This is a genomic window from Paenibacillus sp. PastF-3, assembly GCF_029893135.1.
GTDB lineage: Bacteria > Bacillota > Bacilli > Paenibacillales > Paenibacillaceae > Paenibacillus_AQ > Paenibacillus_AQ nitricinens.
Genome location: NZ_JARXWM010000026.1, coordinates 1 through 57,671, shown reverse-complemented (window position 1 = coordinate 57,671; position 57,671 = coordinate 1). Strand labels below are relative to the sequence as shown.

Sequence of the window (57,671 nt, the reverse complement as noted above, 5' to 3'; positions counted from 1 at the left end):
CCCCTGCTTGGATGTCTAGACTAATATCCTCTAGAACAACCTTGTTATCGTAATGCTTGCTTATGTTTTGTAATTTAAGCAAAGGTTCCACCTCCTCAAGTACAACCTCAGTATAAAAAGGTTTTGTTTTTGAGGATAAACAGTTACGTAAAATGTATGTAAACTTTAAATAAGTTGTGACTACATTATAATCATATTATGACTAACTTACAAAGGAGTTGTTGCCACCCTATACTAATCCCTTTATACTTCAACTATCGAAAGCGATATAAACTTTGAATGGGTGATTACATGTTTCCACTGGAAAGACAAAAGAAAATCATAGAAATCTTAATGTTCAAAAAGGTTCAGAAGCTGCCGGAGCTAGCAGAAGAGCTTAATATTTCTATCGATACCCTTCGCAGAGATATCAACCTGCTGGACAAGCAAGGGAAGATCAAGAAGATTTATGGTGGAATTAAACTGGTGGAATCGGAGTTTGCTGAATCTCCAATGGATGCACGAATGGTCGGTCACTTAGAGGAAAAGAAAATGATCGCCCAAAAGTGCAGCGAATATATCAACGATGGGGATTGCATCTATCTGGACAGCGGCTCTACCACCTATCAGATCGCCAAATATATCAAGAATAAAAAGAATCTCACGGTCATTACGAACTCCATTCCTGTGGTAAACGAGCTGATGAACAGTGGGGTTGAGCTTATTATCATTGGCGGAAAGGTCCGACTAAATGAGCAGTCTGTTATTGCATATGATTATCTGTTTAATTTCAGTGAATTAAATATCCTTAAGGCTTTTATTTGCGCAAGCGGCATTACCCTTGAAAAAGGCATCTCCGACTATAATCTGGAGGAAGCCCAAACGCGCAAAAAAATTATCGATCTCTCCAAAGAAGTTTATGTTGCCGCTGACCATACTAAATTCGGGAAAGATGTGACCATCGGTATCGCCTCACTCGATAAAATTGGGTACATTATTACCGACCGTAATATAGATCGAAGCTTCCTGCAGAAGTTTAAACCTAAACGCACGAGCTTGATTATTGCGGAATAATAGCTTTATCATTCTGACGATCACAAACGTACGTAAATAACGCTTCTCCCGATATTCGAGAAGCGTTATTTTGCATGTTTGCTCAAGCATCATTTTCTCCATGCCGCGAAACACACTCTCCGATTCAGAAAACCGATACCCTCATAGACAATTAGGGAAAATGTCCCTCTAATTCAGTGATTTTTGCGCTGCAGACTACTAATTAGGGAAATCCTCCCTATAATTCAGCTAATTCATTGGCGAATATAGAAATTACCCGGATTTTTAGGGAGGAATTCCCTTATTCCATTGATTTTATGCAATTATCGGCTATTTTCAGGGAGGTTTTCCCTAATTACTCTTCCAGACATTATTTTCTGAACATCTTTGAACTTAACATCATAGACATCATTTCGTGAATCTCTTAAACTAAAAAATCAGAAGTACTATTACATTATGGAGTGTGAATATGCCCTTGAATCAGATGTCCGAGTTACACAAGAGAAACAAATTAATTCTTTACTTGTTTTGGGGCTGTTTGTTGTTCGGTTCAATTTCGCTTTACAGATTTCCACAAACAATCATGGCGATTATATCAGCAGCGGTACCCCTTGGATTATTGTGTACGATACTAATCTGGAAACGTGTGGCTACACCCTATATTATGTACATAACAGCTATTGGCTTTAATATCATTACATACTTCTACATCGATGCAGGGGCAAACATCATTAGTACGTTAATTCTATATTGGGGTCTAGGCATCGTATCCCTTTATCACAACTATCGCCCCTTACTCCTTAATGGAGTGATAGCTTGCATCTTACTCAACTATTTTCTGATGACCAAACCGGCTTTTGAATCCGTTGATGCCTTAAGTGTTAACGTTTTTCTCATCATGATGATACTGGTTCTGATCTATCAGAGTCAGATTGGTGCGAAAATGTTCAAAAATATGTCTAAGAGCAGCATCGAAGCTGAACATGCCAGAGCGGAAATGGAGACCATTCTTACAGGCGTTACTGAATCCGTAGGAGTTCTGAGTCAATCTAGTAACCTAATGCATAACAACGTACTGACAACAGATCGAATTTCCAAAGAAGTCGTAACCGCCTTCCAAGAGATAGCTAGTGGAGTTGAATCACAAGCACAGAGTGTTAGCGATATCTCAAATGCTATGCAGCAGTTAAACGAATCAGCTATGCAGGCAAATGCTGCCTCCGTCTCCATGAGTAATAGAAGCCGTGAAAAGGTTCAAATTACACAAGAGGGGCAAGATGAAATCATTCGCTTAACTGGAACTATGTCTGAAGTTACAGAAATCGTGACGAGTACTGCTGGCTTGATGACACAAATGAATGAAGAAAATCAGAAGATTGAATCGATTGTTTCCAGCATCGTAGGCATTGCTGAGCAGACGAATCTTTTGTCTCTAAATGCTTCCATTGAAGCCGCTCATGCGGGGGAACACGGCAAAGGTTTCGCAGTCGTATCCAATGAAATCCGAAAATTGGCACAGTGCTCCCACAATGCATCCGCGGACATTGCCCAGATTCTCAGAAGCATTCAAAATAATATTACGCGGGTTGGTGATATGGTTTCTAACGGGTTGCTAGTTGTAGAATCAGGTAGAAATTCCACTGGTGATATCGCTCGATTATTCGAGGGCATTCGAAATAATACACACCAGGTGCTTGAACAAGCAGAAGACCTGAAGGACAGGAGCGTTCATATCAGGCACGCATCCAACGTTGTACTGGGCGAAGTTAATTCAGTGGCTGCAATTACCGAAGAGAATACCGCAGCTATTGAACAAGTCCTCGCTAGCGCTGAGGTCCAGCAACAACATGTTTCTGAAACGGTGATTAGCATCAGCAATCTAAATGAGTTAGCTATTAAGTTAGACAAACTAACCAAATCCTCGTAAGCTAGGAAAAAGAATTTACTCCTGTGTAGCCAAGAACTTTGCTTAGGTGATAAGTGATATAAGGAAAATCTCCCTATAAATTAGGTCTAATCTATCATTATGACTAGGTTATACGGAAATCCTCCCTATAAAACGGAGAATTTCCTTAAATACAACTATTTTAGTCGAGATATAAGGAGAAATTCCCTAAACTCTATCATAGTAACCTTCAATGAAAGAATTATAGGGAGAAATTCCCCATAGTTCTAGTGGATTGACCCTGAAGAGGTTTACGTACGGCCGAACGCGTAGAACGCAGCTCCTATAAATAACTAAATCACCCTAACCACATCTAGCGACTCTTCTGTGACCAGGGCTTGAAGCAGCATAATACCAAAACGCAATGAGGTACATTCAGAATCCGCTGGTGTTATCCATATTTTTCACATTGCATAATTTAAAAAACAGTGGCAGTTCAGGACCTACTTTCCGTCCATGAATGCCACTGTTTTACTGTTGGAGATTGTATACTGCTTATTTCCATGATCAATGGAGCAGTTCTTACTCCATAGTTATTTCACACTTCCCGCCTCAACACGCGGCGGACGCATGGTCAGGCTGACCCTGCCCTTCTTCAGGTCAACACCCATCACCCAGACGGTGACATTGTCTCCTACGGAGACAACGTCCATCGGGTGCTTCACAAAGCTGCCGCTGAGCTGGGATATATGCACCAGCCCATCGTTCTTGATCCCGATATCGACGAATGCGCCGAAATCGATCACGTTGCGGACGGTTCCCTGCATTTCCATGCCGGGAACCAGATCCTCGATCTTCAGCACGTCGGTGCGGAAGATCGGCAACGGCAGCTCCTCGCGTGGATCGCGGCCCGGACGCTGCAAGCTCTCCAGGATGTCGCGAAGCGTAGGCACGCCGACATCCAGCTTCACAGCCAGCACCTCGGCATTTTGTGCCTCCAGCTGTGAAGCCACTTCTTTGCTGCCCAGCTTATTTACATCAAGGCTTAGCTCGCGGAACAAGCGATCCACCACCGGGTATGACTCGGGGTGAATGGGCGTGCGATCCAAGGTGTTGTCTCCACCTGGAATCCGCAGGAAGCCGATACATTGCTCATAGGACTTCGCACCCAGACGAGGGACCTTTTGCAGCTGCTTCCGAGTCGTGAACTTACCGTTCTCTTCACGATATTTAACGATATTTTTAGCAATCGTACCGTTAACGCCAGCCACATAAGAGAGCAAGGCAGGAGATGCCGTATTTACATCCACGCCCACATGGTTAACCGCCGATTCTACGACAGCCTTAAGACTCTCTTCCAAATGCTTCTGGGAGACGTCATGCTGATACTGACCCACACCGATAGCTTTCGGATCGATCTTCACCAGCTCCGCCAGCGGGTCCTGCACACGGCGGGCGATAGAAGCTGCACTGCGCTCTGCTACATCCAGATCCGGGAACTCCTCCTGCGCCAGCTTAGAAGCAGAATAGACACTCGCACCAGCCTCATTAACGATCAGGTAAGCCAGCTCTGGATCGCCAATTTCGGCGATCACTTCTGCCGTAAATTGTTCGGTCTCACGAGAGCCTGTCCCATTCCCGATCACGATGAGCTGAATGCCATATTTAGCGATTAGTTCTTTAAACTTAGCAGCAGCTTCAATTTTCTTGTTGTTCGGCGGCGTAGGATAGGTCACGGCTACTTCAAGCAGCTTACCAGTATCGTCTACGACGGCCAGCTTACAGCCGGTACGGTAGGCAGGGTCAACACCCAGCACACAGCGTCCCTTAACAGGCGGTTGAAGCAGCAAGCTGCGTAGATTACCAGAGAAGATCGAGATCGCTTGATTCTCGCCCCGCTCGGTCATCTCCCCACGAACCTCACGCTCCACAGAGGGAGAAATCAGACGTTTGTAGGCATCCTCTGACACTGCTTCTAGCAGTTCCTTCACTGGGGATGGGCCTTTAATGATTCTCCGCGCAATGTAAGCATGTATTTTGTCAGTGACCACTTCAATGCCTACCTTGAGTATATTCTCCCGTTCACCGCGGTTAATCGCGAGTATACGGTGAGGTGGCATTTTGTGTACAGGTTCACGGTAGCTATAGTAGTTCTCATATACAGATTCCTGCTCGGCATCCTTAGCTTCAGACACAAGGATACCTTGACTTGCCGTATACTGGCGAACCCAAGAGCGGATCGCAGGATCATCGGCAATGTTCTCGGCGATGATATCCAATGCGCCTTGCAGCGCTTGATCTGCGGACTCCACTCCTTTTTCAACATCTATATATTGGGTAGCCTCGGTTTGTGGGTCCCCTTGTCTCTGCTGCTCCATGATCCAGTTCGCAAGCGGCTCTAAGCCTCTTTCCTTCGCAACACTAGCACGAGTCTTACGCTTTTGCTTGAAGGGACGATACAAATCCTCCACTTCCTGCAGCTTTACCGCATTGGTGATTTGATCATGAAGTTCCTTGGTCAGCTTGCCCTGCTCTTCAATATTGCGGATAACGTCTTTCTTACGTTCGCCCAAATTGCGAAGATAAGCCAGGCGTTCTTCAATATCACGCAGCGCATTCTCGTCCAGCTCACCCGTCATTTCCTTGCGGTATCTGGCGATGAACGGAATCGTATTCCCCTCATCCAGCAGTCCAACCGTTGTACGCACCTGCTTCAGGCTAATGTTCAATTCCTTGGCAATCGCTACAGTAATCAATTCCTGCTCCCGCTGTGCGGCCGCCTCATCCGTAATGACTCCCGTATTGCTGTTATCTACCGTCATTAGTATCCCTCTTCCCGTACACAATCTGCTTATACAATTCTTGTTCTCATAACTAAAATAGTATCACAGATCGGCTCTGTTCCAAAGTCCAGCCTAGAGAGGAGGCAGATTGGGTAGTTTACGCGCGTTGTCCCATTCCCCTTTTTCCAGAACTAAGTGACAGCACAAAACATAACGCTAGAACAACCGCCGCTGCCACATATGGAAAGTTAATACTTAGATCAAAAAGATATCCTGCAACGATTGGCCCTGCGATATTTCCAAGACTCGTATAAGCAGAGTTCATCCCTGCTACGAAGCCTTGCTGCGTTTCCCCCGCCATTTTGGATAGCTGGGTGCCTACCGCTGGTCGAAGAATATCCATAGCCAAGAATACGACAAAGGTAATCGCACAGATCGCCCAGAAGCCACTTACAAACAGGGTCAACAGAATAAACATTGCAGCAGTTATAAGGCAAGTGGAGATAACCTTATTCTCTCCGAATTTATTCAGAATCCAGCCAAATGCGGATACCTGCACCACAGCACCGGCGATCGAGCCAAAGGTAATCACAAAAGCAATATCTTTAGGGGTAAAGCCAAATTTATGATCCACGAACAATCCGAACACTGTTTCATAATTAGCCAACCCAAAAGCCATAACAAATACAATAATTAACCCGAAAAAGTAAGGTTCACGATAGGAACGCATCAATTGCGTGAAGAAGCTCTCCTGATTATTTTTCGATTGCTTCGCTTCCATCCGTTTCTCTACAGACAGAGACTCAGGCAAGATTAAAACTGTGATTAGAGCTGCGATCCCAGCCGCACCAGCCGCACAGAAAAAGGGTACCCGCATGCCAAGCTCAGCAAGATAACCTCCAATCCCTGGACCGATAATAAATCCGGTAGTAATGGCTGCATTAATAAGCCCCATACCTTTCGCTCTCTCTTCAAAAGAGGTCGTGTCCGCTACATAAGCCATAACCGCTGGCATAATTAACGCAGCGCCTACACCACCGAGCAATCTTGAAACGAACAAGAGCCAGGACACATTCGCCAGACCAAAGAGCAGCTCTGAAAAAGCAAACACGATCAGACCTGCAACGATCACTTTTTTCCTGCCAATTCTATCGGATAACCTGCCCGCGAATGGCGATACTAATAATTGGGCAAGGGAGAATGAAGCCACTAACAGCCCAACGGTACTTCCGGTGATCCCAAGTTCATTCATGTAAGTAGGCATGATAGGGACTACAAGTCCGATCCCTGTAAAAGCAAGAAAAATATTAAGCATAACAAGCAGCATAGCGCCCCTGTTTCTAAGTAGTAATGACATTGTGTTAACCTCCGTAGCTTCTAAAGCCAAGTCTTCAAATAGTTTCCCTGTAGAGACCGACCATCCGGTCTAAATTATAGCCAAAAAAATATTCCTTCCATTTCCGGTGCCTTCAAGAAGCTTCAGCCTTCATGATTCCTGAATGTAAAGCTTCTTTCATGCCCCCATATATGTTACCCCGTATATATCCCTTGTAATAACAATCGTACTGATTCCCGGTAATATTTTTTGATATCATCCGGAGTCTTTTCATGAGTGGAGTATTCGGAAACTCTTCCGATCCCTTCAAGCATGCCATTTACAATAATCACATAATCCTCTAAGTCACCTTTTATAAAATACCCAGTGTCCATGCCTTCCTTCAGTAGGTCGCGACACGCATGCGAGGCAGCCTCATATAAAAGAACAAGCCGCTTAGTGATATCCTCCGGATGAGCTCTACTTCTTGAGAATTCCTCAAGCGCCCGAATCAACGGATTCTGAAAATCATTTGCGTAGTGCTCGGCTAAAGCATATAAACGCTCCTGAACACCAAAGATTTCCTTCTTCTTATCTTCCCACGCCTGTAACCACTGCGCCGTATCCTCTTCTACTACAAATAGAAAAAGTTCATCCTTGCTCGGAAAATGATGATATAAGCTGCCTTTACTAACATTCGAAGCTACGCAAACCTCATTCATCGTTACAGCTGCATACCCCTTCTGAACAAACAGCTGTGTGGCTTTAAGTACAATTCGTTTCTTTGTTTCTTCTCCGTCTGAACGTCCTCTGATTCTAAGCACCTCCTAAACCGACCGTACGGTCTAATGTTATCAGAACATTTTGTAAAAGTGAACCCCTAATCCTTTTTTACCATGAGTTCGTAAAAATGCACATCAAAAGACGCCCGGATTCGTACCCGAGCGCCTATCTCATGGATTATCTATAACCCTAGGATGATTAAAAATCAATCAGTCCAAGGCTGATTTGCAGCGAATCATCCACCTTCTTCATAGTTTCATCATCAAGGTGGGTGATCTTGTCAGTTAAGCGTTGTTTGTCAATCGTCCTAACCTGCTCTAGCAGTATAACAGAATCTCTGTCAAAGCCATGAGCTGCTGCGTCAATTTCCACATGCGTAGGTAATTTAGCCTTCTGGATTTGGGCCGTGATTGCGGCCACAATTACCGTCGGGCTAAAGCGATTGCCAATATCATTCTGGATTACCAGTACTGGCCTTACTCCGCCTTGCTCAGAACCTACAACCGGCGAAAGATCAGCAAAAAAAACATCGCCACGTTTAACGATCAATGTCTACACCCCGCTTACTAAGCGGCCAAGAGTGCTGTCTGCATCTTCCTCCGCGAGGAACGCCTCGCATGCCATGGTCAAGTTGATCTTAGCCATTTCCATGTAGCCGCGCTGCATGGACTCCCGGATAGAACGTTTCCTCCGTTCGCTCAAATACAGCTTCATGGCCTGCCTAATCAATTCACTCCGGTTGGAATTCTCCAATTGAACAATTCCGTCCACTTCCTGCAAGAGATGATCGGGCAAGCTGATCATGATTCTTTTGGTGTTCTGCAAATTGGCCACCTTCTCTTCCACCCCCACAAACCTTCTGCCCTTGTGTTCCAGTGTTGCAATATACAAGGAATTTTATACAAGGAATATATGCCGCCAGTATATCAAGTATGCTGCATCCCATTATAAACTAGAAATGGCGGTTCGTATAGGCTTTTAGTCATATCTCCTAAAACGATATAATTCCTTCTATTTTCTCCCTTGAATAACATCACTGTCAAGAACTTTAAGATTGTAACAGAGCATTTACTAATTTAGGAAGTGTGCCTTCACGGATATAAACGCGCGGCACCCGATGAGCCAGCATGCAAATTACCTCGTAGTGAATCGTTCCAAGATGGAGAGCCAACTCGTCTGCCGTGACCATCACGTCAGCTTGACGGCCGATGAGTACAACTTCTTCGCCTGCTTTAATTTGTTCCGCTTCTTCAGCGAAAGATTTGAGTGATACCATACACTGATCCATGCAGATTGTTCCGACGACAGGAACGCGGCGTCCACGTATTAACACCTCCGCTTTGCCAGTTAGCATGCGGGAATATCCATCTGCGTACCCCACAGGTAACGTTGCGATAATCTCCTCGCTGTCTGTGAAGTACCGAGTGCCGTAGCTGACGCCCCAATGAGGAGGCAGGCTCTTCACATATACAACCTGCGTCTTCAGCGTCATTACCGGATGTAGTTCTACCAGCTGACGGTTTACCTCAGTTGAGGGATAGAATCCGTACAAGCTGATGCCTACCCGCACCATGTTGCTGGATAAATAAGGTGAATCAATGGCCGTAGCGCTATTGCCCGTATGTATGATCGGGATCTGAATGTTCTGCTCCCGCAGCGTTTCCGCCACGCTCATGAACCGTCGATGCTGTTCCAGTGTATAGCTTTTGTCTAGTTCGTCTGCCTTGGCAAAATGGGTAAACATACCCTCCAGCTCCGCCTGCGCAACAGACTGCACTTCAGAGATAAATGCAGGTGCGTCAGCTGGTAAAAGACCCAGTCGCCCCATCCCGCTATCAATCTTGATATGCACCTTCAGCCGATGTTCCGGATCTATAGGAAGCTGTCTAATAGCCTCTAATACTTCCGGTGTGAACAGTGTTACAGTTACATGATTCTCCCAGGCAACGGCTATTCCTTCAGGAGAAGTGTAGCCAAGCACCAGTATAGGAATCAGTATTCCCGCCTGACGCAGCTCCAATGCTTCATCCAAAAAAGCCACACTAACATAATCTGCTCCGAGTCTTTCCAGTTCCCGTGTCACTTCCACTGCTCCATGGCCGTACGCATTTCCTTTGACGCATCCCATAAACTTTGTCTCTGCCGGCAAGTAGCGGCGAAAGGCTTCGTAATTGGCACGCAATTCATCCAGATTAATTTCGGCTACTGTCGGTCGATAGCTTGCTTGCACTTCAAAGTCACCTTCTTACGTTGTAGTAAAACGTCATAGCTGTAATGATCATTGTCTTAGTACTCATGGTAATGCTACGGAAGGTGGCTGTCAATGTGAGCTCCAGTTATCTTTTCGCTTCAGTTCAAAGCGGCTGGAGCGCTGGCAAATATAGAAAGGCGGATACTACGTTGTAGAGGAAAGAATCCCACAAAACGCAGTATCCGCCTACTTTATATTATTTACCCGATTGTGCCTCCATAGAAGCGGCAATTTGCATCATTTCGTTAACAGGAAGATTAGCACTTGTAATTCGATACTCTATACCCTCAGACATCCAAGTCAAAGTCTGCTGCTCATCACCACTCAGAAGTCCTGCGGTAAAACCAAGATCTATCAGCGTTCCAGGAGCCAATGCTACTGCACGATCCAATGGACGGGCTTCCATAATGGTGTATTGATAAACTCCATCATACCGGATGAGAACAGCATGATCCTTGTTCCCCTCCATTTTATGGGAGTCCTTCAACTCGACACCTGCCGGAACGTACCCCGGTTCGATAATACCAAAGTCACCCAGCTCAGCAGCGACAGGTTGCCCCTCTTGCTCCTGACCCTCAGGAACTACAACCGGATTTCCATTTTCGTCAACCTGAGCTACTGTACTTTCTGAAGCAGCACCTGTAGTCATATTCTTTTGCATATCAAAGGAATCCTTAGTGAAATCTGTATCGAATTTAAAGGTGTCAAACTTCACGTCTACAACTACCTTGGCTTCAGAATCAGAGACTTGAACCTGTTTAGGCTCATAAGTCTTTTTATCCAGCCAAATCTTCTGCCGCACAAGCGCATTGCTTTGATAATTCGCAGCTACCTCAAACACATAGTTATCTCCATCTTCCACAAATTGACGATTGTTATCTGAGACAATGCCCCGAACTAGTGTCTGATACAGATAAACCTGACCTTGATTGTCCGGCCAATCACTCTGGAAGCGGAAGCTCTTATTCATACTTGGTGTAAGTACGAACACTCCCTCATCATTACGAAGCACGATCTGCGTAATATCCTTCTGTACATTTGCCAAGCTGATCCGGTAATAAGAAGGGTTCTTGTACCATACCTCTACCTTATACTCCTGCGGCTGCTCGCCGGTGAATAGGGTCATAATGCCTGAAGCTTGGTACGTTCCCTGCTTACTCTCCAACTTGTCGGCCACATTGTTCAAATCCTTGACCACGGAAGCGGCATCCTTCTTCCCGCACCCCGTCATCACCAGGGCCACGCTCATAATGATCGCGAGTACCCATATTGTCCGGCGCATGACATCATCCCCTTAACCTGTTTTGAATGCATTGATTAGTACATGTCTATGAAGGACTTGGCCGCAATATGCAGACGGGCATGACAAGCTGGGAGTTAGATTTATTTTTTAGGAACATACAAACAAAAAAAGCCCACGCATAGCGCCGGCTTTATGTTTTATACAGAAATGTGATAACATTATGTAGGTTTTATCTTTTGAATAGAGAGAAAATTATAAGATCAGTTTCTTGTTTCAACCCTCATCATCATTATGTATGGCTTTATTGTACTCATTGATTAATTCATCCAACCTCATCGACTGTCGAATCACATCGGGATGTAACAATCCGCCGTATTCCCTTTCCATTAAATAAAGTTTGGCTCTAGCACCCTCTATTCTCTTTTGGATAATTTCTGGATTATTCATTACACTACCTCCTCAAATTAATATACTAGAGGTATATGTCAAATTCTAAATTTTACAAAAAAGTGCAGTACTATAAATAAATGATTCCAATAAATACTAAAAGGGCAGTATTAATTACATTACTATGCACTGCCAACAACAAAAACATTTCTCTTTTCGTTGATTCGCTGGACCTTACTAATTAGGTTTTGGTATTCTTTTTGCGTTTCTAAAGATACCGTATGTCGAAGCTCTTCAAACATTCCAACACATTTTATAATGCATGATTCGTTATTAACTTTTACTGAATAATCCAAACCCTCCATTATATACTTTATACTAATCTCATATTTATTTCTTCTTATATAATAAAACGCTATCTCAGCCATCAAGTTGGTATATCTATCTATGAAGATTTGTTGATGGTTATAGGATCTAATCTCTAGCTGATGATCTCTACAATCTAATATTTTCCCCTCAAACCGCAGAAGGATATCATCCACGTTAAATTGATAGTAATTAGCTGCTTGAAGGATTTTGATTAGACCCGAGAGGATCTCTTCCTCCCTTTGTTCCATGTATGCCACATAGTCCGGCAGCACTGTTATATCCCCTTTTAAAATTTGTAGCAAATAAATATGAGCACGGGCCCACTCCATACATTGGCTCATATGCTGCAAAGCTTCTTCCGTGTCTTCCCGAATCCAGTTGATATCCATATACATGTTAACATATTGTAAAGCTCTATCATAATCTCCTAGCTCTCTATAAACTACTGAACGTAACAAGTAAGAGTATTGAATATATGAGAAAAGGGGGATTTCAGGTTCCTTTTGAAGCCTGCTTTTTCTAGCACGGTCATATTTGGCATGATATTGAATGGTTGCTTTATCCCCCATTTCCTTAGCCATTGCCATTACCTTGTCCCAATGTCGTAAAGCACAATATGTATACGCCAAATCTTTCAACGCAGCAAGCTGGTCCACCTCATCAAGCCGGTTAACAAATCCTTCAAATTGCACAGCTGCGCGCAAATTAGCATCCTGATCTTCACCCAAAGCGATCGTGAACAGCCTGTATTGACAAAGGGCCAGCCGTTCTGAATGCTGATACTTCTCACTCTCAGCCACACTCTGATATAACATCGCTGCTGCTTTGTGTTTCCCTAGCGTAAAAAAATCCTCTGCAGTATCAAATAACGAGGGCGTATAAGATAAGCTGTCCATCATGATCCCAACTACCCGTGCAATACATTCCAGCTTATCCAGCTCTGCACAGCGATATAGAAATGGTCGAAGACGTCTCCAATTCGGATTAGAGTGAACAAAGCATTCATCCACATACAAATCATAGTAGCAGCCTTCTTCTAATCCCATACCTTCTGTAATCCGATCTAATTGTTGCATGGCTATCGGGCGATTCCCATTGATGATATTACTGATTGTGCCTGAATTTACCTTAGACACCTCTGCGAACTGATTAATCGTTGTCCCATGTTTCTTGAGATAGTCCGCCAGTTCTGCACGAATGGTCATCTGCTTCATGTTCAAAGCCACCTTCCGCCAACATAATTCATAGATAAACAAATAGCATTTTAATAAATATATGTCTAATTATTCCAGTGGTCAAATACTTTTTTTTCTATTCCTTTTCATTATGCAATTATTCGGTGATCAATGTATAGACTTTAGATTAGCAAAAGAAAAAAACACCAGAATACAAGGTGTAATAGACCTTTTCTGATGGTTTTCCTTATGATATTGCTATCAATAGTTATTCAATACATGCATTTAAATTCAACTAAGAGCTAGGTTTAATCATCATATCCAGCTTTTTAATATAAGGGTCTAGCGTTTTGATTAACTTCTCTTGGTTTTGTATCTCTTCTTTCGAAAGCCGATCCATATGAACACTGCCATCTGCATCAAATACCTTCGCATCATAGCTTTGTAAGTCTATGATTAATCGTTCGATTTCCTCAAACTCTTTTTTAGTAAGCCTCTGTTCAGCTTTTTCAAGCAAGCCATTCCAGAAAGCATCACGATCTACGGATTGCACTGATTTGTTTGATGTTTTCGCTTCATTTATTTGTTCAAAATAAGGTTCAAGCTTTGCGTGTAGCTCTTTATATGCCTGCTGGTCCTTCGCACCTAACCGTTCTAGGTGAAAGACGCCTTCAGCATCGGTCATTTGCAGATGATAAGATCCCAATTCCTCTAGTAAGGACATCAGCTTTGTGAATTCCTCTTCGTCAAAGCTTTGCTTCGCGTTTTCCAGTTTGGCCTCAAGCCTGTCATATTGTTGTTGGGTTACTCCTATCGTAGCAGCAGTTGCAGAGGACCCATACATGTTGTCTGCCAAATAATGATATCCGGCATAAGCTCCAGTAGGAATTAATAGTGCAGCCGCCATAATACTTGCTACAAACCATTTCTTCATACGTCTTCCCCCTTGTTTGGCTGCGGCCCTATTTAGAATTTGCTCCATCAGTTCCGGTGGGGCACTTATATTTCTCGCCTCTTCCTGCAGAACTGTCCGTAACTCTTCATTAAAATTCATGCAGGTCCTCCACCTTTCCCTTAAAAAGAGTATGATTGTCTGGCTTCTGACGAAGCTTCTGTAGTGCAGCGTGAATACGGGATTTCACGGTTCCGAGCGGAATACCCAGTATCGCAGCACTTTCTTCCTGTGAATATTCATTTAAATAATGCAGAATAATCACTTGCTTCAGCTTAAAAGGAAGACGCTCTACACTTGCTAGCAGGCGGCGGTTAGATAACCTGTCCACAACATCACTCGTGAAATCATGCTCCAGCATTAGATCTGTTTGTTCTACTTTTTTAACCATTCGGAGATGCTTCCATCTCTTTCTTCGATAGGCATGAATTTGCCGCATGACCACTCCCATCAGCCAAGGCTTAAAGGGACGGTTCACGTCAAATTGTTCAAGAGAACGGTGCATCTGAATGTAAATATCCTGAACGATATCATCCACATCGGAGGCTTCGCGAACGAGGAAATGAACGGTCTGATACACATCCCGGATCGTTGCTTCATATAGCTCACCATACGCTTCACGACTGCCGGCTATCGTAAGCGCAATGAGCTGAGAATATTCATTTGGATGTTTCATCCCTCTCAATCCCTCCTTCGGTCTTACACTATATATTGGTAAATCAAAGAGATATCGTTCGAATTATTTTAAGGAGACAACCAGACAGTGACTCTCCAGTTGTTGAAGTATCGCTGTCTGGTGTTTTTACTCTGCCGAAGCTTGTTTGATGATCTTCCCAGTCCAACACTTTAACATTAACCAATACATCATCAACTCCCTTGACAAGCTTATTATAGCTTCTATATATTTTAGGAACTAAAGTAAATTGGAGTGTGGCTATGAGCACAGAGCAAGATAAACACTATGCTATCCATAAGGTTATGGAATCCATGGCAAATGTGCAGCAGAAATCCCAGTTCTTCATTGATATGATCACCAAGCAGGAGACCCTGACTCACAATCAGATCCTACTGTTGTTCCAGCTCAGGCTTATAGGCAGCTTGAACATTACTGACATCTCCGAACGATTCGTTATTACACCCGGAGCCGCTTCCTCGATGTGCGATAAGTTGGAAGATGCCGGTCTTATCGAACGTGTGCGGACGAAGGAGGATCGCAGAGTCGTCAACATTGTTCTTACAGAACAAGGGCATCAGCGGATTCTCCAGATCTTTGAAGCCTTTCCTACCTCGGATTTGGATAAAATTTCAGGAACCTTAGAACAAATAAATGTGCTAATGGATAAAATGATGAACTAAAAGCTTTTGGGTTATATATGCTGCCTGTCAGGAATCTGACGGCAGTTTTTTTATGTCCAAAATACTATATTGACTATATATTATAATAATTATATATTTTAATCATTAAAATATATTTCGAAAGGCGGCCCCTGTAAATGTCCAATGCTAATGATCCTTTTGAACGCCAGGAAATGATCGGTCCACCGCTGAAAGTAAGAGGTTCACTAATCCTTAAAGAAGATGTTCGTGCGGATATCATCGATGTTGTTGGCCATTTAAGTGCACAGAACAATGTTACTACTGCAAAGTTAAAAGTATCTGGTGATTGTTCGATTGGAGGTCATTGTAGAGCCGAACAGGTTATCAATCTGGGAGGTCTCCGTGTTCAACACATCCAAGCTGACAGACTGCAATCGTCTGGATACTTTTCTGCAGCACAAAATGCTGCAGTCGAAACCTTTTATGCCGAAGGTGCTGTGAAGATCCATAGGTTAACTGCTGAATCCTCCATTGAGCTACGTTTAGGAAACAGAAGCACAATCGATGTCATAAAATCTAGCGGTACCATTACTGTTAAGCCATCTTTGAAGCTAATGAATGCGCTAATCCCCTACTTCCGGAAGCTTACCTGCGAAACGATTGAAGGAACTAGCATCATGTTATATCGAACGACAGCAGAACTCGTCTGCGGTGAAGATATTGTCATCGGACCGGGTTGTTCTATTGGAGAGATCCGCTATAGTAAAAGTCTAACGGTAGACCCTAAATCACAAGTTGCTCGGACCGTATTTTTAAATAAATAGCAAACGTAACAACCTTGTCTCCGCTTTGTTTACAGAAAGTGACCTACTACGCGCTGATTTAATCTATACTTAAGAGGACTGGACTTAATCCTCGGAGGTAATTATGAATAAAATCATCGTAATCGGAGCTATCACGCTCTTTTTAGCCGGATGCGGAGCATCGGCATCTATAGATATGGATACAACAATGGCAATTAACCAAACACAAACTACCGAAGCACCACTGAAGCTAATCGTTGATGGAGAAACCGTTCTTCCTTCTCTCCCACCTTTTTTCTCAGGTGATAAGGTCTATGTACCTGCAAAAGTACTCATGGAGTACTACTCATCTGAACAACAATGGGATAATGCTACGAAAACCTTAACTATCTCTGATGGAAGCAGTAAATATGTTTTGAAGCCAGGCAATGAGTATATGCAAGGTGACGGTTATCAAAATGAGCTGGGGGGACCTGCAATTCTACGAAATGGTATTTTTTATATTCCGGCAGACTCTCTAAACTCTCTCTCTGGTGCCACTGCGCAGCTGAATGCCTCGCAAAATGAAGTTTCCATTACATCAGGGGATGTTAGTACTACCGTAAGAACACCCAGCGAACCTCTCGCGATTGCTACAGAAAATGACCAAGTTAAGCTGTATACTGCCCTCAAAAATGGCGGTACCTACGAAGGATTTGTTGTAGAGGTGAACGGTAACAAGCATACGTTTAATTGGGAAGCACCAAGATTGTTAGATTACACTCCTGAGATTCATTATGCCGATATAGATCAGGACGGGCAGGAAGAAGTGGTAGTCATACTGTGGCTAGGAACAGGTACGGGCATGTCTATGCAGGAGCTTCACGTCATTAAGCCTAACCAGTGGAAAGAAATGAATGTACCTTCCGCGGATAAAGCCGCCTCAGCATTTGTTACCTCAAAAATCTCCAATGAAAAAGGCGATGCCTTAATTCAAATTCAGGTAAAAGGTTCAACTCCATCTATAGTTACTATGCGTTATCCGGATCGTGGCGAAGATGGCAATCTTGGCGAAAAAGCCGGGATTGGTGCTGTGACTTACTACATGGTGGAAGAAGGCAAGCTGAAAGCTGAAACCAATGTTTATATCGGATTTTTGGAGAGTATTGGCACACTAACCTTTTCCTACAAATCAGGAAATGATGGAATGGAACCTGAATCCATACGCTTTGCGCCTCATGAAGAGTATGCCTCTTATGTGGTGGGTAAGCAGCTATGATGGATGCCCATATACATTTAGAGCAATATGAACTTGAGGTTTCACAACAAATGTTGAGTGAGCTTCCTAACTTGGGGATCGAAGCCCTGATTGCTGTCTCCATGAATTTAGACTCTTGCGTTCGCACTCAAAAGCTTGCCGTTACCTATCCCGGAGTGGTACGCCCAGCTTATGGTTTTCATCCAGAGCAACCCATACCGCAGAAAGCTGAGTTATCCTCTTTGCTGGAATGGATTGAGCGTCAAGTCCGGGAGGATTTCATCGCTGTAGGTGAAATTGGACTGCCTTATTATTCGAGTGCAGAAGCACAGGAGCGTGGCGAAGCTTTTGATATGGAGCCTTACATTCAGCTTCTTGATCAGTTGCTTGAGCTTGCCGCCCGTATAGATAAACCAGTGGTCCTGCACGCTGTTTATGAGGATGCGCTGATTGCCTGTGATCTATTAGAGAAACATGGTATAAAGCGTGCCCACTTCCACTGGTTTAAGGGACCCGAAAAAGCCATTGCCCGTATGATTAAGAATGGATACTACATCTCTTTCACCCCTGATATCCTTTATGAGACGGAGATCCTAGAGCTCGCCCGCCGCTATCCCCCAGAGCTTGTCATGGCGGAGACCGATGGTCCTTGGCCATTTGAAGGATCTTTTGCGGGCAGAGTCACGCATCCATCTATGATTCGAGAGGTTGCTGCCGCTTGGGGAGCTCTACATGGCTACACTTCCAGCCATGCAGAAGAGATACTGACTGCGAATACTAAGCGATTTTATAGCTTGTAAATAAACAAAAGGATGGTTCCTAGCGAATGCCAGGCCATCCTTTTGAATAATCACAGCTTTATCCCAATTTGGGAGTTCACAACCTTTCCACACCCACTAACGCTGCGCCTGTGAATTCCATTTTATAAATATCCGGCTTTGTGGTTTGAAGTAGAAAATCCAGATCATATTTAGCGTCAAAATAATTCATCATAAGTGTCATGACTGCACCGTGAGTTCCAATCGCAACCTTTTGCCCACTGTGTTGTTTCAGTATATCCTGCAGCACGCTAACTGATCGCTTCTGACACGCATGAATGGACTCTCCACCAACCGGAACAAAATCCGTATCAGCAAACATTGTTGCCAGTAATGGATATAGCTGCTGGTCAGGCATGATCCTATTTCCATCCGAAAAATGAATTTCCCGAAGATCTTCAACACTTTGAATCTCTGCCCCTAACTCCTGCGCCAATCCAGTAATCGTATGTATAGCCCGAAGATATGGACTTGAATAAAAGACTTCAATTCCTTCGAAACGTAATTTCTCCGTTATCTTACGGGCATCCGCCTCTCCCTTCGCTGTTAATCCACGTGATCTCTCAGTTCCTCCGGGCAGCTTGGGTGACTCTCCATGCCTTACCATATAAATAAAAGTTGCCATTCTTCCCCCTCCTCTACCTCTACAATTTCTCGTGTTCTATCCGAACTCCTTCATAAAAAGCCCTTATGAGCAAGAATCGATCCTAGCGAGCTAGAAAGTCTCTTAATTGCACTCTATACAACTATTAAGCGTAAAAAGGGGTCTGCTGAGCAAATAAGTGTAGTTTCTGCAACTAAAAACCATCATTTCTACCCCAAAAGAGAAAAAATCAAATTATAGCTGCACTAAATACATCTAAAGTTCGCTTTGAACGATGGAACAGCATTTAATTGCAGATTCTGCAACTAAATGCTAGGTAAGCCTGCTAGGTAGTCAGTCTACTCAAGCTCTCTAGTCTGGCTAGTTTGCCTGACCTTCACTATCAGCTGCCTTAAGTTTCCATCACTTTAACCTTCCCCGGTTGCTCCGTTGAGCTATCACTTTTCTCCTTCTGCACAGGCCACAGCACGCGGCCAAATAATATCCCAAGCACACCTATCAAAGCGATTACGATCCCAAAGTTAAAAAAGATACGGCTAGGCCCAGCGGCCTGAACCAGCATTCCACCGAGGAGTGGAGCGCCAATCATAACTCCGCTAAGAATGGTACTCTGAATACCGAATACACGTCCTGTCATGTGCGGGGGAGTTTCTTTTTGCAGGCAATAATTGAACGTGATAATAAAAATTCCATTCCCAATACCTAGTAAGAATCCTAATAGCAATACAGAAATATTGGAAGTTCCTGGCTGAAGCAGTCCAAGTCCCCCGACCGATAAACCCATCAACACATAACTTGTTCCAAGCTTCCAGCCATAACCTGTTCCGCGATTCATTTTGTTCATGACCATAATGATGAATACAGCACCGCCTCCGGATGCCGCCACGAGCCAGCCCAGTAAAGATTCATTAGAGGGTGCAAGTACCCTAAAGAGACTGGTGAATTGAAAATCAATCATCTGAATAGCCATTGAACAGACTATGCCAAACAGCATGGTATTTAGCAACAACCTGCTGCGCAGCATAAAACTCCAGCCTTCCATCCACATCGTGCGGAGGGAAACATGCTCCTCTTGATCCCCCTTGCCTTCTGTGCCAACTTGTTCTACTTCACTCTTCTTAACTGTAAGTAGGAGCAAATAGGAACAGCCCCTGAGACAAGCATTGATCAATATACACCACTGCGGTGTCAGCACGGATAACGCAAAACCACCAAGTAAAGGTCCCGCGATTTTGGAGCCTTGATTCACAAGCCCATTTAGTGAGGTGGCTTGAAGCAGTTGGTCTTCTCTAACCATAGTGCGGGTCATCGACTGCTGGGCAGGCACATTTAACGTCGAGATGGCAGCACGCAGCATCAGTAACGGGAGTAGCCACACCATATTGGGAGCAAAAAGTACTAGTACTGTTAATAATGCCGTGAGCAGATCACACATTCGCATTAGCTTTAGCTTATTCACTCGGTCAGCCGCTACCCCCGCCACGGAGCCAAGCAGAATCCCAGGTAAAGCTATGGAGACTGGAATCAAAGCCAGCATTAACGGACTGGCGTGCCAACGGTACCCTACGAGCACTTGAATCGCCAGTGCATCGAACCAATCCCCAAAAGTGGCTGTCGCATATGCGCTGTACACACGCATATACACTTTGTTTTTTAGCAGACTCGTTCCTGCTTGTGATGAAGCATTCATCGGACATTCCTCCAAGTTACGATTAAGAACTAGAACATATGAAGCATGATCTTAATGTAACGGAGAATTGTCAGAGAATTATCAGAGAGCTGTCACGATATTCATAAGCACGTGTTCCAAGGATTGCTCCAAACGATGGAATCCCCGCTCTTCCTTCTCTCGTTCAAATAAATCTGCATATTTGTGCTGCAAAGCTGGTTGGGGTGGAAACTCGTTACAATAGTGAACAATTCGATATAACGCATATATACGCATCGGTACAAACCCCGACATCTCCAGCACTTGAAGCGCATCATCCAATAGTCGCTCTGCTTCACGCCAAGACCTACGCCGTAGAAACCACAAGCCCCTCGCAACTTTATAACTCCCAATCTCGCGTAAGTAAGGCATCTCCTGCAAAAGCGTTTCAATGTCTTTCGCCATCCGTTCTATTACGTGATCTTCTGTTCCCATCCACAAGTGTAGAAGCATTTCTGAGGTCGCCGTTATAGGAATGAAACTCTCATACCCCGGCTCTTTAATCACTTCATACGTTAGCTTTAGCCGTTCCAGTGCTTTTTCCGTTTGCCCTGCCAGCGTGTACAAATCCAGAATATTAAGGATTTCCAATTCGCGATGCTGAGGCGGCAAAAGAAGCTTTTTCTCAAGGACTAACTCGCAGAACGCTAATTTTTTCTTAGGATCACCTAAAAGAACATAACAGATCAACAAAGAATAAAACCGTTCCTCGATCTCAACCTCCGTTGTGTTCAGCAGCCATTCCACATCTCCCTGCACAAAATGAATATATACCGAATAAAACGGGTCCATCGCATAACCCAAAACATCCTGTTGGCGTGCGAGGATTAACATCGAGCGACCTTGACCATATAGGTGATATTTCTTGAATACCTCACGCATCGTCTTCTGCATCTCTAAATCATATGTAGTCGGATTGGTCATGGCCGCTGAAGGCTCTTGTATAATCAGACTATAACCAAATCCCCTAACAGTCTTAATATCAAGACCCTGTAGCTTGCCAAGCTTTTTACGAATGCGATAAATATGATCATCTACCGTTCGCTCTACCGGATATTCCAAGGGCCAGACCTTATCCAGCAACTGTTCTCGGCTGAACGTACGCCCTCTATTTTTGTACAAGAACTGAAAAAGCGTAAACTCTTTTGGGAATAATTCGATCGTTATCCCATCTCCGGTCACTTTGTATTCACTTTCGATTAATTCCAACTGCATGATAGAACCTCTCTTTCCCCCGAATCCGCTCATAGGTTACATTATATCAGTCCGTCCAAGGCGTACTCCAGATCAAAAATAAACATCAAAAAGAGCAACCCGCAGATTTCTCTGCATTGATTGCTCCTTGTACCCATTGCTCGTCTTATCCAGCCATATTATTAATGGAATCCTGTTCACTAAAAACGGAGATATGGCCCACCTTACCCGTCGAGTTTGGAATAATGAATTTCAACTGGAATTGATCATTGGCTTGGTAAGTGTAGATCTTATCCTCACCATTTACTTTGGTATCGTCCGGCTTGCCCAGTGTGGACTCGATCTGTTTCAGTGTCAGCTTTTGCAGCGCAGTATCACTGGAACGAACATCGAAGATTAGGCTCCCTTTATTGAATCCGAATACGACATGTTCATCAGTGTAGGTAGCATAAATCCCTTTTCCCGCTGGCTCTTGTTGATCAGGTTTACCCCAATCGGCTTCTACCTCATCAATTAGTCCGGTATGAGCAGCATATTCAACACCGGGCACCTTCCCTTTTTTAGCAAGCTCAAGTAAATCTTGAAGTTGTTTGTCACTATTCTGCGGATTCGCCTTGGCTGTATCTTTATTAGTCTCCGTAGGGGAAGTAGTCTCCGTTGCTGCGGTTTCTGCAGGAGTGGATGACGGGCTAACTTCCGGTCCCGAAGTTGCTGTTATAGCTGTTTCTGTTGGGGTATTTGTAGGGGATTCAGAATTAGCCGCCTCATTGTTCGAACTGCAACCAGCAAGCCCGATCATTCCAATGAGCAGGATAGTGGCTGCTAGAAACTTAATCTGTGCTGACATGATGTCATCTCCTTAGTAGGTTGCTCAAAGCCATCTTGCAAAAAAATGGAACTGAACATATAGACGATACTGAAACGAAAAAGTTTCCTTAGACAAGGAAGATTAGGCATAGCCTAACTATCATTTACCCAAATCTGCCTAACATCAATTAATTACCTGATTAATTCTCACCATCGGAGGATTTCATTGCAGAACATGCAATAGATCGGGGCAGTTTGCTTCGAAAAAAGCAATGCATTGCACTTTGTGCAATAGAATCCGAAAAAAACCCCTAATTAGGCGTTTCTTAGCTATTTTGAATGTACAAAGTGCAACAGAATTCATCTTCTCCCGCTTCAGGACAAATTCTATTGCACATAGTGCAATTGGAGTCCCCTCAGTAAAAATATTCCACACAAACGCAACCTTAATCCTCTGAGCCGCATCTTATTTAGTAAAGGGAGGGGAGCTTCATCTGAATATTATAGACAGAATCAAAGCAAAGGATGAGTCAGCTCTCAGCCTGTTGATGGACGATTACGGCGATATGCTGCTCCGAACCGCTTGCTTATTGCTCAAAGATCGACACAGTGCCGAAGAGGCGGTGCAAGATACTTTTATTCAAGCCTTTGCCAAAATGAATCAATTGCAGGAACCGGAACGGTTAAAGGCTTGGCTCATTCGCATCGTAATCAACCGCTGCCGCATGAAGCAACGGACTTGGAGCTGGCGTAATATTTTCCCCTCAGGCGATGCAGAGCTCCAAGCCAGTGATGATGCGGGCTTCACTGCCGGGGCAGAAGAGCTTTTTATGGTGGAATGGCATAATGTTAGACTCGCTGAGTCCATCAGAACTCTCGATTATGTATACCGCGAATGTCTGACGTTATATTACTTTCATGAGATGAGCATCCGTGAAATTTCTGAGCAATTGAATACGCCGGAGAATACGATTAAATCCCGGTTAGTTAGAGGACGGACACTCTTAAAAAAGATATTGGAGAAGGAGGGACATTTCTTATGAATACGGGGAGCACAGAGAATACGAAACGCGAAGTGATCAAGCAACAGCTAGATGAAGAACTACAACCCATACACTTCGAAGGACATGAGCGCGTCCTCAAGATGACCCACCCTCCAACCTTTGGAGCCCGACTCATGGCTTTCTGGAATAAAGAAATCGAGATCCCCGTGAAACCTTTAGGCGCGATTGGTGCCATTATTCTAGTCGTATCATTGACACTGCATCAACCAGAGGTTAAACATCAACCCCAACAAAACGTCCAGCAGCATCCAAACCGTGAACTTATTGAGGCTGGGGGCAATACGTACTGGAAAGATATCTATGATCAGGCGGTGAAGAGACATGCGAATTAAGATTAAGATCAAACATCTGGTGTCATTCGTGCTGGTCCCGATTTCCCTACTCATTCTTCTATTTAACTTTCTGCCCTCCTCAAAGGCACAAATGGAGGAAAGCTCAGCTATTCAATTTAACCTGGCCCGTACAGAACTTCTGCAAAAGCTAGAGTCTACAACTGGCAGTAAACGTATGGAGCTTATTCAAACAAATATCATTGATAAGGAGCACGCCTACGATCCCTATAGATATGACGTAAATATTGGTCCCTCTATGAGTCAGTGGAATCATGATGAACCGAGTATTTCCGACTTGCTGCCAGAGGATAAAATCGCTTTGTTAGAAGAATACATCCTTGATGGGCCAGCGAATAATACACGTATATTTGCGGTAAAGCTGCTTGCCTACGAATATGATGCTCTTGGCCGTAAGGAAGACGGCGATCAAGCGCTAATAACGGCCACTAAACAACTAGCCAGCAATTCTCACGTGGCACAAGAGCTGACGCTCCTTCGTGCAGAACGAGCCCTGAATCGTGGTGACATAACAGCCGCTGAAGCTATTCTTGAACAAACCACATTGTCATCTGAGAATCAGCAGGTTTTAGATGCGCAGAAAGCATGGCTTACCGGGCGTCTGCTCTTCACAAAAGGTAAAGCACAAGAAGCACTTGCCGTAGTAGACAATGGCTTGGAGAGCTACCAAAAATTCTGGCAGGATATTCATAAACAAATGAGTCTTACCACTAGCAACTCAGATAAAGACACCGCAGACAAGGATGCAGCGGGATCAGCGTCAATTTCACCACCAACGATTGGAACTTCAGAGACCGAATTGCAGTTGGAGGCACTCCGGATTGCCATTCAGTCCGCTGTCGATATGGGGAACAACTCGACTGCCGTCGTATCCGGAACACTTACTCGTAGCGATGGTACTCCGGTCTCGCGTGCAGGTATTTTTCTCCGTGCTGAAAGCGAGGTTCATCACAGCATTACATCTGCTGATTCCTACCGAATCGTTACAGACGATGAAGGACGTTTCGAATTCTACGGTGTGATTCCGGGCTTCTATCAACTGCTGCTTGGACTTAGCTATGATCAGATCGATGGCTGGGCTTGGCCTATACAGTATGACGATTGGATTGAAGTTAAACCGGGTGACCTGTTGAAGGAGAGTGTTGTTCTGCAACCTCTAATTGAGCTTCAGTCTCCTATTAATCAGGAGACACTAACTGGAAAGACCGTAGATTTCCGCTGGAAAGCTGTTAAGGGTGCAGCTTATTATCGTTTAAGCGGTGGGGTCTCGATGGTGGGGAGCTCCTTCAGTTCGCAGATTCGGGACCATATCACGGACAATCAAGTCTCTATTCCAGTAGATGAACTCTATTACAACAGTGGTTTCTCCTACGGCAGTGGCGGAGAGGGCTTTGAATCGATTGATCCTCTATCTTTTCTTGTGTTCATGAATCCTGAAGCACGCTTTTCTTGGAATATCGAGGCATTTGATGCGGATGGACATCTGCTTACTCGCAGTAGTGGCTACAGATTGAACGAAGACACCGTTGGTAATCTGCCCTTCTTCTATCTCAAGGAACGAGAACTAACCACAGCCGATAGACTATTGCTAAATAAGAAACCTGATCAAGCCATAGAAATGTACCAACAGAATGTTGCAGATGATCCAGAGGATGCTCATGCTCTACACATGCTTGTGAAGCTGATGCTCGCTAAATCCTCCCTGACGAAGGATGACTCATTAGAAGATCAGGCGATTCCGCTACTCCAAAAGCTCATACAGTTGCATCCTTATTCTAATTATGCCTTCACGTTGACGCAGTACTATTTTGACCATAAGGACTGGAAATCATATAACGAGTATTATTCCCGCTACATTGAGCTGAGTCAAACTAAGGGGGATGACTATGACCGCTCGATTAATGCTATAGCTCTCATGCATCAAGGCAAGCTTACAGAAGCTCGGAAGCAATTTTCTATCGCCTTAGAGCATGATGACAGCCATCGTTTTATTGGCAGCTATTTGGCGGCAGAATTATATGCAGGTGAGTCACTCGCTTCTGTCTTAACACTTGCTGAACGTTACCCCGAGCACAGCTTTGGTCTTAATGGGTATCGTTGGCCACAAATGATTAAACAGCTCATAGCTGAACGAACGAAACTGCCTAGTCACTTTGATCAAGAATTACAGGAAAAACTAGGATGGTACGTGAATGGTCAGGTAGATGTTTTGAAGAAATGGATCGAAGAGACAAAGCCCTCCGCTCTGAAGAATTTTATGCAAGCCGTTCTGAAGGTAAGCTAACTCATTTATGTATACAAAAATCCGGTCCCGCTCATTGAACACGAGCTTAGAACCGGATTTTTTAATTACGCTTGAATTTATTTACCTTTAGCTTCCATCATGTAATTCTGGAAGTCCGTAATACTAGGGTTGGACATATAGTGACCACCCTCTACTTCTATTGTTTGTCCAGTGATGAATTTAGATTCATCCGATGCCAGGAACAATACTGTGTTTCCGATATCATCCGCTTCCCCATGGTAAGGGAGGGCATTGAACTTCTGGAAAATATCCAGCACAGCTGGCGGCATATTTCTTGCAGCCGCAGGTGTTAGAATTAGGCCTGGAGCCACTCCGTTACAACGAATCTTATCCTTACCATATTGTGTAGCGATATAACGTGTAAGGTTCACAACAGCTGCCTTCGAGGAACCATAAGCCGTGCGCAATGAATCTCCTGCAAATGCTGACATCGAAGCGGTGTTAATAATAGAACCTCCGCCCGCTTTAATCATATGTGGAATAGCAAATCGGCTGCCTAATAGAACACTTTTGGTGTTCACGTTCATCAGGCGATCCCATTCTTCCAAATCTATGTTGACCACATCAAGGTCTTTTTGCAGATTAGTTAGACCTACGTTGTTGAACAAAACTGTAATGGTGCCATACTGAGCGACTGTGAAATCAACAGCTTCCTTGATCGAATCTGCTTGGGATGCATCCAGGAAAAGACCTTCCGCCTCTCCACCCTCACTTTTAATCTTAGCCGCTGCTTCCTTGGCAGCCTCTACATTAAAATCGGCGATGACAACTTTGGCTCCTTCTCTAGCCATTAGAGTAGCGGCTGATAAGCCAATACCTGAAGCGCCTCCAGTGACTAATGCAACCTTACCTTGAACTCTTCCCATATCCATACCCCTTTATAATGTGATTAAGATTCTTAGATGACTTCATTTATGTTTCAGAGCTATCAAAGCTCGTTAACAACTTTTCATAAATTTTCAAGAATTGCTGCAGTTCTTCTTCATCGAGCTTCAGAAATATTTCAGCTCGGAGCTCCTGTCCTTTTAGCTGTGCTTCCTTCAGTACATCCTTACCTTTGTCCGTGATCGAGAGCAGTACATTTCGGCGATCATCTTCATTATATTTACGCTCGGCCATTTCCTGTTTAATTAAGCGATTGGCAATGTTCGTCATCGCCCCCGGCGTATAACCTAATTTTTTAGCCAAAGTAGTTTGCTTCTGCGGACCCTTTTTATTCAATTCTCCCAAGACGAGAACGGGTGATATCCCAATATTATGGTCAAAAGCATTCATCCATCGAACAATAATTTCATCCGTGAATAATTCAACTGCATGTATGAGTCTAAAAAAATCTGGGTTTTCCAAGTACATCCTCCTATAACGCTCATGATCATTGGGTGCTTCTGTATTTATTTTAACACTAAAATATTTAATAGTAAACTATTTAACGATAAACTATTAAAAATCAAAAAAAAGAATGCTCAGCAAGCATCCTTTAAATTGCAGATTTATCAATAACATAAGTACCGGCCATCATATCGTGAAGCGCACGTTTACGGGGAGTAAATGCGACAAATAGATAATCCACAAGCATGATAAAGCCAAGTATTTTACTGAGATCATTAGCCAATGGTGCCCATAAGGCAAGGTTGGTGGAAATCGCAGTGAGGTCGTAGAGACTGACACCAACAATCATTGAAAAAATTGTACTAATGATTCGGAAAATATTTCGAACTAGAGCTTCCTTCAGCGTTGGATAGCTCCCTTGATCATTAATAATCTTTATCTTTAAAATCAGCTTCCCGGGTGATCCGCCAAATCTAACGATCATAAAAATATCAAACACGATGAAGATAATATACTCAAGGATAATAGGAATCTCCGAGTGCAAGGAAACAGCTAATGAGTTGAATAGCATGTAAACAATAACCGCAGGGATCAGAATGACAAGGAGATCAAGAATGGTAGCCAGTACTCTTTTCCAAAATCCTATGAAATCCTCCTGTTCCAAACGCTCCACTTTATAGTTATTCATATCAGGGCCCCCGCTCTCTATGCTTAACTGTATTCATTCAGCCTTTTGATCCGCTCTTCAATAATGGATTCCAGTTCCTTATTATGTTTTAGAATCACCCGTATATCAGAAAGTTTATCTGTTAATTTAATAATTCTATGAATGTCTTCCCAATTATATCCACGGTTCCATTTAAAAATCATCACAGGCTCCAATGATTCTAATTTACATAGGCTCAGCTGAGCCCGATCGGCAGGAGGATAAGCCCTAGCGATATAACAGTTATAATTCTTGTAGTGAGGAGGGTTAGCTTGACATTTTTTTCTGATTTGTACCAACCTTTAAACTGAAAATGATTCCGATACAGCATAAAAAATATCAATACATTTCCAAACGCCATACTCCAGTTATATACGGGCTGACCAAATATAGATTGATATACGAATCGCTCTGCCCCGCCTAAAATAAACAAGGTCAACACAAGTAATATACATAATCGAAATAATTCCACAATAAAGGAAGCGAATTTCATCATTTTATAACCGTCCTTTCAAGATCTGCCTATCCCAAATTACATCCATATTCCTCCAAATTATACACCTTACATCTAATAACTCCTATCTGAATATTCGATTCCGTATATATTTTTCACGCTAAAAAACAACCCAGCCCTAGATAAATTGTATCCTGAGCTGGGTGATGTTGACTCTCTTTTTAGAAGAGTGTAGTTTCTTCCTTATCCCTTAGTTCCTGAATCTGTAACCGCAGATTAACTATGTCCGCCATTAGCGCCTCATTCTCCGCCTCTGTATCCCTACTTCCACTTTGGATCAATTGATTCAGACGGAGCGTCAGAAGGACAAGCTCGTCCTCCCGCGCCTGTTCTTTTTGGGTAAGCACACGACTTCTATCTTTGGAAATGTATTCATTATAGGAACCCTGGAAAAACTTCGGTGTCTGAGCCGGCTCTAAGATTATCAGACGATTAGCTACATTAGTGTGCAGATATCGGTCATGCGAGACCATCACAAGCCCTCCCGGATATACCCTTAACGCTTCTTCTACACGCTCCCTAGTGTCAATGTCCAGATAATTGGTGGGTTCATCCAGTACTAATAGGTTAGCTTTTCCAAAGTACAGTTTAAGGAAAGCTACACGACATTTCTCCCCCAGACTTAAATCACCAATTCGTTTAAAGACATCCTCCCGCGAAAATAAAAAGCAGCCTAGAATCGTTCGTGCCTCCGTTTGGGTCATACCCGGCAGTTCAAGCAAGCTATCCAGAATCGTGGATGACACCGCTAGATTATCGAGCTCTTGGGCAAAATAACCAATCTTCGTCCGTGGATGCAGCCGTACTTCACCTTGGGTGGGTTTATGAATACCCGCAATCAACTTCAGCAAAGAAGACTTCCCAACCCCATTGGGCCCCAGAATAGCGAGACGATCTCCTCGATTCAAGGACAAACTGAAATCTTTCAATACAGGCGCACTATCCTTATAAGCAAAATCAATCTCGCGGAGTGACAGCAAAGTGTCCGCCATTAATGCTTCCGTCTCCAGCTTCATCTTCAGCTTGCTTGTCTCGCGCGGCAATTCCACACGGTTCTTATTTAAGCGTTCGAGTGCAGCTTCCTTCGCATGAAGACGAGACACGTTCTTCTTAGATTTCGCACGCAGGAAATCATGCTGTCCGGCAGCACGGTGTGCCTGCTGGAACCACTCCGAATACCTTCTGATGCTCTCCAGTATTTTCTCCTTTTCCTGTTCCTGCTTCTTATATTGTCCCTCTAGCGTTCGTGCCTCTATCGCTTTCTGCTCCCGATACTGCGTATATCCACCCCAATACCGGCGACATCCCTCTGGACTAAGTTCCAGTAAAGCTGTCGCCGTTCGATCGATGAACGTACGATCATGCGAAACATAAAGTACGGTTCCAGGGTAGGTGTGTACCCAATGTTCCAACCACTCCATCGTCTCTCCATCTAAGTGATTTGTCGGCTCATCTAGAATCAACAGCTTTGGCTGCTGGGCTAGTAATGCTGCTAATTGGACACGTGTCTTTTGCCCTCCGCTTAGCGATGGGTATGGCAAATCCCAAACTGAGCGTTCTAGCTTAAGCTGTTTCAAGCACTTTTCCGCTTTAGCCTCCCAGTCATATCCATTAAGCTGCAGGTATCGTTCGTACACTTCGGCGTATTCAGTAAGTCCAGCTTCACTCTCCTCGTTCACTTCCTGCAACCTCTGACCAAGGAGTTGAAGCCGGCGCTTTAATTGGGGTAGCTCTGCCGATCCGGCGAGAACGTAATCCAAGGCGCTTACTTCTTCTGATACTTCTAACTGCTGATCCAGCACGCCCCATTCTTCAGGAGGTAAGCCGTGATAAATACTCCCTTCCTCAAAGGTGAGGCGACCGATCAGTCCCTTAAGCAGTGTGGTTTTGCCGATTCCATTACGGCCGAACAAGAGCACACGCTCTCCTTCCGATATCTCAAAGGACACCTTCTCAAATAACAGGGTCCCGCTCCATTCTTTACGTAAATTCTTTGCTTTTATTAGGGTCATATTCCATTCCTCCGATTATATTGCAAATAAAAAACCGCAGCCAGCGGTCTGCGGTCGAATAGCGTATGATGGGGGAATATGCCATAACATGAATAGACTACGGCTGTGATCACCTGCTGCATGCAGAGTAAACCAAACAATAGATCGATCTATTCATATAAAAGCAACGTAAGGCCCCCGACCGACACACGTATCCCTGACCGTTATCACCCTGCGCGGGTGCTCCGTGACTTGTGCATATGCACTTTACAAGTTGGATGGTCTAATTCATTAGGAAACGTGTTAGTTATTCATCAGTCGGTGGTCCTCCGTCATTGTCCGAATTGGTTTGAATGAGTACAGTATAGACTAACTAAGATCAGAAATACAATTCCAAGAACAGTTATAAATTAATCTTTACCGACTGAGACTGTGGATTCCATTGCACCTGAATGCTAAATAATTGGGGCAAGATGCTTAGTGGAATTAACAATCGGTTATTTTCATTACGAGATGCGATTATCTTAATGGATTTCCCATTCACGATAGCCTGCTCGGATAAAGGCTTATGTGTCACCGTACGACCACCTATCGTAATTAGCAGTGCACCAGTACCAGCTTCGCTCTGCAGAGTTCCACCTAACAACGCTACAGATTCTCTCAGCGGAATAAATATACGGGAGTTATCCAATATAAAGGGATCATTCAGCTTTGTCGTGACGCCATCCAGCTCAAAAGCTCCAGCAAACGTCTTACTTCCCACAGAGTACCCGTTCTTTGTCGCAATGCTCTCCATAGCCAGTGTACTAGTTGTAATGATGACTCTTGTGTTCTTAGCTATTTTTGGATATAACCAGTGGATATCATCATTATGCATTCGAATACATCCAGCACTAACATACTTTCCTATGGATGACTCATTACTATTGCCGTGAATCGCGTACGTAGTTCCATAAGTTCCATTTACCTCTAGCCCTAACCAGCGGTCGCCAAGCGGATTGGCCGGATCACCCCCAGGTATTTTCTCTTTGTAGTAGGGTCTGTTCTTTACTTTAACTACCATTTTGAAGCTACCTTCCGGTGTCAGTTCCTTCGATTTCCCTGTTGCGACCGGAAAAGTCTTCACCAGCTTGCCATCACTGAAATACGCGAGTTTGTTTGTTTTTTTATTCACGATAATTAGATCGGATCCAGCAGCAGCTTCCGCCTTTCCCACACCTGTAAAACATGCAGCGAACAGAAGCCCAAACACAAGCATCAGCTTTATGTTCCGCTGTAATGAAGATTGAAACCAGCTACTCGAAACAAAAAATCCCAATTTTCTCCACCTCCATATATAAAGACGAAATCATTTCAATTTAGTTGCATACCAGCCTGTACCTATTCTTTTCAACTCGTCCCCCGCATTTGACGCAGAGATTGCAATACTGTAACCAAGTGCACACGACAAAAAGCCGACCTTTGGATAACCAAAGATCAGCTCTGTATTTTTAAACAATATTTTATGTTTCAGCGGCTACAGTTTCTTACCTGAACCCAATGCAATCACATACCCATCCGGATCTTTAATCTCAAAATCCTTTCAGCTCCCCCAGTCTGTAATCCATTATTATCGTTAAGGCTAGTGCTCTTTTCTTTGATGCAGAAGGTTTCGAACAGCCTGCAAGCGAAGAGGATCTATAGGTTTCAGCGCATCACCCTCTACTCTAACTGCTGAACCGAAATGTACCCGCCTCACACCTGTTTGTTGTACAAAATCGCTTATCCCTTCCACCGTTAATCCACTACCTGCCAGTATGTTGATAGATCGCTCCGCAGTAAGCTGTTCAAGCGCAGCAATACGCTCCGCGCCCTTAGGGGCTGTACTCTCGGCTCCTGATGTTAGAATGTCAGTAATTTGAGGATAACGTATCAATATTTCTAACGCCTCAAATTGATCCCTCACCACGTCAAACGCTCGATGGAATGTCACCTCCAGACCCTGTGCAGCCTGAAGCAGTCGTTGAAGTGCCTCTTCGTCAATCGTTCCGTCAGATCGTAACATGCCCATAACAACAGAGAATCCGCCGATAGATGCGATATGCTGAATATCCCTCTCCATAGTTTCTATATCATCCTTATCGTAATAAAAGGATCTGGCGTGAGGCCTAACCATTACTCTGACCGGGATCGAGACGGCTTCGCGCACTTTTTCTATTAGTCCCAGACTGGGTGTTAATCCCCCTTCACTAATCGCTGTGATCAGTTCAATTCGGTCAGCACCATAACGTTCGGCCAGCACTGCATCACTTAATGTTGTAGCAATAACTTCTAGTAACATTGTTGTCTCTCCTTTATTCATCTTAGAACCTTGCTTTCTGCTATTTTCTTCATCCGCACATTATCCTAACCCACATCCACATAAACACGCAAAAAAGATCTTGATCCTCTACAAACACTAGAGAATCAAGATCTTTCGTTCTTAAAATATCCTTACGCCCACCACATACCCTGAGGCTGGTCACGAATAAGAATGGATTGCAAATTGGTTACTGCACGTTGGAAGCCTTCGTCTACCGTCATAAGAGGGTCTTCATGCTCGATGCTGACCACATAATCATAACCGTAAGTACGTAGCGCACTCATGATATCCGACCATTCAGATATGCTGTGTCCACAGCCAACGGAACGGAAGGTCCATGCGCGAGTCTGCACATCGCCATAAGGCTGCATATCTGTCAGACCATACATATTGATGTTGTCCTGATCCAGGTACGTGTCCTTGGCATGGAAATGATGGATTGCGCCGGCTTTACCAAGAATCTTGATTGCGCCCACAGGATCGATGCCCTGCCACCACAGATGGCTCGGGTCTAGGTTCGCGCCGATCGCATCGCAGGTTGCTTCTCTAAGCTTCAGAATTGTATAAGGAGTATGGCAGAGGAAACCACCATGAAGCTCGATACCGATCTTAACGCCATGCTCTTCGGCCAGCTTACCGATTTCCTTCCAGTAAGGGATCAGTTTATGCTCCCACTGCCAGGTTTTGATGTCGCTGTACACGGTAGGCCAAGGTGTAACTGGCCAGTTCGGTGCTTTTGCATCGTCGCTGTCTCCCGCGGTTCCCGAGAAAGTATTCACTACCTTAACGCCCATTAGCGAAGCTAGCTTGATCGACTTACGCAGAATTTCGTCGCCATCACGAGCTTCTTCTTTATCCGGCGATATCGGGTTATTATGGCAACTGAATGCACTGATCATAATGCCACGTTTCGTGAACTTCTCCAGATATTCCTTACGTGCTGATTCGCTGGCAAGCAGCTCATCTGTTGGACAGTGGGCATTTCCCGGATTGCCTCCTGAACCGATCTCTACCGCATTCAAACCAGCAGCAGCGATTTTATCAAGCATCTCATCAAGAGTTAAACTTCCAAATACAGGATCAAATACACCTAACTTCATTTACAAGACCACCTTTTCTTTAATAGGTTCCAAAGCTTCGGAATGTCCGTACACAGGATAATCACGTTTCGTTGGTGCACACCAGTTCACGCCATTGATGATCACTCTTTGGATTTCTTTATTGTAATAGGTTGGATAAGATTCATGGCCGGGCTGGAAATAAAAGATCTTCCCGTTCCCGCGACGATAGGTCGATCCGCTAGGGAACACATTGCCGCCTTCAAACCAGCCGACAAAAATAAGACTTTCTGGTGCTGGTACATCAAAATGTGCACCGTACATTTCCTCTTGCTCCAAATCGATATATTCGCCAATGCCCTCAGCAATCGGGTGACTTGGGTCCATGACCCAAAGACGCTCTTTCTCCCCTGCTTCACGCCACTTTAGATCGCAGCTGGTGCCCATTAACTTCATGAATATTTTGGACATATGACCCGAATGAAGCACCACTAGCCCCATGCCTTGAAGCACTCTTTGGTGAACACGATTTACAATCTCATCACTAACTTCTTGATGGGCGACATGTCCCCACCAAATCAGTACATCCGTGTTATCCAGCACTTCTTGTGTCAGTCCATGCTCCGGTTCATCCAGCGTAGCTGTCTGAGCGTCCAGTCCAGCCTCCTGAAGGAAGCTTGCCAACTGTCCGTGAATCCCTTGCGGGTAGACTTTGAGAATTCTCTCTTCCTGCCGTTCATGGCGGAATTCATTCCATACCGTTACTCTGGTCACTTTGGACACACTCCTAGTTCATAGTTATCTATGTCGTTAAACCTGATCGTTTATTCAAAAAATACAGGCATGCCAGTCTCAGAGGATTTATAAATAGCCTCCAAGATACGGGTAACAACGAGCGCCTGTTCTGGCTTCACTACAGGCTCGGTGTCATTGACGATGCTTTCGATCCACTGAGTAGCCTCCGTCAATGCAGGATCATCTCCCGCACCATCATAAAAGTCAACGCCACCGGCTTCCAAGCTAATATGCTTCTCATATGTCTTGCCGTATTCTTCTCCGTTGATGCGCAGACCGTCTTCCATATCCGCTCCACCTTCAGTACCGCAAAGCACAGTCTTAGCTTCACCAACATCAAGTGTATTGAGCGCCCAGCTTGCTTCGAGAACGATGCTAGCTCCATTCTCCATAGTAATGAATCCAATGGCGGAATCCTCAACTGTAAATTTCTCAGGATCCCACGGGCCCCAAGCGTTCGCAGCATTTTTACGACCGGACAGCTTATGATAAGCGTTACCCACAACATATTTAGGTTTGTAGTTATCCATCATCCACAGGGTCAAATCGAGAGCATGAGTACCGATATCAATTAATGGTCCTCCACCTTGTGCTTCCTCATCCAGGAACACGCCCCATGTTGGAACGGCACGACGACGGATCGCTTTAGCTTTAGCGTAATAAATCTCTCCAAGACCATTATTCTCGCATACCGTATGCAGATAAGCGGAATCTGGTCTGAAACGGTTCTGGTAACCGATGGTTAGCTTCTTCCCAGTTCGCTTTGAAGCGTCGATCATTGCTTGTGCTTCTTCAGTGGTTTTAGCCATTGGCTTCTCGCACATTACATGCTTACCTGCCTCCATTGCCGCAATGGAAATCTCCGCATGGGAAATATTCGGTGTACATACATGAATTACATCTATACTTGCATCTTTAAGAAGTTCTGTATAATCCGTGTAAACTACAGAGTTCTCATCCCCAAACTCCGCCTTTGCCTTTTCTGCACGCTCAGGAACGATATCGCAAAAAGCAACCATTCGCGCACCTTCAACTTTTTTTAATGCTGGCATATGTTTGCCGTTAGCAATGCCTCCGCAGCCGATAATTCCTACTGTTAATGTCATCTTTGTCTTAACCTCCACTTGTTCCTGTTTTGATATCTCTATCATACAAAGCCCGGGGGCGTCTTTCTTCCTGCATTCTTGCTGTATTATTCCCGAATATTGTCTTATGGTATTTTAGGGGTGATATCCCCGTAGCATCCTTGAAAAAATGATGGAATGTCTTCACGCTGCCAAACCCGGCAGCTTCCGCCACCGCAGACATCGGCAAATCTTCATTGATTAAGATCCATTTGGCTTTGTTAAGGCGATATTCGTTTAAGAAAGCTATAAAGGTCATACCAGTATTCTTCTTGAACAGCTTGGTAAAATAATACGGACTAAAGCCCATATAGCTAGCTACCTCATTCAGCGTAATGGCTTCCTGGTAATGCTGCTCTACATAGATAAAAATCCGCTCTAATCTTTCCAGTGTTTCTCTAGACTGGTTCAGCGTATCTTCCGAGAACTTAGGCTGTTTATTGAGTGTACTCTTCGGCACTTCCCGTAAAATAACGGTCAATAGTTCAAACAATCTTGCTTTGATTAAGTAAGCGTACCCATCTCTTCGCTGCACGTCTTCCTCATAAATACTCTCAATCAGCCCTTTGATCTTCACGGCGGTTGCCTCGGGCCATTTTGAACTTGAATGCTCCATAAGCGTAAAAACCTCACGAAGCGAATAATCATTTCCACTCAAGGCTGCGACTTCCTGAAACAGGTTAAGATCGAATTGAATGACTACCCGTTCGCTTTCAGGTGAGGCCAGAAAATAATGGACATCCCCACCGTTGATAAATTGAACCTCACCTTGCTCCATGTGAATAGGGGTATCATTTATTCCCAGATTTAGACTTCCTTTAGTTACATATATAATTTCAATTTCTTTATGCCAATGCGGATAGCACAGCGTATCTCCTCCACATAGTAAACTTCTAAAAGGAAAATGCTTATCCACATCTGGAATTTCGAGATAAATATTCATAAGCGCAGCTCCTTATCCGGTTAAACACTAAACCAAACGATGAACATGTCAATCCGATTTCACGTAAGCGTTTACTGTCTAAATGTTAGACCTCTACTATTCTTTTGTCAATTCTGGGTCTCTGTATTCTTAATATCCTACTCCAGCTACATTTCTCCCTCTTACACACCATTTTAACAGAGATTTTCTGGTAATTTAATCGGTTTCATTCTATTAAAAAATAATTACCTTTCATGGTTCTTATCCCTCACATATTTTTTAAGTGGAGTTGACAAGCATACCTGCCAGGATTTATATTCAGGGTAAGCGTTTACGTAAATCTTTTCAAGGAATTTGATTTTCAAAGCGTAAACGTTTAATCTAAGGCTAACCGTAATCTAAGGAGCACGTATGAATGAACCCAACCATTAAAGATGTTGCACAAAAAGCGAACGTTTCCATTGCAACAGTCTCTCGCGTGCTAAACAATTTAAGTGGGTACTCCGACAAGACGAAACAAAAGGTAAATGAAGCTATCAAAGAACTCGGCTATCAACCTAACGCGATTGCTCGTGGCCTAATCAATAAGCGTACCCAGACCATTGGTGTAATGTTCCCAAGTGTTTCTGGAGCGTTCTCCTCTGATCTGCTTAAAGGCATTGAGGAATTGGCCAATGACCGCAATTACAGTGTAATGGTCTGTAATACCGACCAGGATGGTAAACGAACATTAAAGTACTTACAACTCTTAAGGGAGAAGCAGGTTGATGGCATTATTTACTCTAGTGAGGTCTTGAAGAAAGAGTATTACGATGTGCTAGAAACCATGAAGATCCCAGTTGTGTTGGTTTCCTCCCAAACGGAATTTGCCAGTGTACCTTACGTTAAAGTAGACGATTACCAGGCTGCTTATGATGCCACTCTCTACTTAATTTCCAAAGGTCACAGCAAAATTGCCATGATCAGCGGAAATCCAAGCGATGCTATTGCTGGTGCACCCAGAGCTGAGGGATATCGTAAAGCGCTTGAAGCAAGTGGAATTCCTTTCGACAGCCGCTATCTCACCTTTGGAGACTTTCTGTATGAAAGCGGGAGCATTGCAATGGAAGCTCTCTTGGAGCAAGCCCCTGATGTCACTGCCGTCTTTGCCGCTAGTGATGAAATGGCGATTGGTGCTCTTTCCACGGTCATCAAATATGGTTTAAGTGTTCCCGACGATATATCCATTATGGGTTATGACGATCTTGGAATGGCGAAAATGATTATTCCTCCGTTAACTACAGTGCGTCAACCACTGTACGATATTGGTAAGATCGCCGTGGAGAAGCTTATTCAGATGATTGAAACAGGCGAGACTGTGGATAGCAAAATTGTCGATCACTTAATCGTGGAAAGACAAACGGTAAGATCACTTACCTGAGTCTTTTTACCCCTTTTACGTAAACGTTTACTCTCTCTATTGGTAATGCATATCTGCCGCCTATAAGTAGCAGAATATCAATTAGTTTTCATTTACGTACATGTTTAATCTCTTACATGTTCATAATACCAACAAATTATTAGGAGGATTTAATCATGAAAAAAACAATCAAACCCGTAGTGGTTAGCGTACTGGCAATGTCCGTACTTAGTGCCTGTGGTAGCAATGCAGCTGACAACAGCGCAAATAGTGGTGGAAATGCCTCCTCCGGTGACAAGGTAAAAGTCGAGTTTTTCCAAAATAAAACCGAAGCCAAAGCCACCTTCGACAAGCTGGTTGCGAAATTCAATGAAGCCAATCCAAATATTGTTGTCACACAGGTTAACCCGCCAGATGCTGAAACGGTATTGAAAACTCGTGCAGCGAAGAAAGATATTCCTGACGTGGTAGGGATTGGAGCAACTGACACCTACAAGACGTTATCTGGCAGCGGTCTTTTTGAAGATTTCACAGGCGATCCACTCGCTGAGAATATCCAGCCAGCATATCTTCAAATGCTGAAAGACTTGACGGGTTCGGACGAACTGAATGGTCTTCCATTCTCTTCAAACGCAAGTGGTGTCATTTACAATAAAGCGATGTTTGCTGAAGCCGGTGTTACTGTTCCAACTACTTGGGATGAGTTCATGGCTGTCGCTCAAAAGTTCAAGGACAGCGGTAAAAATGCTTTTTACCTGACACTGAAGGATTCATGGACAACACTTACGCCGTTCAACTCCCTCTCCACGATCATTAAAGGGAATGATTTCTTCAAGGAGCGTGCGGCAGGCACTGTAACCTTCGCAGACAGCTTTAACGAGGTTGCTGAAAAGCTGCTTAAGCTGACGGAATACGGACAAAAAGATATCTTTGGTAAAGGTTACAATGACGGAAACACAGCATTCGCTAAAGGTGAATCAGCAATGTACCTGCAAGGCGTATGGGCGATCCCAGAAATCGTGAAAGCCAATCCATCCATTGAACTTGGCGTATTCCCATTCCCAGCAACAAATGATGCTGCCGATAACAAAGTCATTTCTGGCGTAGATACGTTGCTGACGATTTCCAAGAACACTAAACATAAAGAAGAAGCAAAGAAATTCGTAGACTTCCTGCTTCAACCTGAGAATGTTAGCCTATACATCAATGAGCAAAAAGCATTCCCAGCTGTACAAGGTGTAACACAAGATGATCCAACGATGGATGGCTTCAAAGAAGCGTTTACCGCTGGCAACTTGGCTGACTTTGCTGACCACTACATCCCAAGTGCGATGAAAGTGGATACCATCAACCAATCCTTCTTGCAAAAGAAAGACATTAAAGCTTACCTAGAACAGCTTGATAAGGAATGGGATAAAGTAGCTAACCGGAAATAAACTGATCAGACAAACATGAACCGCGAAAGAGAACGGGGCTTCCCCTCTTCTCTTTCGCTTTTACAATGAGGAGGATTACATGATGGCCAAACGCCGAGTCGCCTTTTATCTGATGACTATACCGGCATTACTTCTTTTCTTTGCCTTCCATACCTTTCCTGCAATCCAGGGTATATATTATTCGTTCACGAACTGGGACGGCTTTAGTGACAGCTTTGATTACGTAGGATTTAAGAACTTCATTAACATTTTTCAAGATGAAAATGTGTTGAATTCATATGTGTTCACTTTTAAATATGCCATTCTAACCACTATTCTTATCAATATCATCAGCTTGTTGATTGCGCTTGGACTTAACGCCAAAATTAAAGCTAAAAACTTTTTCCGTGGCGTATATTTCTTGCCGAATATCCTCAGCGTATTGATTGTTGGTTTTATTTTTAACTACTTGTTCGCTAATGTATTCCCTATTTGGGGTGCGAAACTCGGCAGCGAATTCCTATCACAGAACATTCTCGGTAACTCCGACTGGGCTTGGATCGGTATCGTCATTGTAGCCGTTTGGCAGGGGATTGCTTATAACACGATTCTCTATCTGGCGGGTCTTCAAACCATTCCTCATGATCTTTACGAAGCTTCCAATCTGGACGGCGCTAGCCGCTGGAGAGAATTCTGGAGCATTACGTTTCCAATGCTTGCTTCCTTCTTCACCATCAATATGGTGCTCGCGATGAAGGGCGGTCTAATGGTATTCGACCAAATCGTTGCCTTGACAGGCGGGGGTCCAGGTCGTTCAACACAATCCATTGCCCACTTAATCTACACCGGCGGCTTCCAAGGCGGAGAATTTGCCTATCAATCGGCGAACGCCGTGATTTATTTTATCGTGATTGTCGTTATCTCCGCCCTTCAGCTTAAATTTCTGCAGAAACGGGAGATGGACTTATGATCAAAAAATCAACCAACTGGCCTGTAACGATTCTTATCGCCCTAGGCTCAATACTGATCCTGTTTCCGCTGTACATGACCATTGCCATCGCACTCAAGAATCCCGAGGAAATGGCTCAATCTATCTTCTCGCTGCCAACTGGCCTGCATTTTGAGAACTTCTCCAATGCCATTAAGGCAACAAATTTCTTCAATGCCTTAGGAAATAGTACCGTAATTACCATTACAACAGTCGTGTTCATATTACTTACCAACTCCATGGTAGCCTATGCTATTGCACGTAATATGAAGCGAAGATTTTTCAAAGTGCTTTACTTCTATTTTATTAGCGCAATGTTTATTCCTTTCCAAATTATCATGCTGCCTGTAGTCAAAGTGACTACGGACCTGCACATGAACAACATTGTGGGAATTATTATTCTTTACGTTGTTTATGGTCTGGCCTTTAACGTGTTTGTATACACCGGTTATATCCGTTCCATTCCGTACGAACTGGAAGAAGCGGCTACAGTAGACGGTGCATCGACATTCGGAACATTCTGGAAGATTATTTTCCCACTCCTTGCTCCTGTCAGTGCAACGATCGGTATCCTGTCTTGTCTATCGACTTGGAATGACTTTATGCTACCGCTGGTTCTGCTCGGCGATCAGGATTCTTACACGCTACCGCTGGTACAATATGTGTTCCAGGGGCAGTTCAGTACAGATTTCAACTTAGCATTTGCTTCATATCTGCTCGCATTAACCCCGATGCTCATCGTCTACTTGTTCGCACAAAAATGGATTATCAGCGGACTAACATCAGGGTCCATTAAATAAAACAGCTAGATCTATACAGAGATAGGAGATTATAACCTTGGAAAAGAAATGGTGGAAAGAAAGCGTAGTGTATCAAATCTACCCCCGCAGCTTTAAAGACAGCAACGGGGATGGCATTGGTGATCTGCAAGGAATTATTTCGAAACTCGATTATTTAAATCATCTTGGTGTTGACGTGGTATGGCTGTGCCCAGTATACCAGTCGCCTAATGACGATAACGGTTATGATATCAGTAATTATCAAAGTATTATGGATGACTTCGGAACACTCTCCGATTGGGAAGAACTGCTAGCTGGACTTCACAGCCGTGGCATGAAGCTGATTATGGATCTCGTGGTTAACCATTCCTCAGATGAACATGCCTGGTTCGTGGAATCCCGTAAATCACAGGATAATCCTTATCGTGATTATTATATCTGGCGTCCTGGTAAAGATGGACAGCCGCCGAACGACTGGGGCTCCTTCTTCAGTGGGTCGGCTTGGGAATACGATGAGAAGTCGGAAGAATATTATCTCCATCTCTTCTCTAGAAAACAACCGGACCTTAATTGGGAGAACCCAAAACTCCGCCAGGAAATCTACGATATGATGACTTGGTGGCTGGATAAAGGAATTGACGGATTCCGCATGGACGTGATCAACCTGATTTCCAAAGTACCGGAATTGCCTAGCGTTGCTGGGGAAAATAACGCGGACCAGCCTACGTACCATTTCGGAGGAGACTATTTCGTTAACGGTCCACGCGTACATGAATATATGCAGGAAATGAATCGTGAGGTGCTATCCAAGTACGATATCATGACCGTAGGCGAAGCTGTTAATGTCACTCCAGAAGAAGCTTCACTGTATGTTTCCGAGGATCGTAACGAGCTGAACATGGTATTCCATTTTGAGCTTATGGACGTCGATTCCGGGCCTGGAGGCAAATGGAATGTACAGCCTTGGAAGCTGGCGGACATCAAGTCCATTATTTCCAAGTGGCAAGTCGCACTGGATGGTAAGGGTTGGAACAGCTTGTATATGAACAACCACGATCAGCCGCGTATGTTATCCCGCTTTGGGGACGATAAGCTGTTCCCGAAAGAGTCTGGCAAAATGTTAGCAACACTGCTTCACACGCTCCAAGGTACACCTTATATCTATCAAGGTGAAGAAATCGGGATGACGAATGTACAGTTCGCTTCCATCGACGACTACAAAGATATTGAAATTCTAAATATGTATAAGGAATACTTAGCTGCTGGACACTCGGAAGAAAAAATCATGAATTCCATTTACATCAAAGGCCGGGACAATGGCCGTACACCGATGCAATGGAATTCCGAGCCACAAGCAGGATTCACCACAGGCACTCCGTGGCTGACTGTGAACCCTAACTACAAGGACATTAATGTGGAGAATGCGCTGGCTGATCCTGATTCTATTTTTTACTACTATAAGAAGCTAATTGAGCTGCGTAAGCAGCATGAGATTATCGTATACGGAAGTTATACCATCTTGGCTGAGGAGCATGAGCAGGTCTATGCTTATCTGCGTACTCTTGGAGAAGAACAGCTACTGGTTGTATTGAATTTCTTTGGAGAGCCTGCAACCTTCGAGCTTCCTTCTACTGTGAAATTCCAAGCGAAGGAACTGCTCATTGCCAACTACGAAGTAAGTGCAGAAGAAGAAATAAACACGATTCAGCTTCGTCCTTATGAAGCTCGTGTATATAAGCTTAAATAATAAAATCCATCCGATCTGTCAGCAAAGATCAATGGTAAAACTACAAAAAGGAGCCTCTCGGCTCCTTTTTACTTATTTATTTTCTTTTGTAAGAACTTCCCACCTTATGTAGAATAGCCTTCTGTGTTAATAATTCCATAATGAATAAGGTCATCATATTTATTTTCTTTATAGATATGCTGCATGAATATGCCTTCCTCCACCATGCCACATTTTTGCATCACCTTCCCAGAGGCGGGATTTGAAGCAAAGTGTCTTGCAAAGACTTTATGATAATGCTTTTCTGAAAAAGCAAACGCAATGACCGCTTGTGTTGCTTCAGTCGCGTACCCTTTCCCCCAATATTCCTCACCGATCCAATATCCAACTTCACCATTTCTGTGTGCTTGCTTATTTGTCAGTCCTATAGCTCCATAAAGCTCGTGTGTATTTTTATCCGTAATGGCAAACTCATAGGATTTATCATCGTTAAAATGATCTTCATGCGTTTCAATCCAGGATATCGCACAATCCAAGGAATATGGATAAGGAAGAGTCAACGTGCTTTTGTAGATATTATAATTATTGCAGAGGTCAGAGACACGTTTTGCATCAGATAATTCAAAAGGTCTCAAAATCAATCTTTCGGTCGTCATTGTTCTTTTCTCTTGATTGAACATTGTTTTCCCTCCGCTCTAGTATCTCTCACACCAACGGCATCGCCAAACTTATCTTCTCAGCTTCTATCACTATCGCTGTTAGTCCTGTCTCCGTGCGTGTCTCATGCCACTCGCCCTTGTCCCAATACACGGCAGAGCCCGCACTAACTGGAATTTCTGCTTCTTCCCCAGCTCTGACCCAGCCTTCTCCGCTAACGACCAGAAACAGCTGTGGAATCGGAGCCTGATGCCAGCCAATAAGTCCATTCACGCCCAAGTGCATACAACCAACATGTGGAGAAACCGCCTCTGTTAGTATTCTCGACATATATAGCTGCTGGCTGCCGAATGCATCAATAGACTTACCGACTTCTTCTGAAAAACTAAATACTCGCATTTTAGACGGATCCTCCTACCGCTACTGGATTCACCTGTACCTGCCCTGCATTCAATTTCTCAATAATCGCCAATAGGAAGGTTTCGGCTAGACTGCTTTTTTTAATGGCTTCCGCGGCCTCTTCCAAAGCAAACCACTCTGCATGATCCACCTCAGCACTCATCTGACTTAAATCCTCCGAATCTGCAACACCTATAAAATTCAGCATCAGCGTATTAGAAGGTGCGAAATACAAACTGCGCATATATTCATAGGCTACAATATCAAGACCTACCTCTTCTTTCACCTCACGAATAAGTGTTGTTTCCGCATCTTCACCTTTATTCACGTATCCTGCAAGCAATATATAATCTGGTCGGTTATACTGCTGAATTAATAGAATCTTATTCATCTCTCGGTTTAATACTGCTGTACTGATCGCCGTGCTAAAAATAGGGAAGCGGAACATTTCGCATGTTTTACAATAAGGTATCTGCCCTTCCCCATCGTTTTCTTTCATTACTAACGCAGTTCCGCACTCTAGGCAATATTTCAAGCTGATCTCTTCCTTCTATAATAAAGTAGTCAATACCTATTCCAGTTGAGGTGGAATACGATGCTGTGTAGCTTGTTCAAATCCGTAGGCTATGGATAGGAGCGTAGGCTCACTATAGGCTTTTCCAGAAAAAACTACACCAAAAGGACCTCTAGTAGGATCACCGTCGGCATCAATAATGCCATGAGCAACAAATCCTGCTGGAACGGCAACTAACGGATAGCCCAAACGTGCGGCAATATACATCCCATCTACATCACCCGGCAGCAATAACGCATCCAAACTATATTGTTCCAACACGTAGTCTATTCCTTGCTCAAGCGCTAATTTCCTGTATTCTTGTTTCTTTTGCTGGTATTCCTCTTCAGTCAATGTTATTTCTTCTGACCTAGTTAATGTGTCTTGCCCATATTGTAATGCGATTTCAGCATGGCTTTCATTGTATGCTATCAATTCTTGCAAAGAGTGAATCGGAACAGAATCATCTACTTGGGATAAGTAGGCATTAAGCCCCTTTTTAAATTCATAACAGATCACATCATTATTCCAGTTTTGTTGTTCAACGTAAAGCGTAACTGGATCTATAATCGTAGCGCCTTCGTTCTTCAAAGTCTGGATCGCTGCTTCCATCAACGAAAGTCGCTCTGCATCTAAATGCTTGTAATAATGCCGTGGGATGCCTATTCTTGCTTTCCGTATAAAGCTTTTATCTAAATATGGAGTATAATCCGTAAAAGCATGCTTCTCACTTAAAAATGTTGCTTCATCCTTGTCATCTACGCCCGTTAATGCCCCCAAAATAATCGCTGCATCCGTCACCGTTCTTGTTATAGGCCCAGGGGTGTCTTGGCTAATCGAAATCGGAATCACTCCAGCACGACTGACTAATCCGGCCGTTGGTTTGATCCCGACGAGCGCATGTTGGCTGGCTGGCCCAACAATCGATCCCGCGGTTTCTGTTCCGATCGATGCTGCTGCCAAATTCGCCGCAATCGCTGCCGCAGGTCCAGAACTAGATCCGCTGACAAATACGTTCCCAGGTCCATATGGATTCAGCACAAGCCCTCCACGTGAGCTATATCCAGCTGGCATTGAACTGGACATAAAATTAGACCACTCCGACATATTCGCCTTTCCAAGTAAAACAGCCCCTGCCGACCGAAGCTTCGCAGCTACGAAGGAATCTTGTGCCGCAAATGATCCTGCTAAAGCTACGGAGCCAGCACTCGTATGCATCTTATCTGCTGTATCTATATTATCCTTCAACAATATAGGAATACCGTGTAGACTTCCCCGGCTTCCTTGTTCCTTACGTTCAACATCCAGTGCTCTGGCAATCTCTATAGCCTCAGGATTGATTTCTAAGATTGCGTTTATGTCTATATCGTACTTATGAATCCGTTCCAAATATATTGCTACCAAATCCTCTGAGCTGACTACTCCTGCTTCCATAGCCGCTTGCAGCTTTGCAATATCCGCTTCTATTATCCATTCCTGAAGTTTGATCTTCATTAGAGCAGCTCCTTCAAGTATAATCGCCTTCGGCGTCCTTATGTTTCAAAATAATGTAACTCTCCCTAGCATAAACCTACCATACCTTCTTAGGTCAATGACATGACCAATTTGACTATAATTATTTAAACCTGTGATTTGACTCCCTTGGCTACAGATGATAGGGTATTTTCGAAGTTAAATTTTTCCGGGAGGGAATGCCCATGACGGAAGTAAAGCTCAGTATCGGATACGACGAATTCGAAGAAGGCCAAAGAATTGGCACGGAAATTGAGAAGCTTAGCAGCAGCCCTGAAAGTTCTTCGTTGACAAGTCTAATCATCGGTGATTGGGGGCAAGCCTACGAGAATAGTTCAGAAGAGGTTGTAGAGGCACTCGTTACGCATAGTGCTAGTTTCCCTGCTTTGCGTAAGCTTTTCATAGGCGAGATGGGGTATGAGGAATGTGAGATTTCTTGGATTACCCAAAGCGATCTTTCGCCACTGTTACCCGCTTTTCCAGAGCTACAATCACTCACGATTCAAGGTGGGAACGAGCTGAGCCTGGCAGAACTCAAACACGACAAGCTAGAAGAACTGATTATTATCAGTGGGGGCTTAAGTAAAGCCGTTCTTGAACATATTGCAACTAGCCAATTACCGAATTTACGCAAGCTGGAGCTATATCTGGGTGTAGACAATTACGGATTTGACGGCAACCTCGCAGATCTTCTCCCTCTTATAGAAGTAGGGAAGTTCCCTAAGCTTACTTATCTAGGATTAAAAAATAGCCAAATCCAAGATGAGATCGCAGGTGCATTAGCAAATGCTCCTATTCTGGATCAACTGGATACGCTCGATCTTTCGCTCGGTACCCTAAGCGACGAAGGGGCTGAATTGCTTCTAGCCAGCGACAGAATCAAAAAATTAAAAGCATTAAACCTAAGCCATCATTATATGTCTGACGAGATGATTAACCGCTGGAAACAGAGTGGATTGCCTGTTGATGTCAGCGACAAGCAGGAAAGCGACGATGAGGAAGACTGGCGTTATCCTTCCATCACAGAGTGAGCCTCTCATGAGGCCGATGATCATTATCGGTATTCCCGGTGATAAACGGACTAGCGGCATCCAGCAAGCGCGTTCCGATCTCGGAATGCCCCCTGCCCTTATTTTATCGTACACTGAGTTTCTGCAAGGTAGATCATTAGGTGATCTTATGGAAGAGCAGAAGAAGCAGATATCCAGTCAGCCCTCCATTTATAACGGAATAGATCTTAGTACAGCTCCCCCGCTGCTGAGACTGGAATCACCTGGAAGCAGCTTTGAGGTAGAACGAGCCTTAATCGCTCTAGGTGCACCAGATTCGGATGATATGGACGATTCGCTTCATCCCTACGCCGATAGACCTGACCCGCGACCACTCCGTGTGAAGGTCGCTCGTCAATTGAAGGAAATGCAGGGGGTTCTGCATCATCCATCCCAATGGTTCCGCGGCTACTGCCGAATGCTGGCTAGACTACAACGTGAGGCGACAATCGCATATCCAGGTTCGCTATGGTTAAATGATCCTGCTGACATTGCCGCCATGACCGATAAACGCCAGACACAACAGATTCTAAGTGAGGCAGGAATTCCAGTCCCTCGCCCAGTAGGCGAGGATCAACAGCCTACGGATTATACCTCTCTCCGGGAGATGATGTTATCCCGGCGAATGCACCGGGTATTCATTAAGCTGGCCTTCGGCTCTGCGGCTTCTGGGGTGGTCGCCTATCAAATCCATCCCGTGACCGGTGCCGAAATCGCCTTAACAACTGTGGGGGTCGAGAATTATATCACTCGACCACCCATTTACTATAATTCCGGTAAACTGCGACGGTACACAGATACTGTCACGATCTCGGGAATTATGAACTGGATCTACCAGCACGGGGGTTATGCTGAGCAATGGATCCCTAAAGCGGGGCTTAAGGGAAAAGCATTTGATATTCGCCAGCTAGTCGTTCTCCGCGAGGCCTGCCACGCGGTTGCTCGGGTCAGTCCTACTCCGATTACGAATCTGCATTTACGCAACCAGCGGATGTCTCTTTCGGAAGCTGGTCTGTCTGAATCCGTGCAGGAGGAGATTCGGAATACCGCCCTGCAAGCCCTGGCTGCTTTTCCTCGTTCCGGGGTAGCCGGAATCGATGTACTCGTATCCGGGGGTTCACAGCAATGTTTTGTCGCGGATGTCAATCCATTTGGCGATTTGCTCTACGATGTGAAATACCGCGGATGCAGCACCTACGAATGGGAAATGAAAGTATTGTCGGCTAGAGACTATATCACGCCTCCCTCCACACCGCTTATAAAGGAAGGTTTATCTTAATGGATATGAACACCATCGTCGGCACGCATGATATTCTTATGATCACACTCGATACGCTTCGTTATGATGCTGCTGTAATGGAAGAAGCGAACTGCCCCAACTTGTGCGGGACCGGATCATGGGAGAGAAGACATACCCCAGGCAGCTTTACTTATGCGGCTCATCACGCCTTCTTCGGCGGCTTCTTGCCTACGCCGGCCACAACGGATAAGAGCGAGCATATCCGCATGTTCCATTCCAGAAATACCGGGATGAAGACACATCCCCATACCTGGCTATTCGATACACCGGATATTGTGTCTGGGCTTGCTGCTGAGGGCTACCGCACAGTATGTATAGGGGGCGTTATTTTTTTCACCAAAAAAAATCCACTCGCTCGTGTGTTACCAAGTTATTTCCAGCAAAGCTACTGGCGGATGACGTTCGGGGTCACCAATCCGCGTTCCACAGAGCATCAGGTGAATCATGCCTTGAAGCTGTTGAAGGATACTCCGGGCCAACAAAGATTGTTCATGTTCCTTAATGTCTCTGCCATCCACGGGCCAAACCACTATTTTATACCTGGTGCTAAAAAAGACTCCGTAGACAGCCAGCGCGCCGCACTACGATATGTGGATGGTGAACTGGGCCGATTATTCGACGCTTTCCGGGAACGCGGTAATCCTACCTTCTGTTTGGCGTTTTCCGATCATGGGACCGCCTTTGGCGAGGATGGCTATCAGGGGCATCGCCTAGCTCACGAAACCGTATGGAATATCCCCTACCGCGAATTTATTCTATAACAAGGAAAAGGAAAGGATGGAGCACTGTATGACGTTATCGTCCTTCTCTTTAGAAGAACTTCACAAATGGAAAGACCAAATTACGGCTTACCCTTACCAATCTTATCTGTATTCCTATCCACACAAAACAGCTTACAGGGATCTACAGCCTCCGCTTCCACTAGAAGCCTTATGGCGAGATGAGCCTGCAGAATCCTTTTTTTTATATATGCATATTCCTTTTTGCGGCGCTCGCTGTGGATTCTGCAACCTATTCACCCTGCCTGATAAACGCGCGAATGTTCACGCTACTTACGTGGACGCGCTAGAACGTCAAGCCAAGCAGTGGGCAGCATTTACCGATCATAAGCCGTATGCCCGCTTCGCGATTGGTGGTGGAACGCCTACATTGCTGGCGGCAGATCAGCTTCGCCGTTTGTTCCACATTGCCGTTGATACGATGGGACTGGATACGCGTACAGCCTCCATCTCGGTGGAAACTTCCCCCGAGACTCTTAGCGAAGAAAAGCTAAATATTCTGAAAGAATATACAGTAGATCGGGTTAGTATGGGCATCCAGAGCTTCGTCGCTGCTGAATCAGCAGCCATCTATCGCCCCCAAAACCCGGATGTGGTGTACCGGGCACTGGAGCTGCTGGGGAAATATGATTTTCCTATTCTAAATTTGGATCTGATCTATGGTCTTCCGGGGCAGACCGTCGACTCTTGGCTGTATTCACTAAATCAGGCCCTTAGCTATGAGCCAGAGGAAATCTTTATTTATCCGCTCTACACCCGTGAGCATACGATTGTGAAGCCTGACGATATCCATCGTCAGGAGGATATTCGCCTAGATTGCTACAAAGCTGCTGGACAGTTGCTTAAAGCTAGAGGTTATCGCCAATATTCCATGCGTCGATTCGCCAAAGAAAGCGCGGGAACAGACAAACCTATTATCGATTATAGTTGCCAAGAAGAAGGGATGGTTGGATTGGGCTGCGGGGCAAGATCCTACACGCGCCATGTGCATTACGCTTCTCGTTACGGGGTGAGCCGTAAAGCAACCGAAAGCATTATTGCTGATTACGTCGCAGCGGATCGTTACGATACGGCTGATTACGGCATTGTGCTAAGTCTAGAGGAACAGAAGCGCCGCTTTATTCTGAAGGCAATTTTACATAGTGAAGGTCTGAGGATAGAAGACTACAGCCTGCGCTTCAAAAATTCGCTCTGGGATGATTATCCTGAGCTGTCGAACCTGCTTCAAACTGGCTTGGGAATGGAAATAGATGGCGTACTGCGCCTCACTACCGAAGGCATGGGCTACTCTGATTCGATTGGGGATTGGTTTATTTCAGGAGAGATTCGGGAGCAAATGGAAAGGTTCGTATTACCATGAATGCCGTTCTCTACTATCGCGGGTCTCTCACCTCTTGCAATTATGACTGCCCCTACTGTCCTTTCGGCAAAAATAAGGACAATGCAGCCACTCTCGTCAAGGATCGGCAAGGGCTGGAGACCTTTGTCGAGTGGGCCTCACTGCAGGGTGCAGCGGGCCACAGGCTGTCTATCTTTTTCAATCCTTATGGCGAAGGGTTGATTCATCGTTGGTACAAAGAAGCGATGATCTCACTATCCACTATGGAACATGTGGAGAAGGTAGCCATTCAGACGAACCTATCAGCAAATCTTGATTTCGTTCATCAGCTGAATCGAAGGAAAGCTGCTTTTTGGGCTACTTACCATCCCGGACAGGTGAGCGAAGATAAGTTTCTGACACAATGTATGAATTTGTATGAAAATGATGTAGCTTTCAGCGTAGGGAGCGTGGGGATCCGCAGTGCCTTTACAGCTATTACCTCGCTTCGCGCAGCATTACCGAAGAACGTATATCTATGGGTCAATGCTTATAAAGATAAACCCAATTACTATACAGCCGAGGATCTTACCATTCTGAGCCAGATTGATCCGCATTTTGCTGTGAATGCTATGGATTACGAGAGTCTGGGTCAGACCTGCAATGCGGGAAAGGAAGTCTTTTATGTACAGGGCGCTGGACTGGTGAAACGCTGTTATAAGGACAGAGGTGTCATTGGCAACCTTTATCGCGATGGCTTGGAAGGTCTATCCGCTATAAGAAGCTGCCGAATGAAGGTGTGTGACTGTTATATCGGTTATATTCATATGCCTGAGCTGAAGCTGCAAAACATCTATGGATCAGGTCTGCTGGAACGAATCCCTTATGGGCTATGAATCATTAAAGCGAGAATTGCTGTAAGGTAAACTGCATGTTAAATTTCAAGAAATAGAGCCCTGCCAGCATTTCTAAACAGGGTTTCTTTACTCTATGTGGAATATGAAAAGTAGCCCTCGTCTACAGGGCGACAGCAAACACTATGTTGGAGGGATGAATAGCTGATGAAGAACATTATTAATTTTGCGCATCGCGGCGCATCGGCAGTGTGTCCGGAAAATACTATGGCAGCGTTCCGCAAAGGTCTTGAGTTAGGTGCAACCGGAATTGAAACCGATGTACAAATGACCAAGGATGGCGGGCTCGTTCTTATTCATGATGAAACCCTGAACCGTACGACAAACGGAACAGGCTATGTAAAAGATAAGACCCTTGCAGAAATTTTGGAAGTGGACGCAGGCTCTTGGTTCAGTCCCGAGTTCAAAGGCGAGAAGCTCCCCTTGCTAGAAGATTTATTAGATCTGCTGCAAGGACGAGATACAGTACTGAACATCGAGTTTAAGAATGGTACTTTCTTTTACCCGGGTATGGAGGAAAAGGTTATTGCGGCTGTACGGGAGTTCAAGATGAGTGATCGCGTGATTTTTTCAAGCTTCAACCATTATTCACTAGCTCACAGTAAAACAATTGCACCTGAGATCAGGACAGGAATTCTATACGGGGAAGGTCTGTATCGTCCTTGGGATTATGCAGCTACGATTGGCGCAAATGCGCTGCATGCGTATCATCAAGCAGTACTTCCTGAATTCGTCGAAGAAGCAGCTAAGCATGGCATCGCTTATCATCCTTGGACTGTTAATGATCCAGAGCGGATGAAGGCTTTAATCGACTCTGGAGTGTCAGGTATTATTACAGATCATCCAGATGTGCTGGCTGGGCTTCTAGCTAAATAATAAGGGAGTGTGAACGTGTGAAAAAAGTCTGGTTGCTCGGATTCGGCTTTTTCAGCATCAGCATTACGTGGAGTCTGTATAATGCATTTGTACCCTTTTTTCTAGAAAAATACGTACATAGTGTGGCGCTTATCAGCTTCTTGATGACGATTGATAATTACTTTGCCTTATTCCTGCAGCCTTGGATTGGCAACCGTAGTGACCGCACGACCTCGCGTTTTGGACGCAGAATGCCTTATCTTATGATCGGTATGCCTTTCGCTGCCGTGCTAACCATGCTGATTCCGTTTCATACCGGACTATTTACACTTCTGTTGTTTATGATGCTAATGAATCTGGCCATGAGCTTATACCGTTCACCAACCGTCGCCCTCATGCCGGACATTACGCCAGAAGAGCAGCGCACAAAGGCCAACGGGCTGATTAATTTCATGGGTGGGTTCGGTTCTATTCTCGCTTTCGGCGTAGGTTCGATCCTGTATAAATCCAATCCAGCACTTCCGTTTATCGTCGCTGGACTGATTACCTTATTATGTATGTTTATCGTATCACGCTTCATTAAAGAAAATCGGGACGGCGTAAACGTGCAAATGAAGCTTCCTTCAGAAGACAATGCTGCCACCAAGCCCTCTCGTATTTCCTTTCGAAGTCAGCTTGACCGTACCACAGTATTTTTGCTAGCGGCGATTTTCTTCTGGTTCGTAGCGTATCAAGGCGTTGAGACGCTGTTTACCTTATATGGCAAACATCATCTCGGCCTAAGCGAACAGGCGGCCTCTTTCTCGCTCACTTTCTTCTCTTTGGCTTTTGTGCTGTTCGCCATTCCGAGCGGTTGGCTGGGCGGAAGATTCGGGAAGAAAAAAATGATCATCATCGGCGTATGCGGATTAATGACCATTTTTGCTCTCGTCGGTTTTGCAAAGGACTTGATGCTCCTTCGAGGGTTACTGTTGCTAGGTGGAGTCTTCTGGGCTTGTATTAATATCAATTCCTATCCTTATGTTGTGGCAACAGGAACCGAAGAGAGTATCGGCACACGAACAGGGATGTATTATCTGGTCTCTTCCCTTGCCGCCATCAGTTCGCCTCCACTACTGGGGCTCATGATTGATATTTTTGATTACTCTATCCTGTTTTACGTAGCGGCGATTAGTATGGCCGTTGCTCTTGTCTGCTTGTTCCTCATGAAAGGCCGTAAGGATGTGACGAACAGCATTCATTCGCCTTTCCAATAACAATAGCGGCAGCCATGGACTATGTACAAGGTCTATGGCTGCCGCTTTTATTTTACATCCACTTCTTCTAATTCTTATAGACGGAGTAACGCCCTGTACCGAGCTGTTTGGCGGCGTACATCGCTGTGTCTGCTTCATTAAGCAGCCTGAAATGATCCACCTTACCATGACTTATGCTGATCCCTATACTCATAGATACGAACAGGTTATGCTCACCTAGCTGGTAACTCTTAGTCGTCTTCTCCAGAATTCGCACAGCAAGCTGCTCTGCTTCCTTCTGGTTGCTGCCTTTAGCGACAATCACAAATTCATCACCGCCCACGCGGAAGATATGACGTTTTCTTTTGCTGGAGAATTGAATTAAATTTTTACCCACTTCTTCCAGCAGTAAATCCCCCACATGATGCCCCAAGCTATCATTGATCGATTTAAAGCGATTCAGATCCAGAAACAAAACGGCAAGCTGCTCATTTACCTTGCACCGATCCCAAAAATGATCCATTCCATTCTTATTCAATAACCCTGTTAAAGCATCCTTATACGCCAGTTCTTTCAATTGCTCTCTTTCAGCCCACACTAGGTTCATACGTGTAATCAAAAACATAAATAGGGCTATCGTAAGACTATAGACCACCAGTGATATGATAATTCCATCATCGGCCACTTCATTTCCCAATAAGGTTTTTACGCCTAACTGATGCATGCTCCATAGTCCAATGATGATTATTATAACGAAAAGACCGGTATGAATCGCTCTTTTTTGAGGCGTTTTAGAAGAAATATCCCGGTAGAGCCTTAGTACTAAATAACCGGCCGCGGCTGCGATGAGAAGGGATAATAACGTTTGTAAGTAAATCTGAACCTCTGCCACCTTAAATTCGCACATCCTTTTACTACAAAAATGATTAGATTGCTGAACAATCACTATATTAAAATGCTCTGAACATTATCTGAACACTTCGTTAGATTTCTAAATGCTCTGCACAATTGTACAGATCGCAATGCCAAGAAGTACCCGATTTGGTGATCCGGGTGATGGACGTATTTTTCAGTAATACTGTACCGTCTAGTTCTGGAATCAGTCTTCTAAGAATGCTACGCAAAATTACTCCGTGGCTAACGATCAAGATATTACAACCCGGATGTTTCTCCGCAAGCTCTTCGATGGCCTGGCTGCCTCTGATCTCGCTGGCCTCCGGAGTTTCTAATCCCAACTCTAACGTCTTCCAATCGGGTCCCCATCGTTCTATCCGCTCTTGTTGCGTAGTACCTTCAATTAGCCCTGCATACATCTCTCGAATGCCCGGTACTATACCTGCTAACTCAATACCTAGTCGCTTTGCGATAACCTCTGCCGTTTGCTGTGCTCTGAGCAAGTCACTTGAATATATGTAGTCCCACTGTTCACCGCTAAGTCGTTCGGCAATAAGCGCTGCCTGCTGAAATCCTTCTGCATCCAATGAGTTATCTGTATGTCCTTGTACTCTACCTTCCTTATTCCACGCTGTACTTCCATGGCGAATTAAACCTACTGTAGTCATAAAGATCTCCCTTTAGTTGTTGATTTCTAGTACTATTCTTTAATCGTATCTACATTCTATCAGAATCTTCCCTTGAGTATTTGAAAAATAAGGGTTATCCATGTTTTAGAACTTGAGGTATAATAAACCTTTATCGCTTTTTACATCAGCTACAGGATAAGGAGATTTTGGTTAATATGAAAAAGTTATTGTTTCCGTTCTTTCTTGCATTCCTTCTATGTTTATTTCCGGTTTACACATTTAGTTCCTCCACTGTTGGAGCTGCTGCGGTTCCGAAAAACACCGTGTATGTGACCAAAAATAACCACTCGTATCTCCCACTGCGTCTCTTAAATAATTTCACCGGTATACATGCTGAAATGAATACTAGTGACAAACGTATAACCATTACGAACGCAGACACTAAGATTATACTCACTGTAGGACAAGCGGTTGCGCTCGTCAACGACAAATCAGTAACACTAACCGACTCCGCTTTTAGTGAGAATGGTACGGTATATATCCCTTTGTCCCTGGTCAGCAAAACGCTGGGCATTCAATTGGAATGGAATCAGGAAGCCTCATCTGTAACCCTTACGAATAACGATGTTTCATCGACTGTCCCTGTACAGTCTGGCTCACTTCTTAAAGCAGATTCCTCCCCTGTTGTCAGTGCTAGTAAAACTTTCAAGGTGGGTAGCAAATCCTTCAAAGCCCAAACGGTTACCGTTTCCTTACTGCATCCTAAAGTGAAGCTCGACGTTGTACTAGCAGGAAATACGGTAGGAAAAGTGGAGGAACTAAGCAGTCTAGCCAAACGCAATAATGCCGTAGTAGCTATTAACGGTACGTTCTTTGATGCCTATACCAAAGGGGCATACAAAGCGCCTTACGGTTATATGGTCAGTGGTGGAAAAATGCTCAAAAATAGCTCCGGCGATCGCCGCACAATTTTCACCTATGACAGCAACCATCTAGCCTCGCTTATTCCCGGGCTAGAGTTTACAGACCGTTTCGCTTCCGGATCTATGGAAGGAGCACTCCAAGCTGGGCCACGTCTGCTTGTGAATGGCAAGGTATCCCTTAATGTCGTGGCAGAAGGCTTCAAGGATGCCAAGATCTTAACCGGCGGCGGCGCCCGCAGCGCACTTGGCCTCACTCGCGACCACAAGCTGATTCTACTGACCACTGGCGGAGCTACTATCCCACAGCTGGCAGAAATGATGAAGCAGGCTGGTGCGTATCAAGCCATGAATCTGGATGGCGGCGCATCCAGCGGACTATACTACAATGGCAAATATCTCACGACCCCTGGGCGTCAGATTAGCAACGCGATTGTAGTTAAATATCAATAGCTTTATCTAGCCAGCCCAGTGTCAATGTGAGACGCTGGGCTTCGGCTTCGAAGATGCTTCTATTGCAGATCATGCAATAGAAGCATTCTTTTTTCGTGTCATTGCTAGCACACATTTAAGCACGACGTGACTAACATCCATCCTCGATGGTTACTCGAAGGATATCCATTGCCTGCACGCACGCATCTGCTAACTGTATTTCGTACAACTATTCCTCATACTGCTACTCCAAAAGATAAGTTAGTTGTATTACGTGCAGTTAAATTACTGTTTTTCCTTTAGACACACTGTATTTGCTCAATTTAGTTGTACAGAGTGCAACTAAACCTCTTAAAGTCGCCATATAAGCTCACATAGTTGTACAATGTGCAGTTAAGTCTGGTTACGCAATAGCTGGTGCTGGGGTTCGGAGACAAAACTCAAGGGGGCGCGATCATCTGCAGACGGTAAATAGACCCAATGAATGAATGTTCTTAAACTAACACCCTCCTTCGAAATTACTTCCCCATCCCCATCCGCTAATTGCATTTCGTACAACTATTTCTCATACTGCTACTCCAAAAGATAAGTTAGTTGTATTACGTGCAGTTAAATTACCGTTTTTCCTTTAGACACACTGTATTTGCTCAATTTAGTTGTACAGAGTGCAACTAAACCTCTTAAAGTCGCCATATAAGCTCACATAGTTGTACAATGTGCAGTTAAGTCTGGTTACGCAATAGCTGGTGCTGGGGT

Annotated in this window: 56 protein-coding genes (1 of these 56 running past the window's edge); 22 read left to right on the top strand and 34 right to left on the bottom strand. The window is 44.4% G+C overall.

The features are described 5' to 3' along the window. A protein-coding gene (locus M2444_RS30930) for an ABC transporter ATP-binding protein (RefSeq protein ID WP_094876324.1) crosses the window boundary here: on the bottom strand, nucleotides 1–82 show its 5' portion. Its footprint begins 671 nt before the window's first position; the window shows 82 of its 753 coding nt (coding positions 1–82); the start codon lies at nucleotides 80–82; the stop codon falls past the left edge of the window. A gap of 209 nt (nucleotides 83–291) precedes the next feature. Between M2444_RS30930 and M2444_RS30925 the strand changes: the two genes are divergently transcribed. Together M2444_RS30925 and M2444_RS30920 are read left to right on the top strand one after the other, a co-directional pair. Further along, nucleotides 292–1,053, top strand: a complete 762-nt coding sequence (locus tag M2444_RS30925) for a DeoR/GlpR family DNA-binding transcription regulator (protein WP_094874051.1) — start codon at nucleotides 292–294, stop codon at nucleotides 1,051–1,053. 448 nt (nucleotides 1,054–1,501) lie between these two features. Further along, nucleotides 1,502–2,959: a methyl-accepting chemotaxis protein gene (locus M2444_RS30920; protein WP_280788931.1), complete on the top strand. Its 1,458-nt coding sequence runs from the start codon at nucleotides 1,502–1,504 to the stop codon at nucleotides 2,957–2,959. A 551-nt stretch (nucleotides 2,960–3,510) separates the two neighbouring features. Here M2444_RS30920 and M2444_RS30915 read toward each other — a convergent pair. The 11 genes from M2444_RS30915 to M2444_RS30865 form a co-directional block, all read right to left on the bottom strand. After that, complete coding sequence (locus M2444_RS30915; protein WP_280788930.1) at nucleotides 3,511–5,739, bottom strand: Tex family protein; 2,229 nt, start codon at nucleotides 5,737–5,739, stop codon at nucleotides 3,511–3,513. 118 nt (nucleotides 5,740–5,857) lie between these two features. Beyond that, complete coding sequence (locus tag M2444_RS30910) at nucleotides 5,858–7,057, bottom strand: MFS transporter (protein WP_094872538.1); 1,200 nt, start codon at nucleotides 7,055–7,057, stop codon at nucleotides 5,858–5,860. A 173-nt stretch (nucleotides 7,058–7,230) separates the two neighbouring features. Beyond that, entirely contained in the window at nucleotides 7,231–7,839 is a 609-nt protein-coding gene (locus tag M2444_RS30905; protein ID WP_094872536.1) for a TetR/AcrR family transcriptional regulator, read from the bottom strand. Nucleotides 7,840–7,996: 157 nt separating this feature from the next. Then, the gene (locus M2444_RS30900; protein WP_042124727.1) at nucleotides 7,997–8,347 is read right to left on the bottom strand and encodes a type II toxin-antitoxin system PemK/MazF family toxin; all 351 of its coding nucleotides are present in this window, start codon (nucleotides 8,345–8,347) and stop codon (nucleotides 7,997–7,999) included. 3 nt (nucleotides 8,348–8,350) lie between these two features. Then, on the bottom strand, nucleotides 8,351–8,632 hold the full coding sequence (locus M2444_RS30895; RefSeq protein ID WP_025698676.1) for a CopG family ribbon-helix-helix protein: 282 nt from the start codon (nucleotides 8,630–8,632) through the stop codon (nucleotides 8,351–8,353). Between the two features lie 214 nt (nucleotides 8,633–8,846). Next, nucleotides 8,847–10,028, bottom strand: coding sequence for an alanine racemase (gene alr, locus M2444_RS30890; RefSeq protein ID WP_094872535.1), 1,182 nt, complete (start codon nucleotides 10,026–10,028; stop codon nucleotides 8,847–8,849). Between the two features lie 217 nt (nucleotides 10,029–10,245). Further along, a complete protein-coding gene (locus M2444_RS30885) occupies nucleotides 10,246–11,331 on the bottom strand; it encodes a LolA family protein (RefSeq protein ID WP_094872533.1) in 1,086 nt (361 codons plus the stop codon). Nucleotides 11,332–11,565: 234 nt separating this feature from the next. After that, the gene (locus M2444_RS30880; RefSeq protein ID WP_094876329.1) at nucleotides 11,566–11,739 is read right to left on the bottom strand and encodes an aspartyl-phosphate phosphatase Spo0E family protein; all 174 of its coding nucleotides are present in this window, start codon (nucleotides 11,737–11,739) and stop codon (nucleotides 11,566–11,568) included. Nucleotides 11,740–11,861: 122 nt separating this feature from the next. After that, nucleotides 11,862–13,262, bottom strand: coding sequence for a helix-turn-helix domain-containing protein (locus M2444_RS30875; RefSeq protein WP_094876330.1), 1,401 nt, complete (start codon nucleotides 13,260–13,262; stop codon nucleotides 11,862–11,864). 256 nt (nucleotides 13,263–13,518) lie between these two features. After that, entirely contained in the window at nucleotides 13,519–14,277 is a 759-nt protein-coding gene (locus M2444_RS30870; protein WP_094876331.1) for a DUF3600 domain-containing protein, read from the bottom strand. Next, a complete protein-coding gene (locus M2444_RS30865) occupies nucleotides 14,267–14,851 on the bottom strand; it encodes a sigma-70 family RNA polymerase sigma factor (RefSeq protein WP_280788929.1) in 585 nt (194 codons plus the stop codon). The genes M2444_RS30870 and M2444_RS30865 overlap by 11 nt, the downstream gene beginning before the upstream one ends. Nucleotides 14,852–15,111: 260 nt before the next feature. On the opposite strand from M2444_RS30865, the gene M2444_RS30860 reads away from it, so the two are divergent. From M2444_RS30860 to M2444_RS30845, 4 genes are all read left to right on the top strand, one after another. Then, nucleotides 15,112–15,531 carry a MarR family winged helix-turn-helix transcriptional regulator gene (locus M2444_RS30860; protein ID WP_094872527.1) on the top strand — a complete coding sequence of 140 codons (420 nt, stop codon included), beginning with the start codon at nucleotides 15,112–15,114 and terminating at the stop codon, nucleotides 15,529–15,531. A gap of 137 nt (nucleotides 15,532–15,668) precedes the next feature. Continuing rightward, complete coding sequence (locus tag M2444_RS30855) at nucleotides 15,669–16,316, top strand: hypothetical protein (RefSeq protein WP_280788928.1); 648 nt, start codon at nucleotides 15,669–15,671, stop codon at nucleotides 16,314–16,316. Nucleotides 16,317–16,419: 103 nt separating this feature from the next. After that, entirely contained in the window at nucleotides 16,420–17,553 is a 1,134-nt protein-coding gene (locus tag M2444_RS30850) for a copper amine oxidase N-terminal domain-containing protein (protein WP_094872524.1), read from the top strand. Beyond that, a complete protein-coding gene (locus M2444_RS30845; RefSeq protein ID WP_280788927.1) occupies nucleotides 17,550–18,332 on the top strand; it encodes a TatD family hydrolase in 783 nt (260 codons plus the stop codon). The genes M2444_RS30850 and M2444_RS30845 overlap by 4 nt, the downstream gene beginning before the upstream one ends. Nucleotides 18,333–18,408: 76 nt before the next feature. On the opposite strand, the gene M2444_RS30840 is transcribed toward M2444_RS30845, so the two are convergent. From M2444_RS30840 to M2444_RS30825, 4 genes are all read right to left on the bottom strand, one after another. Continuing rightward, nucleotides 18,409–18,975 (bottom strand): histidine phosphatase family protein, encoded by a 567-nt coding sequence (locus M2444_RS30840; RefSeq protein ID WP_280788926.1) that lies wholly within the window; start codon nucleotides 18,973–18,975, stop codon nucleotides 18,409–18,411. Nucleotides 18,976–19,345: 370 nt separating this feature from the next. Next, complete coding sequence (locus M2444_RS30835) at nucleotides 19,346–20,644, bottom strand: MFS transporter (RefSeq protein WP_280788925.1); 1,299 nt, start codon at nucleotides 20,642–20,644, stop codon at nucleotides 19,346–19,348. A gap of 81 nt (nucleotides 20,645–20,725) precedes the next feature. After that, on the bottom strand, nucleotides 20,726–21,877 hold the full coding sequence (locus M2444_RS30830; protein ID WP_094872517.1) for a winged helix-turn-helix domain-containing protein: 1,152 nt from the start codon (nucleotides 21,875–21,877) through the stop codon (nucleotides 20,726–20,728). A gap of 145 nt (nucleotides 21,878–22,022) precedes the next feature. After that, entirely contained in the window at nucleotides 22,023–22,703 is a 681-nt protein-coding gene (locus M2444_RS30825; protein WP_280788924.1) for a YjgB family protein, read from the bottom strand. A 505-nt stretch (nucleotides 22,704–23,208) separates the two neighbouring features. Between M2444_RS30825 and M2444_RS30820 the strand changes: the two genes are divergently transcribed. The 3 genes from M2444_RS30820 to M2444_RS30810 are packed head-to-tail and all read left to right on the top strand — an operon-like array spanning nucleotide 23,209 to nucleotide 26,361. Next, the gene (locus tag M2444_RS30820) at nucleotides 23,209–23,706 is read left to right on the top strand and encodes a sigma-70 family RNA polymerase sigma factor (RefSeq protein ID WP_256989945.1); all 498 of its coding nucleotides are present in this window, start codon (nucleotides 23,209–23,211) and stop codon (nucleotides 23,704–23,706) included. Continuing rightward, on the top strand, nucleotides 23,703–24,059 hold the full coding sequence (locus tag M2444_RS30815; protein WP_280788923.1) for a hypothetical protein: 357 nt from the start codon (nucleotides 23,703–23,705) through the stop codon (nucleotides 24,057–24,059). The genes M2444_RS30820 and M2444_RS30815 overlap by 4 nt, the downstream gene beginning before the upstream one ends. Then, nucleotides 24,049–26,361, top strand: coding sequence for a hypothetical protein (locus M2444_RS30810; RefSeq protein ID WP_280788922.1), 2,313 nt, complete (start codon nucleotides 24,049–24,051; stop codon nucleotides 26,359–26,361). Before M2444_RS30815 ends, M2444_RS30810 begins: the two co-directional genes overlap by 11 nt. 77 nt (nucleotides 26,362–26,438) lie before the next feature. Here M2444_RS30810 and M2444_RS30805 read toward each other — a convergent pair whose 3' ends face one another. From M2444_RS30805 to M2444_RS30750, 12 genes are all read right to left on the bottom strand, one after another. After that, nucleotides 26,439–27,248, bottom strand: coding sequence for an SDR family NAD(P)-dependent oxidoreductase (locus M2444_RS30805; RefSeq protein ID WP_042185448.1), 810 nt, complete (start codon nucleotides 27,246–27,248; stop codon nucleotides 26,439–26,441). A gap of 46 nt (nucleotides 27,249–27,294) precedes the next feature. Further along, nucleotides 27,295–27,729: a MarR family winged helix-turn-helix transcriptional regulator gene (locus tag M2444_RS30800; RefSeq protein ID WP_094872511.1), complete on the bottom strand. Its 435-nt coding sequence runs from the start codon at nucleotides 27,727–27,729 to the stop codon at nucleotides 27,295–27,297. A 130-nt stretch (nucleotides 27,730–27,859) separates the two neighbouring features. Beyond that, on the bottom strand, nucleotides 27,860–28,399 hold the full coding sequence (locus tag M2444_RS30795; RefSeq protein ID WP_280788921.1) for an RDD family protein: 540 nt from the start codon (nucleotides 28,397–28,399) through the stop codon (nucleotides 27,860–27,862). A gap of 23 nt (nucleotides 28,400–28,422) precedes the next feature. Next, on the bottom strand, nucleotides 28,423–28,581 hold the full coding sequence (locus M2444_RS30790) for a hypothetical protein (RefSeq protein ID WP_179281685.1): 159 nt from the start codon (nucleotides 28,579–28,581) through the stop codon (nucleotides 28,423–28,425). A gap of 32 nt (nucleotides 28,582–28,613) precedes the next feature. Then, complete coding sequence (locus M2444_RS30785; protein WP_280788920.1) at nucleotides 28,614–28,913, bottom strand: hypothetical protein; 300 nt, start codon at nucleotides 28,911–28,913, stop codon at nucleotides 28,614–28,616. 179 nt (nucleotides 28,914–29,092) lie between these two features. After that, entirely contained in the window at nucleotides 29,093–30,943 is a 1,851-nt protein-coding gene (gene abc-f / locus M2444_RS30780; RefSeq protein ID WP_280788919.1) for a ribosomal protection-like ABC-F family protein, read from the bottom strand. 382 nt (nucleotides 30,944–31,325) lie between these two features. Continuing rightward, nucleotides 31,326–32,240 carry a L,D-transpeptidase family protein gene (locus M2444_RS30775; RefSeq protein ID WP_280788918.1) on the bottom strand — a complete coding sequence of 305 codons (915 nt, stop codon included), beginning with the start codon at nucleotides 32,238–32,240 and terminating at the stop codon, nucleotides 31,326–31,328. A 303-nt stretch (nucleotides 32,241–32,543) separates the two neighbouring features. After that, nucleotides 32,544–33,242 carry a copper homeostasis protein CutC gene (locus tag M2444_RS30770; protein ID WP_280788917.1) on the bottom strand — a complete coding sequence of 233 codons (699 nt, stop codon included), beginning with the start codon at nucleotides 33,240–33,242 and terminating at the stop codon, nucleotides 32,544–32,546. 152 nt (nucleotides 33,243–33,394) lie between these two features. Continuing rightward, nucleotides 33,395–34,363: a sugar phosphate isomerase/epimerase family protein gene (locus M2444_RS30765; RefSeq protein ID WP_094872503.1), complete on the bottom strand. Its 969-nt coding sequence runs from the start codon at nucleotides 34,361–34,363 to the stop codon at nucleotides 33,395–33,397. Then, entirely contained in the window at nucleotides 34,364–35,095 is a 732-nt protein-coding gene (locus M2444_RS30760) for a ThuA domain-containing protein (protein ID WP_042124690.1), read from the bottom strand. Nucleotides 35,096–35,145: 50 nt separating this feature from the next. After that, a complete protein-coding gene (locus M2444_RS30755) occupies nucleotides 35,146–36,222 on the bottom strand; it encodes a Gfo/Idh/MocA family protein (RefSeq protein ID WP_094872501.1) in 1,077 nt (358 codons plus the stop codon). Nucleotides 36,223–36,229: 7 nt separating this feature from the next. Then, a complete protein-coding gene (locus tag M2444_RS30750; protein WP_094872500.1) occupies nucleotides 36,230–37,183 on the bottom strand; it encodes an AraC family transcriptional regulator in 954 nt (317 codons plus the stop codon). Between the two features lie 394 nt (nucleotides 37,184–37,577). Between M2444_RS30750 and M2444_RS30745 the strand changes: the two genes are divergently transcribed. The 5 genes from M2444_RS30745 (at nucleotide 37,578) to M2444_RS30725 (ending at nucleotide 43,490) form a co-directional block, all read left to right on the top strand. After that, a complete protein-coding gene (locus M2444_RS30745) occupies nucleotides 37,578–38,582 on the top strand; it encodes a LacI family DNA-binding transcriptional regulator (protein WP_076284001.1) in 1,005 nt (334 codons plus the stop codon). Between the two features lie 155 nt (nucleotides 38,583–38,737). Further along, complete coding sequence (locus M2444_RS30740; protein WP_094872497.1) at nucleotides 38,738–39,997, top strand: ABC transporter substrate-binding protein; 1,260 nt, start codon at nucleotides 38,738–38,740, stop codon at nucleotides 39,995–39,997. A gap of 82 nt (nucleotides 39,998–40,079) precedes the next feature. Beyond that, the gene (locus tag M2444_RS30735) at nucleotides 40,080–40,946 is read left to right on the top strand and encodes a carbohydrate ABC transporter permease (protein WP_036680400.1); all 867 of its coding nucleotides are present in this window, start codon (nucleotides 40,080–40,082) and stop codon (nucleotides 40,944–40,946) included. Beyond that, the gene (locus M2444_RS30730) at nucleotides 40,943–41,764 is read left to right on the top strand and encodes a carbohydrate ABC transporter permease (protein WP_179085741.1); all 822 of its coding nucleotides are present in this window, start codon (nucleotides 40,943–40,945) and stop codon (nucleotides 41,762–41,764) included. The genes M2444_RS30735 and M2444_RS30730 overlap by 4 nt, the downstream gene beginning before the upstream one ends. Nucleotides 41,765–41,801: 37 nt before the next feature. Next, nucleotides 41,802–43,490: a glycoside hydrolase family 13 protein gene (locus tag M2444_RS30725; protein ID WP_280788916.1), complete on the top strand. Its 1,689-nt coding sequence runs from the start codon at nucleotides 41,802–41,804 to the stop codon at nucleotides 43,488–43,490. A 104-nt stretch (nucleotides 43,491–43,594) separates the two neighbouring features. On the opposite strand, the gene M2444_RS30720 is transcribed toward M2444_RS30725, so the two are convergent. The 4 genes from M2444_RS30720 to M2444_RS30705 are packed head-to-tail and all read right to left on the bottom strand — an operon-like array spanning nucleotide 43,595 to nucleotide 46,572. Next, nucleotides 43,595–44,149 (bottom strand): GNAT family N-acetyltransferase, encoded by a 555-nt coding sequence (locus tag M2444_RS30720; RefSeq protein WP_280788915.1) that lies wholly within the window; start codon nucleotides 44,147–44,149, stop codon nucleotides 43,595–43,597. 25 nt (nucleotides 44,150–44,174) lie between these two features. Then, the gene (locus tag M2444_RS30715; RefSeq protein WP_280788914.1) at nucleotides 44,175–44,525 is read right to left on the bottom strand and encodes a cupin domain-containing protein; all 351 of its coding nucleotides are present in this window, start codon (nucleotides 44,523–44,525) and stop codon (nucleotides 44,175–44,177) included. A gap of 1 nt (nucleotide 44,526) precedes the next feature. Next, complete coding sequence (locus tag M2444_RS30710) at nucleotides 44,527–45,060, bottom strand: NAD(+) diphosphatase (RefSeq protein ID WP_280788913.1); 534 nt, start codon at nucleotides 45,058–45,060, stop codon at nucleotides 44,527–44,529. Nucleotides 45,061–45,096: 36 nt separating this feature from the next. After that, nucleotides 45,097–46,572 carry an amidase family protein gene (locus M2444_RS30705; RefSeq protein ID WP_280788912.1) on the bottom strand — a complete coding sequence of 492 codons (1,476 nt, stop codon included), beginning with the start codon at nucleotides 46,570–46,572 and terminating at the stop codon, nucleotides 45,097–45,099. Between the two features lie 203 nt (nucleotides 46,573–46,775). Here M2444_RS30705 and M2444_RS30700 point away from each other — a divergent pair, with 203 nt between their 5' ends. From M2444_RS30700 to M2444_RS30670, 7 genes are all read left to right on the top strand, one after another. Beyond that, nucleotides 46,776–47,621 carry an STM4015 family protein gene (locus M2444_RS30700; protein WP_280788911.1) on the top strand — a complete coding sequence of 282 codons (846 nt, stop codon included), beginning with the start codon at nucleotides 46,776–46,778 and terminating at the stop codon, nucleotides 47,619–47,621. Further along, nucleotides 47,584–48,918, top strand: a complete 1,335-nt coding sequence (locus M2444_RS30695; protein WP_280788910.1) for an STM4014 family protein — start codon at nucleotides 47,584–47,586, stop codon at nucleotides 48,916–48,918. Before M2444_RS30700 ends, M2444_RS30695 begins: the two co-directional genes overlap by 38 nt. Continuing rightward, a complete protein-coding gene (locus M2444_RS30690) occupies nucleotides 48,918–49,700 on the top strand; it encodes an STM4013/SEN3800 family hydrolase (protein WP_280788909.1) in 783 nt (260 codons plus the stop codon). Before M2444_RS30695 ends, M2444_RS30690 begins: the two co-directional genes overlap by 1 nt. A 28-nt stretch (nucleotides 49,701–49,728) precedes the next feature. Next, entirely contained in the window at nucleotides 49,729–51,078 is a 1,350-nt protein-coding gene (locus tag M2444_RS30685) for an STM4012 family radical SAM protein (RefSeq protein WP_280788908.1), read from the top strand. Beyond that, nucleotides 51,075–51,932, top strand: a complete 858-nt coding sequence (locus tag M2444_RS30680; RefSeq protein WP_280788907.1) for an STM4011 family radical SAM protein — start codon at nucleotides 51,075–51,077, stop codon at nucleotides 51,930–51,932. Before M2444_RS30685 ends, M2444_RS30680 begins: the two co-directional genes overlap by 4 nt. Nucleotides 51,933–52,097: 165 nt before the next feature. After that, nucleotides 52,098–52,826, top strand: coding sequence for a glycerophosphodiester phosphodiesterase (locus M2444_RS30675; RefSeq protein WP_280788906.1), 729 nt, complete (start codon nucleotides 52,098–52,100; stop codon nucleotides 52,824–52,826). A gap of 17 nt (nucleotides 52,827–52,843) precedes the next feature. After that, nucleotides 52,844–54,061: an SLC45 family MFS transporter gene (locus M2444_RS30670; protein ID WP_094872477.1), complete on the top strand. Its 1,218-nt coding sequence runs from the start codon at nucleotides 52,844–52,846 to the stop codon at nucleotides 54,059–54,061. A 67-nt stretch (nucleotides 54,062–54,128) separates the two neighbouring features. Here the strand turns inward: M2444_RS30670 and M2444_RS30665 are convergent, their stop codons facing one another. Then, complete coding sequence (locus tag M2444_RS30665; RefSeq protein WP_179281683.1) at nucleotides 54,129–54,932, bottom strand: GGDEF domain-containing protein; 804 nt, start codon at nucleotides 54,930–54,932, stop codon at nucleotides 54,129–54,131. Between the two features lie 91 nt (nucleotides 54,933–55,023). Next, complete coding sequence (locus M2444_RS30660; protein ID WP_094876354.1) at nucleotides 55,024–55,602, bottom strand: histidine phosphatase family protein; 579 nt, start codon at nucleotides 55,600–55,602, stop codon at nucleotides 55,024–55,026. A gap of 176 nt (nucleotides 55,603–55,778) precedes the next feature. On the opposite strand from M2444_RS30660, the gene M2444_RS30655 reads away from it, so the two are divergent. Continuing rightward, nucleotides 55,779–56,936: a phosphodiester glycosidase family protein gene (locus M2444_RS30655; RefSeq protein WP_280788905.1), complete on the top strand. Its 1,158-nt coding sequence runs from the start codon at nucleotides 55,779–55,781 to the stop codon at nucleotides 56,934–56,936. The last annotated feature ends 735 nt before the right edge of the window (nucleotides 56,937–57,671 follow it).

Excerpts from the sequence above, each read along its gene's own strand:
- M2444_RS30735 (WP_036680400.1), top strand. The coding sequence starts at position 40,080 with ATGGCCAAACGCCGAGTCGCCTTTTATCTGATGACTATACCGGCATTA.
- M2444_RS30830 (WP_094872517.1), bottom strand. The coding sequence starts at position 21,877 with ATGCAGTTGGAATTAATCGAAAGTGAATACAAAGTGACCGGAGATGGG.
- M2444_RS30815 (WP_280788923.1), top strand. The coding sequence starts at position 23,703 with ATGAATACGGGGAGCACAGAGAATACGAAACGCGAAGTGATCAAGCAA.
- M2444_RS30720 (WP_280788915.1), bottom strand. The coding sequence starts at position 44,149 with ATGTTCAATCAAGAGAAAAGAACAATGACGACCGAAAGATTGATTTTG.
- M2444_RS30805 (WP_042185448.1), bottom strand. The coding sequence starts at position 27,248 with ATGGGAAGAGTTCAAGGTAAGGTTGCATTAGTCACTGGAGGCGCTTCA.
- M2444_RS30885 (WP_094872533.1), bottom strand. The coding sequence starts at position 11,331 with ATGCGCCGGACAATATGGGTACTCGCGATCATTATGAGCGTGGCCCTG.
- M2444_RS30845 (WP_280788927.1), top strand. The coding sequence starts at position 17,550 with ATGATGGATGCCCATATACATTTAGAGCAATATGAACTTGAGGTTTCA.
- M2444_RS30740 (WP_094872497.1), top strand. The coding sequence starts at position 38,738 with ATGAAAAAAACAATCAAACCCGTAGTGGTTAGCGTACTGGCAATGTCC.
- M2444_RS30785 (WP_280788920.1), bottom strand. The coding sequence starts at position 28,913 with ATGATGAAATTCGCTTCCTTTATTGTGGAATTATTTCGATTATGTATA.
- M2444_RS30790 (WP_179281685.1), bottom strand. The coding sequence starts at position 28,581 with ATGATTTTTAAATGGAACCGTGGATATAATTGGGAAGACATTCATAGA.
- M2444_RS30770 (WP_280788917.1), bottom strand. The coding sequence starts at position 33,242 with ATGTTACTAGAAGTTATTGCTACAACATTAAGTGATGCAGTGCTGGCC.
- M2444_RS30860 (WP_094872527.1), top strand. The coding sequence starts at position 15,112 with ATGAGCACAGAGCAAGATAAACACTATGCTATCCATAAGGTTATGGAA.
- M2444_RS30920 (WP_280788931.1), top strand. The coding sequence starts at position 1,502 with ATGCCCTTGAATCAGATGTCCGAGTTACACAAGAGAAACAAATTAATT.
- M2444_RS30660 (WP_094876354.1), bottom strand. The coding sequence starts at position 55,602 with ATGACTACAGTAGGTTTAATTCGCCATGGAAGTACAGCGTGGAATAAG.
- abc-f (WP_280788919.1), bottom strand. The coding sequence starts at position 30,943 with ATGACCCTAATAAAAGCAAAGAATTTACGTAAAGAATGGAGCGGGACC.
- M2444_RS30705 (WP_280788912.1), bottom strand. The coding sequence starts at position 46,572 with ATGAAGATCAAACTTCAGGAATGGATAATAGAAGCGGATATTGCAAAG.
- M2444_RS30695 (WP_280788910.1), top strand. The coding sequence starts at position 47,584 with ATGAGGAAGACTGGCGTTATCCTTCCATCACAGAGTGAGCCTCTCATG.
- M2444_RS30655 (WP_280788905.1), top strand. The coding sequence starts at position 55,779 with ATGAAAAAGTTATTGTTTCCGTTCTTTCTTGCATTCCTTCTATGTTTA.
- M2444_RS30755 (WP_094872501.1), bottom strand. The coding sequence starts at position 36,222 with ATGACATTAACAGTAGGAATTATCGGCTGCGGAGGCATTGCTAACGGC.
- M2444_RS30685 (WP_280788908.1), top strand. The coding sequence starts at position 49,729 with ATGACGTTATCGTCCTTCTCTTTAGAAGAACTTCACAAATGGAAAGAC.
- M2444_RS30915 (WP_280788930.1), bottom strand. The coding sequence starts at position 5,739 with ATGACGGTAGATAACAGCAATACGGGAGTCATTACGGATGAGGCGGCC.
- M2444_RS30750 (WP_094872500.1), bottom strand. The coding sequence starts at position 37,183 with ATGAATATTTATCTCGAAATTCCAGATGTGGATAAGCATTTTCCTTTT.
- M2444_RS30870 (WP_094876331.1), bottom strand. The coding sequence starts at position 14,277 with ATGAATTTTAATGAAGAGTTACGGACAGTTCTGCAGGAAGAGGCGAGA.
- M2444_RS30925 (WP_094874051.1), top strand. The coding sequence starts at position 292 with ATGTTTCCACTGGAAAGACAAAAGAAAATCATAGAAATCTTAATGTTC.
- M2444_RS30690 (WP_280788909.1), top strand. The coding sequence starts at position 48,918 with ATGGATATGAACACCATCGTCGGCACGCATGATATTCTTATGATCACA.
- M2444_RS30880 (WP_094876329.1), bottom strand. The coding sequence starts at position 11,739 with ATGAATAATCCAGAAATTATCCAAAAGAGAATAGAGGGTGCTAGAGCC.
- M2444_RS30745 (WP_076284001.1), top strand. The coding sequence starts at position 37,578 with ATGAACCCAACCATTAAAGATGTTGCACAAAAAGCGAACGTTTCCATT.
- M2444_RS30855 (WP_280788928.1), top strand. The coding sequence starts at position 15,669 with ATGTCCAATGCTAATGATCCTTTTGAACGCCAGGAAATGATCGGTCCA.
- M2444_RS30680 (WP_280788907.1), top strand. The coding sequence starts at position 51,075 with ATGAATGCCGTTCTCTACTATCGCGGGTCTCTCACCTCTTGCAATTAT.
- M2444_RS30875 (WP_094876330.1), bottom strand. The coding sequence starts at position 13,262 with ATGAAGCAGATGACCATTCGTGCAGAACTGGCGGACTATCTCAAGAAA.
- M2444_RS30765 (WP_094872503.1), bottom strand. The coding sequence starts at position 34,363 with ATGAAGTTAGGTGTATTTGATCCTGTATTTGGAAGTTTAACTCTTGAT.
- M2444_RS30700 (WP_280788911.1), top strand. The coding sequence starts at position 46,776 with ATGACGGAAGTAAAGCTCAGTATCGGATACGACGAATTCGAAGAAGGC.
- M2444_RS30730 (WP_179085741.1), top strand. The coding sequence starts at position 40,943 with ATGATCAAAAAATCAACCAACTGGCCTGTAACGATTCTTATCGCCCTA.
- M2444_RS30795 (WP_280788921.1), bottom strand. The coding sequence starts at position 28,399 with ATGAATAACTATAAAGTGGAGCGTTTGGAACAGGAGGATTTCATAGGA.
- M2444_RS30715 (WP_280788914.1), bottom strand. The coding sequence starts at position 44,525 with ATGCGAGTATTTAGTTTTTCAGAAGAAGTCGGTAAGTCTATTGATGCA.
- M2444_RS30840 (WP_280788926.1), bottom strand. The coding sequence starts at position 18,975 with ATGGCAACTTTTATTTATATGGTAAGGCATGGAGAGTCACCCAAGCTG.
- M2444_RS30810 (WP_280788922.1), top strand. The coding sequence starts at position 24,049 with ATGCGAATTAAGATTAAGATCAAACATCTGGTGTCATTCGTGCTGGTC.
- M2444_RS30825 (WP_280788924.1), bottom strand. The coding sequence starts at position 22,703 with ATGTCAGCACAGATTAAGTTTCTAGCAGCCACTATCCTGCTCATTGGA.
- M2444_RS30910 (WP_094872538.1), bottom strand. The coding sequence starts at position 7,057 with ATGTCATTACTACTTAGAAACAGGGGCGCTATGCTGCTTGTTATGCTT.
- M2444_RS30675 (WP_280788906.1), top strand. The coding sequence starts at position 52,098 with ATGAAGAACATTATTAATTTTGCGCATCGCGGCGCATCGGCAGTGTGT.
- M2444_RS30850 (WP_094872524.1), top strand. The coding sequence starts at position 16,420 with ATGAATAAAATCATCGTAATCGGAGCTATCACGCTCTTTTTAGCCGGA.
- M2444_RS30835 (WP_280788925.1), bottom strand. The coding sequence starts at position 20,644 with ATGAATGCTTCATCACAAGCAGGAACGAGTCTGCTAAAAAACAAAGTG.
- M2444_RS30865 (WP_280788929.1), bottom strand. The coding sequence starts at position 14,851 with ATGAAACATCCAAATGAATATTCTCAGCTCATTGCGCTTACGATAGCC.